47 protein-coding genes (2 of these 47 cut by a window edge) are annotated in these 57,671 nt (G+C 61.8%); 30 read left to right on the forward strand and 17 right to left on the reverse strand.

Annotated features, from left to right (window positions below; genetic code table 11):
• The 5 genes from ACMGG9_RS22410 to ACMGG9_RS22430 form a co-directional block, all read left to right on the forward strand.
• A protein-coding gene (locus tag ACMGG9_RS22410) for a molecular chaperone (RefSeq protein ID WP_342175351.1) crosses the window boundary here: on the forward strand, positions 1–549 show its 3' portion. It extends 198 nt beyond the left edge of the window; the window shows 549 of its 747 coding nt (coding positions 199–747); its start codon lies off the left edge, out of view; its stop codon occupies positions 547–549.
• Positions 550–560: 11 nt separating this feature from the next.
• A complete protein-coding gene (locus tag ACMGG9_RS22415) occupies positions 561–1,172 on the forward strand; it encodes a fimbrial protein (protein WP_033645333.1) in 612 nt (203 codons plus the stop codon).
• A 14-nt stretch (positions 1,173–1,186) separates the two neighbouring features.
• Positions 1,187–2,191, forward strand: a complete 1,005-nt coding sequence (locus ACMGG9_RS22420; RefSeq protein WP_117187552.1) for a fimbrial protein — start codon at positions 1,187–1,189, stop codon at positions 2,189–2,191.
• A gap of 18 nt (positions 2,192–2,209) precedes the next feature.
• On the forward strand, positions 2,210–2,749 hold the full coding sequence (locus ACMGG9_RS22425; RefSeq protein ID WP_046687944.1) for a fimbrial protein: 540 nt from the start codon (positions 2,210–2,212) through the stop codon (positions 2,747–2,749).
• Positions 2,750–2,858: 109 nt separating this feature from the next.
• Complete coding sequence (locus tag ACMGG9_RS22430) at positions 2,859–3,482, forward strand: LuxR C-terminal-related transcriptional regulator (protein WP_033645336.1); 624 nt, start codon at positions 2,859–2,861, stop codon at positions 3,480–3,482.
• A 13-nt stretch (positions 3,483–3,495) separates the two neighbouring features.
• Here the strand turns inward: ACMGG9_RS22430 and ACMGG9_RS22435 are convergent, their stop codons facing one another.
• From ACMGG9_RS22435 to ACMGG9_RS22455, 5 genes are all read right to left on the reverse strand, one after another.
• Positions 3,496–4,581 (reverse strand): fimbrial protein, encoded by a 1,086-nt coding sequence (locus ACMGG9_RS22435; protein WP_050440144.1) that lies wholly within the window; start codon positions 4,579–4,581, stop codon positions 3,496–3,498.
• A 74-nt stretch (positions 4,582–4,655) separates the two neighbouring features.
• Positions 4,656–7,232, reverse strand: a complete 2,577-nt coding sequence (locus ACMGG9_RS22440; RefSeq protein WP_414161731.1) for a fimbria/pilus outer membrane usher protein — start codon at positions 7,230–7,232, stop codon at positions 4,656–4,658.
• 61 nt (positions 7,233–7,293) lie between these two features.
• Entirely contained in the window at positions 7,294–7,998 is a 705-nt protein-coding gene (locus ACMGG9_RS22445; protein WP_213588123.1) for a fimbria/pilus periplasmic chaperone, read from the reverse strand.
• Between the two features lie 60 nt (positions 7,999–8,058).
• Positions 8,059–8,592 carry a fimbrial protein gene (locus ACMGG9_RS22450; protein WP_033651775.1) on the reverse strand — a complete coding sequence of 178 codons (534 nt, stop codon included), beginning with the start codon at positions 8,590–8,592 and terminating at the stop codon, positions 8,059–8,061.
• Positions 8,593–8,703: 111 nt separating this feature from the next.
• On the reverse strand, positions 8,704–9,090 hold the full coding sequence (locus tag ACMGG9_RS22455; RefSeq protein WP_050440145.1) for a winged helix-turn-helix domain-containing protein: 387 nt from the start codon (positions 9,088–9,090) through the stop codon (positions 8,704–8,706).
• A gap of 1,074 nt (positions 9,091–10,164) precedes the next feature.
• Here ACMGG9_RS22455 and ACMGG9_RS22460 point away from each other — a divergent pair.
• Positions 10,165–11,658: a PLP-dependent aminotransferase family protein gene (locus ACMGG9_RS22460; RefSeq protein WP_414161732.1), complete on the forward strand. Its 1,494-nt coding sequence runs from the start codon at positions 10,165–10,167 to the stop codon at positions 11,656–11,658.
• Here the strand turns inward: ACMGG9_RS22460 and ACMGG9_RS22465 are convergent.
• A complete protein-coding gene (locus ACMGG9_RS22465; RefSeq protein WP_414162282.1) occupies positions 11,655–12,569 on the reverse strand; it encodes a DMT family transporter in 915 nt (304 codons plus the stop codon). The genes ACMGG9_RS22460 and ACMGG9_RS22465 overlap by 4 nt on opposite strands.
• Positions 12,570–12,867: 298 nt before the next feature.
• Between ACMGG9_RS22465 and ACMGG9_RS22470 the strand changes: the two genes are divergently transcribed.
• The 3 genes from ACMGG9_RS22470 to ACMGG9_RS22480 are packed head-to-tail and all read left to right on the forward strand — an operon-like array spanning position 12,868 to position 19,240.
• On the forward strand, positions 12,868–14,106 hold the full coding sequence (locus ACMGG9_RS22470) for an SrfA family protein (RefSeq protein WP_414161733.1): 1,239 nt from the start codon (positions 12,868–12,870) through the stop codon (positions 14,104–14,106).
• Positions 14,106–17,051, forward strand: a complete 2,946-nt coding sequence (locus ACMGG9_RS22475; RefSeq protein WP_187174040.1) for a virulence factor SrfB — start codon at positions 14,106–14,108, stop codon at positions 17,049–17,051. Before ACMGG9_RS22470 ends, ACMGG9_RS22475 begins: the two co-directional genes overlap by 1 nt.
• Positions 17,048–19,240: a virulence factor SrfC family protein gene (locus ACMGG9_RS22480; RefSeq protein ID WP_414161734.1), complete on the forward strand. Its 2,193-nt coding sequence runs from the start codon at positions 17,048–17,050 to the stop codon at positions 19,238–19,240. Before ACMGG9_RS22475 ends, ACMGG9_RS22480 begins: the two co-directional genes overlap by 4 nt.
• Before the next feature lie 33 nt (positions 19,241–19,273).
• Here ACMGG9_RS22480 and ACMGG9_RS22485 read toward each other — a convergent pair whose 3' ends face one another.
• Entirely contained in the window at positions 19,274–20,173 is a 900-nt protein-coding gene (locus tag ACMGG9_RS22485; RefSeq protein WP_033645340.1) for a LysR substrate-binding domain-containing protein, read from the reverse strand.
• 141 nt (positions 20,174–20,314) lie between these two features.
• Between ACMGG9_RS22485 and ACMGG9_RS22490 the strand changes: the two genes are divergently transcribed.
• From ACMGG9_RS22490 to ACMGG9_RS22505, 4 genes are all read left to right on the forward strand, one after another.
• Entirely contained in the window at positions 20,315–21,325 is a 1,011-nt protein-coding gene (locus ACMGG9_RS22490; protein WP_033651778.1) for an aldo/keto reductase, read from the forward strand.
• 53 nt (positions 21,326–21,378) lie between these two features.
• Positions 21,379–22,176 (forward strand): SDR family NAD(P)-dependent oxidoreductase, encoded by a 798-nt coding sequence (locus ACMGG9_RS22495; protein ID WP_414162283.1) that lies wholly within the window; start codon positions 21,379–21,381, stop codon positions 22,174–22,176.
• 36 nt (positions 22,177–22,212) lie between these two features.
• Entirely contained in the window at positions 22,213–22,629 is a 417-nt protein-coding gene (locus ACMGG9_RS22500; protein WP_047026516.1) for an SRPBCC family protein, read from the forward strand.
• Between the two features lie 143 nt (positions 22,630–22,772).
• On the forward strand, positions 22,773–23,192 hold the full coding sequence (locus tag ACMGG9_RS22505; RefSeq protein ID WP_033651779.1) for a VOC family protein: 420 nt from the start codon (positions 22,773–22,775) through the stop codon (positions 23,190–23,192).
• Here ACMGG9_RS22505 and ACMGG9_RS22510 read toward each other — a convergent pair.
• The gene (locus ACMGG9_RS22510; RefSeq protein WP_232091488.1) at positions 23,189–23,818 is read right to left on the reverse strand and encodes a Crp/Fnr family transcriptional regulator; all 630 of its coding nucleotides are present in this window, start codon (positions 23,816–23,818) and stop codon (positions 23,189–23,191) included. The two genes, ACMGG9_RS22505 and ACMGG9_RS22510, sit on opposite strands and share 4 nt — an antisense overlap.
• A gap of 212 nt (positions 23,819–24,030) precedes the next feature.
• On the opposite strand from ACMGG9_RS22510, the gene ACMGG9_RS22515 reads away from it, so the two are divergent.
• Positions 24,031–24,972: a nucleoside hydrolase gene (locus ACMGG9_RS22515; protein ID WP_033645346.1), complete on the forward strand. Its 942-nt coding sequence runs from the start codon at positions 24,031–24,033 to the stop codon at positions 24,970–24,972.
• 9 nt (positions 24,973–24,981) lie between these two features.
• Positions 24,982–25,974 carry an adenosine deaminase gene (add, locus tag ACMGG9_RS22520; protein WP_069100681.1) on the forward strand — a complete coding sequence of 331 codons (993 nt, stop codon included), beginning with the start codon at positions 24,982–24,984 and terminating at the stop codon, positions 25,972–25,974.
• Positions 25,975–26,003: 29 nt separating this feature from the next.
• On the opposite strand, the gene ACMGG9_RS22525 is transcribed toward add, so the two are convergent.
• The gene (locus ACMGG9_RS22525; RefSeq protein WP_033645347.1) at positions 26,004–27,203 is read right to left on the reverse strand and encodes an NAD(P)/FAD-dependent oxidoreductase; all 1,200 of its coding nucleotides are present in this window, start codon (positions 27,201–27,203) and stop codon (positions 26,004–26,006) included.
• Positions 27,204–27,503: 300 nt separating this feature from the next.
• Here ACMGG9_RS22525 and pitA point away from each other — a divergent pair, with 300 nt between their 5' ends.
• Complete coding sequence (pitA, locus tag ACMGG9_RS22530) at positions 27,504–29,006, forward strand: inorganic phosphate transporter PitA (protein ID WP_033645348.1); 1,503 nt, start codon at positions 27,504–27,506, stop codon at positions 29,004–29,006.
• Positions 29,007–29,782: 776 nt separating this feature from the next.
• On the opposite strand, the gene uspB is transcribed toward pitA, so the two are convergent.
• Positions 29,783–30,118 carry a universal stress protein UspB gene (gene uspB, locus ACMGG9_RS22535; protein WP_004930978.1) on the reverse strand — a complete coding sequence of 112 codons (336 nt, stop codon included), beginning with the start codon at positions 30,116–30,118 and terminating at the stop codon, positions 29,783–29,785.
• A gap of 433 nt (positions 30,119–30,551) precedes the next feature.
• Here uspB and ACMGG9_RS22540 point away from each other — a divergent pair, with 433 nt between their 5' ends.
• From ACMGG9_RS22540 to ACMGG9_RS22585, 10 genes are all read left to right on the forward strand, one after another.
• Complete coding sequence (locus ACMGG9_RS22540) at positions 30,552–31,325, forward strand: SDR family oxidoreductase (protein WP_033645349.1); 774 nt, start codon at positions 30,552–30,554, stop codon at positions 31,323–31,325.
• Between the two features lie 104 nt (positions 31,326–31,429).
• A complete protein-coding gene (locus ACMGG9_RS22545) occupies positions 31,430–32,338 on the forward strand; it encodes a LysR family transcriptional regulator (protein WP_414161735.1) in 909 nt (302 codons plus the stop codon).
• Between the two features lie 267 nt (positions 32,339–32,605).
• Entirely contained in the window at positions 32,606–33,043 is a 438-nt protein-coding gene (gene uspA, locus ACMGG9_RS22550; protein ID WP_004930988.1) for a universal stress protein UspA, read from the forward strand.
• A gap of 200 nt (positions 33,044–33,243) precedes the next feature.
• Positions 33,244–34,587 (forward strand): NADP-specific glutamate dehydrogenase, encoded by a 1,344-nt coding sequence (gene gdhA, locus ACMGG9_RS22555; protein ID WP_414161736.1) that lies wholly within the window; start codon positions 33,244–33,246, stop codon positions 34,585–34,587.
• 329 nt (positions 34,588–34,916) lie between these two features.
• Positions 34,917–35,903 (forward strand): autoinducer 2 ABC transporter substrate-binding protein, encoded by a 987-nt coding sequence (locus ACMGG9_RS22560; RefSeq protein WP_033636379.1) that lies wholly within the window; start codon positions 34,917–34,919, stop codon positions 35,901–35,903.
• 105 nt (positions 35,904–36,008) lie between these two features.
• Entirely contained in the window at positions 36,009–37,508 is a 1,500-nt protein-coding gene (locus tag ACMGG9_RS22565; RefSeq protein ID WP_028128101.1) for a sugar ABC transporter ATP-binding protein, read from the forward strand.
• A complete protein-coding gene (locus ACMGG9_RS22570; protein WP_015379367.1) occupies positions 37,501–38,490 on the forward strand; it encodes an ABC transporter permease in 990 nt (329 codons plus the stop codon). Before ACMGG9_RS22565 ends, ACMGG9_RS22570 begins: the two co-directional genes overlap by 8 nt.
• 1 nt (position 38,491) lies before the next feature.
• On the forward strand, positions 38,492–39,445 hold the full coding sequence (locus ACMGG9_RS22575; protein WP_016930441.1) for an ABC transporter permease: 954 nt from the start codon (positions 38,492–38,494) through the stop codon (positions 39,443–39,445).
• 10 nt (positions 39,446–39,455) lie between these two features.
• Positions 39,456–41,093, forward strand: a complete 1,638-nt coding sequence (locus ACMGG9_RS22580) for an FGGY-family carbohydrate kinase (protein ID WP_004931001.1) — start codon at positions 39,456–39,458, stop codon at positions 41,091–41,093.
• A complete protein-coding gene (locus ACMGG9_RS22585; protein WP_042785538.1) occupies positions 41,093–41,692 on the forward strand; it encodes a KpsF/GutQ family sugar-phosphate isomerase in 600 nt (199 codons plus the stop codon). The genes ACMGG9_RS22580 and ACMGG9_RS22585 overlap by 1 nt, the downstream gene beginning before the upstream one ends.
• A gap of 28 nt (positions 41,693–41,720) precedes the next feature.
• On the opposite strand, the gene rsmJ is transcribed toward ACMGG9_RS22585, so the two are convergent.
• The 4 genes from rsmJ to ACMGG9_RS22605 all read right to left on the reverse strand — a co-directional run bounded on the left by rsmJ (position 41,721) and on the right by ACMGG9_RS22605 (position 45,519).
• Positions 41,721–42,467 carry a 16S rRNA (guanine(1516)-N(2))-methyltransferase RsmJ gene (rsmJ, locus tag ACMGG9_RS22590; RefSeq protein WP_033645355.1) on the reverse strand — a complete coding sequence of 249 codons (747 nt, stop codon included), beginning with the start codon at positions 42,465–42,467 and terminating at the stop codon, positions 41,721–41,723.
• 8 nt (positions 42,468–42,475) lie between these two features.
• Positions 42,476–44,518 carry an oligopeptidase A gene (gene prlC / locus ACMGG9_RS22595; protein WP_262825527.1) on the reverse strand — a complete coding sequence of 681 codons (2,043 nt, stop codon included), beginning with the start codon at positions 44,516–44,518 and terminating at the stop codon, positions 42,476–42,478.
• A gap of 118 nt (positions 44,519–44,636) precedes the next feature.
• The gene (locus tag ACMGG9_RS22600) at positions 44,637–45,098 is read right to left on the reverse strand and encodes an HIT family protein (protein ID WP_033651785.1); all 462 of its coding nucleotides are present in this window, start codon (positions 45,096–45,098) and stop codon (positions 44,637–44,639) included.
• Positions 45,099–45,114: 16 nt separating this feature from the next.
• Positions 45,115–45,519 carry an ASCH domain-containing protein gene (locus ACMGG9_RS22605; protein WP_025304616.1) on the reverse strand — a complete coding sequence of 135 codons (405 nt, stop codon included), beginning with the start codon at positions 45,517–45,519 and terminating at the stop codon, positions 45,115–45,117.
• Between the two features lie 135 nt (positions 45,520–45,654).
• Between ACMGG9_RS22605 and ACMGG9_RS22610 the strand changes: the two genes are divergently transcribed.
• The 4 genes from ACMGG9_RS22610 (at position 45,655) to ACMGG9_RS22625 (ending at position 50,416) form a co-directional block, all read left to right on the forward strand.
• Entirely contained in the window at positions 45,655–46,497 is an 843-nt protein-coding gene (locus tag ACMGG9_RS22610; protein WP_089192424.1) for a 23S rRNA (adenine(2030)-N(6))-methyltransferase RlmJ, read from the forward strand.
• 130 nt (positions 46,498–46,627) lie between these two features.
• Positions 46,628–47,980 (forward strand): glutathione-disulfide reductase, encoded by a 1,353-nt coding sequence (gene gorA, locus ACMGG9_RS22615; protein ID WP_033645358.1) that lies wholly within the window; start codon positions 46,628–46,630, stop codon positions 47,978–47,980.
• 160 nt (positions 47,981–48,140) lie between these two features.
• Positions 48,141–48,635: a molybdopterin-dependent oxidoreductase gene (locus ACMGG9_RS22620; RefSeq protein ID WP_033645359.1), complete on the forward strand. Its 495-nt coding sequence runs from the start codon at positions 48,141–48,143 to the stop codon at positions 48,633–48,635.
• Positions 48,632–50,416: a hybrid sensor histidine kinase/response regulator gene (locus ACMGG9_RS22625; RefSeq protein ID WP_033651793.1), complete on the forward strand. Its 1,785-nt coding sequence runs from the start codon at positions 48,632–48,634 to the stop codon at positions 50,414–50,416. The genes ACMGG9_RS22620 and ACMGG9_RS22625 overlap by 4 nt, the downstream gene beginning before the upstream one ends.
• Here the strand turns inward: ACMGG9_RS22625 and ACMGG9_RS22630 are convergent.
• The 3 genes from ACMGG9_RS22630 to ACMGG9_RS22640 all read right to left on the reverse strand — a co-directional run.
• A complete protein-coding gene (locus ACMGG9_RS22630) occupies positions 50,406–51,257 on the reverse strand; it encodes a helix-turn-helix domain-containing protein (RefSeq protein ID WP_033645361.1) in 852 nt (283 codons plus the stop codon). The two genes, ACMGG9_RS22625 and ACMGG9_RS22630, sit on opposite strands and share 11 nt — an antisense overlap.
• Before the next feature lie 456 nt (positions 51,258–51,713).
• Positions 51,714–54,818, reverse strand: a complete 3,105-nt coding sequence (locus ACMGG9_RS22635) for an autotransporter outer membrane beta-barrel domain-containing protein (RefSeq protein ID WP_414161737.1) — start codon at positions 54,816–54,818, stop codon at positions 51,714–51,716.
• 118 nt (positions 54,819–54,936) lie between these two features.
• Positions 54,937–57,671 carry the 3' portion of an autotransporter outer membrane beta-barrel domain-containing protein gene (locus ACMGG9_RS22640; protein ID WP_414161738.1) on the reverse strand. The gene runs 289 nt beyond the window's last position, so 2,735 of the gene's 3,024 nt are visible here — the last part of the coding sequence; its start codon lies off the right edge, out of view; the stop codon is at positions 54,937–54,939.

Consider the following 57,671-nt stretch of genomic DNA (forward strand, 5'->3'; position numbering starts at 1 on the left):
CACCAGAAAATCACCTCGCCGCTGGTGGTGCTGCCGCCGCTGCAGCGCGTGGAACCAAGCGAGCGCAGCGTGGTGCGCATCACCAAGACGCCGGAGGCGGATCGCCTGCCACAGGATCGCGAGTCGGTGTTCTACTTCAACCTGCGCGAAATTCCGCCGAAAAGCACCAAAACCAACGTGATGCAGCTGGCGCTGCAAACGCAGATCAAACTGTTCTATCGGCCGAAAGCCATCGTCGCGCCCAAGGGCCAGGTGTGGCAGGAAAAGCTGGTGTTCCGTAAAAGCGGCGGCGCCATCACCGTCGACAACCCGACGCCGTTTTACATCACCCTGACCGGCATGACGCGGCAGACGCAAAAACAGGGCGGTGGCGCGATCGGCGGTTTTCAGCCGCTGATGCTGAAGCCGAAATCCAGCGAAAGCCTCAAGCTGCAAGAGACCGGCATGAACAGCTTCGTCATCACCTACATCAACGACTACGGCGGCCATCCGGAGCTGCGCTTCGTCTGCAATGGCGGCGTTTGCACCGCCGTGCCCGACAAAAAATAAGGAGGTCCAGCATGGCTGAATTCACCGATCGACTGCGCCCACTGCTGCTCGGCGCACTGCTGTGCGGCGGCGGCGCGATGGCGGCAACGCCGCTGGGCGTGATCGAAGGCACCACCGGCACCGTCAGCTTTCACGGCGGCCTGCTCAGCTCTCCCTGCAGCCTGACGCCGGACAGCCGGGATCAGTCCGTCGATCTGGGCGACGTCAGCGCACGCGACTTCCGCAACGCCGGCGATCGCAGCGCGCCGGTGCGTTTTCGCCTCTCGTTCCGCAACTGCCTGCTGGGCGCGCGCGCGCTGGCGGATAACCCGGCCGGCCCGCGCAACGGCGACGCCGGCCGCCTCTACCTGCAGGGAGAGCAGGCCGCCACGCTGGTGTTTCTCGGCGAAAGCGACGTCGATAACCCATCGCTGCTGAAGCTGAACGGCGGCGTGCAGGGCATCGGTCTGCGGCTGCAAGACCAACAAGGCCAGGCGCTGGAGCTGAATCAACGCAGCCGCCCTTACATTCTGCAGCCCGGCAGCAACACCCTGTGGTTCAGCGCCAGCGTGGAATCCACCCAGCGGGCGGTGATGGCGGCCGGGTTTGCCGCCGTGGCGCACATTCAGGTGATTTACCTGTGAGGTTCGAGAACGCGATGAAAACTCAACTGACCAAATTCTGCCTGCCGCTGGCGATCGCGCTGGCGGCCCCCGCCGCCTGGGCCAACGGCTACGTCACGCCGGACGGCGGCCCCAAACAGTTCTATATCGATCTGAATCAAAGCAACATCACCAACCAGGTGGGGTTCACCAAACAGTTTCCCTATTCATTAGGCGGTACCTATACCGGCAAGGCCTACTGCGATACGCCGATCCCCCGAAGCCCGCACTTTTACAAGTCGGATTCGGCGCTGCCCCCCTCTGACTACGGCAACGGCTTCTTGCAGTTGAACGACTTCCTGGATTTAAAAGCCGAAGTGTGGATTGCAGGTAATAAGAAGGCCTATGTCACGGTGCCTTTTTACAACGAATCCAACGAGTATCCCAATCACAGTTGCTCACCGCCCTATGTGCAGGTCAACAACTATGAAAGCGGTTCAAAAGGCCGCATCACCTTCCGGGTGCGCAAAAAGATCATCAACGGCGTCGAGATTAACGATCGGCAGATCATCGAGATGTTCGGCCGCCTCGGCTCAACCGACGGCGGTTTCGGCCCCAATCCGATGGCGCAGGTGTTTATCCAGTCCGCGATCCTTTACGTGCCGGATAAATGCGTGGTGAACGAAGGCCAGCTGATCAACGTGGAGTTCGGCGAAATCGGCGGCAGCGATCTCAACGGTTCGAACTACCCGCAAAGCATTCCGGTGCGTTTCCAGTGCGAGGGCGGCAGCTTCGAGGACGGCACGCTGAACATCAAGCTGGCGGTCTCGGGCACGGCCGCTTCCTTCAGCAACGAGGTGTTCAAAACCGACAAGAACGATCTCGGCATCCGGCTAACGCACAACGGCCAGCTGGTCATTCCGAACGAGTTTTACCCGGTGCCGAACATCGGCAACGGCGGCTCCTGGAACCTGGTGGCGGCGCCGTTCGCCAACGGCGGCGCGGAGATCGGCGAAGGGGAATTCAACGCGTCGGCCACCATCGTGGCGGCATTCCAGTAACCGAGGGAGGAACGGAAAATGCGTCTACGCGCTTTAGCGCTGCTCAGCTGCGCGTCCTGGTGGTTTGCCGCCATGCCGGCGGCGGCGAACACCGAGCTTATCGGCGCGCCGGTGCAGTTCCACGGTACCGTGGTGAGCCGGCCGTGCAATATCGAACCGCAGTCCGCCGATCAGCTGGTGGAGATGGGCACGGTGATCGTCAAAACCCTGTATCGCTACGGCCACACCACACCGGTACCGTTCAGCATCAAGCTGACCGACTGCAAGACCACGGTATTCAAATCCGTCAGCGTAACCTTCAGCGGCACCGAAGACGGTGAGCTGCCGGGCAAGCTGGCGATCAACAACGGCGCGAACGGCGCCGCCATCGCCCTGTTCGATCATCAGGGCGCAGACATCGATTTGAATAAGGCCACCAGCGCCGTCGCGCTGCAAAACGGCCCCAACAGCCTGAACTTCACCGCCTACGTGCAAGGGCGGCCCAGCGCAATTCAAAACCAAAGCATTACCGAAGGCGAATTCACGTCCATCGCCAATTTTGTGCTGGCGTACCAATAAGCCCCGCACCGTCCCAGGGAAATCAGGAAAACGACCGGCGCGCGAACGCCGGCGATGGGCCGTCACCGTTTGCTCCGGCGCGGCGCCACGGCTTTTTAAGGAGTCACCCATGCCAGATATTCGCTTCACGCTGTTCGACAGCGATAACTTCTACCAGCAGGGGCTGCGTCTGCTGCTGCAGGACTATCTGCACTCCCTGAACGAATGCCACCGCCGGTACCCGCAGTTCTCGCCGCTGGCGCTGCAGGCGTTGGATAACATCGAAATCGTGTTCCGCACGCCGGAAGAGCGCTGGGGCTGCGCCTGTTGTTATCAAAGCCCTCACGGCGTTCCGCGCCAGCGGCAGCTGACCCTGCTGATCCTCGACGACGCGACCCAGCAACAGGTGAAAAACCTGCCGCCGCTGTTCAGCATCCATCGGCGCGATTCGGCCTACGCCATTCGCCTCAAGCTGCAGATGGCGTTGGAAAAGTTCATCCTGCATCCGTGGGTGGCGCTGCACGCCGCCGGCCAGTGGAAATGCCAGGCTTGCCGCATCGCCGCGCTCAGCCACTGCGAGAAAAAGGTGCTGGGTTTGATGAGCAGCGGCATGTCCGCCTGCAGCATCGCCGGCCTGCTGCAGCGCAGCCAGAAAACCATCAGCGCCCATAAGCGTTCGGCGATGCGCAAGCTCAACGTGCGTAAAAACAGCGAGCTGAATAAGGTGCTGCTGAATCAGCGCGGGCTGAGTTGACCAGCCCGCCCACTCAATAATAATTGATGTTAAAGGTCACGGTCGCGTCGGCGGCGCCCGGCGTGACGGTAGGCTCGGTTTGAATATAACGCGCCTGCAACGGGATGGTGAAAGACGTGGGCGTGGCGGGGGAAAGCGGCACCTTAATTTCCCGCGAGAACTGCACCGGCCGCGGCGATGACGCGCCATAGGCCAACTGGATGCCGACGCCGCTTGCGCTGCCGCTGCCGTCTTTAAGCCCCATAATGCCGTTATCGCCATCGACCACCGCCGTATTGGGCGCTAACGACACCCCTAAACTGTTGGCGGTTGCGCTGACGATGCCGCTGTTGCCGCTATCGGAATAATGGGCTTCGGCCGTACCGTAAAATTTTGGGCAATCCATCAGGCGGATCGAGGCGTCTTTCCATTCGGTTACGCTGCCTTTTCCGGTGAAATCTCGTCCCATATCGTATTTCCCCATGGCGACGAAAACATCGGGCGTGGTGCAACTCTGCGCGACGATATTGATCGAGCCGGTAAAACACAGCCGCATAGCGGTAAACGGCGAGCTTGCCGGCCCAACCTGGGTCACCAAACAGGGCAAATCGGCGCCGGTGATGGTGCCGGGTTGAATATCGCCGGTCTTTATCAGCCGAATGCGGTATTTGAAAAGATTCGACGACCACCCGTACAGGGTATGACTCTCCGTGCTCCGCGACGTGTACGGCAGGGTGAAAGACAAAGCGTGGTTATCGATAAACACGCCAACGCCCGGCACGCCCGTCTGATAAACCTTGCCAAAACCGCCGCTCCACTCCGACAGAGGATGCGGCGGCGGCTCATAACCCATGTCTATCGCGATGAACGGTTGCGCCGTCGAACATTCGACGTACACATTCCTGAAAGTGGGGTTAAAATTTTGCGTATACAGCGTAGCGCCCCGGGCCACTTCTGCCCCCACGGTGATATTGCTGGATACAATGGGCGCAGTGATATTCAGATCGTTTTTAACGTCCGACTTATCGCTGTAATAACAGTCGGCCCACACCGATTGGGCCAGCAACAGCGCCAACAAGGCAATGCCGCGCCAAATACCCTGGCGGTTTTTCTGTGTCATCTCATTCTCTCCCGTGCGCTGAAACGCCGTCGCTGCAGCCGTGCCCGACGGCGTTCCCGAGCAAAAAATAGGTCTCATCGTTCTGCGCCAACGCCGCTGCGACACGGCGCGCTAAAGCGCTGCAATACCGGCCGGCCGCCTTTCTGCTGCGGCATCAGCACGTAATTCAGGGCGCACTGCGCAGCGCGATCCGCCCCCCAGCGAACGCGCAACGCGCCCCTGTCCTGAGCGACGCGCGCATAAACCAGCCCGCCCTGCCCCACGGCGCCAACCACGGCGCCGCCTTCGTCGAGCACTTCGGCGCCGAACGGCGCCGGCGCGCCGGCGGCAGCGGTATCGATCAGAATCGGGGAGCCCTGGCGGGCGTTGTATTTCACTTTCACCACCGCACCGGAATAAGGCGCGACCTTCTGCGTGGTCTCATCCATTTCAAGATCAGGGGCGCTGCCCTTGGGATCCAGACTGATTTCATTCAGCTGATACGGCGTCAAATACGGCACCAGCGCATAGCCTTGCGCATCCACATACACCCCTGGATATGCGGAGACGCTGGCGCCTTCGGCCCCTTTCGCCTCCACCAACGCGAACGTTTCCGAGCCGTAAGAGCTGAACGAGACGCCGCCGGCATGCCCCACGACGGTGCCGCTTAACCCGGCGGAGGCGCTGCGGTAGCCTTTACCGGAACTGTAAGCGCCGCTGAGCAGCGCCGCCTGACTGCGATACTGACCGTTTACCGAGCCGCTGCCGCCATTGCGATTGGCGTTCATTGCGCTCATGCCGTAACTGAACCGACTGTCGGCCCCCAGGTTGCCGGAGAGGGTGGCCTGCTGGCTCGACAACCCGTCGCTGTCATGCGCCAGTCCGAGCCGCAGCTGCGGCGTGCCGGCCTTGTCACGGCGCCCTAACGGCAGACTGAAATTCAGCAGATAGCTGTTTTGCGCCCGGCCATTGCTCGCCTGGCTGCGCGTCATGCTCAACCCGTAGGTGACGGCTTTATAGCTGTTGCTGTACCCCAACTGATACTGCTTGTCGCTGCCCTGCCCGTTCCAGTAATCCTGCACAGAGCCACTGACATACAGCTGTCCCCATCCAGACGCCAACCCCTGCGAAATGGAAAACGTCACCCGATTGCGAGCGCGCGCGATATCGCCCTCTCCGCCGCCTTGCCTCAGCCGGTCGCGCGTTTGCATGGCGGTCATGAAATCCATATAGCCAGAGGTAGAGAATCGGTAAGCGGCCAGCGACAGGCTGCTGCCGATGTCATTCACGGTCTTGCTGTAGCTGAGGCGGTAGCTCTGCCCGCTCTGACGCCATTCGCGGCCCAAACGACTGTCGCTTTGCGTCACATCGAAGCCAAGTGCGCCCAGCGAGGAACCGACGGCCCCGCCCAACTGCACCGCCTGATAATCTCGGGCGGCCTGCAGGCCGCCGTAGGCGGTGAGCGCATTGGATAAACCACGCTGGTAGGTGGCCTGATACAGCCAGGGCTTTTCCCGCAGGCTGTCATTGTCGGCCTTGCCAACGACGACTTCGTACCGATCGGCGCCAGGTCGCAGCAGTTGGGTGACCGCCGCATAAGCCACGGTAAAGACGCTTTGCGCGCCGTCAGCTTCACGCACCGTCACTTCCAGATCGCCGCCGTAACCGGTGGGATACAGATCGTCGATCAGAAATGCCCCCGGCGTTACCGTGGTCTGATAGATGACCTGCCCCCCTTGCCGCACGGTCACCTGCGCGTTGCTTCTGGCGATGCCACGGATTTCCGGCGCATAGCCGCGCTGCGATTCCGGCAACATGCGCTCATCGCTGGCCAGCTGCACGCCGTTAAACGCCAGCGTATCGAACAGTTGGCCGGTGGTGTTCGCCTGGCCGATCACGCCTCTGCCCTTCAGCGGCGGAATATCGCGCTGCAGGAAGGTGTTAATGCTGTCGTATTGCGAAATGCCGTTTTGCGTCCAGCTATAGGCACCGTTATGGCGCAAATACCAGGCGCCGAAGTTGGCCCCGCCGGACAAACCGGCGTAGACGGAGTTATAGTCCGCTCCGCGTGACGTGCTGGAATACCCGTTCAGGTTGTAATTAAGAAACAACGTCGAGACGCCGCTGTCCCACTGCGCGGCGTCAACGCTGCCGCGCGCGGTCTTGCGCATATAAATCTGCGGCACCACGATATCCAGCCGCTGCTCGCCGCTGTCGAAGTTGACCTGCGCATCCGGAATCTGCCGCGGCAGATTAAAACAGGGTTCGCCCTGCGCCAATGGCGCCAGCGCCCCTGCCGGCAGCGCGGCGTCGTTAAAAGCGATGCTATTGACGATAGCCGGCGTCAGGCAGGGATACAGACTCTCATCGGCGCGGCTGCGAAATTCGATCTCTTTATTGCCAAAGGCCTCGTCATTGATAAACAACGCCACCCGATGCGTGCCGGCCAGCCCGGCCGCCCCGCGCGCAAAGCGCGCCAGATCGACGCCGGCGCGATCGCTCAGGTTAAGAAACGACGGGTCGAATTCGACCTTTCCGGCGATGGCCCGCGGCACACGGTCGTCGGCCCACGCCTGAGCGCCACTTAATGCGCCGAGCACGCACAGCGCCGCCGGCGTTAAGCGCGCAGAGGCCGTGCGAAGGCCATGCGCAACGCTAACATATTCGGTCATGAACTTTTTTCCGCAAGGTTCGGCTGCTGCCGATGAGGCATTAAATGGCGATGTGCTTCGCTTACTTCACCAGCGCATCGAATTTATTGACGGCGCCGTAGTCATTGACGAATTCAATGGCGATCTGGGTTCCTGCGGCGGCGCGAATGCCGTTAAACATCAGCGAGGAATACGGCGCGATCATTTGCCCTTCACGTTCCTTACCATTGACGGCCAGGCTCACCAACGAGACGAAATACGGCGTCGGGTTGAACGCCTTCACGCCGCCCGGCGCGGCGGACCACGTCACTTTCTGCGCCGCGTCATTGGCGTCGCCGTTCAAGCCCGCCGGACGGAAAAACAGCTTGATGCGCGAACGGAAAGCCATTTGCAGCAGGCTGGCATCATCTTTGAGCTGTTTTTTGGCCGGGATTTCCAGCACGTTCAACCAGAAAACGCTTTCTTTATCCATCGGCAGCGCCGCCCCGGTATAGCTCAGGCGCAAGGTTTGCCCTTTGCCCGGATCGACGCGATTAATCGGCGGCGTCAAAATAAAAGGCACGCGGATATTTTCCGGCTTCACCGTCATATCACCGTCATCGATCCAGCTTTGAATCAATACCGGCGCTTTACCGACATTGTTCAATTTAACGGTGACATCCTTCGCCTCCGAGGAATAAATAACGCGCGTACCGCTAATCACCACGCTGGCAAATGTCATCGCCGAAAAAAGAGAAGTAACTGCAAGCAAGAAAGCCTGCGATAAAATACGAGCCTGTCTGCTCATAATAATCGCCCCAATAAATAGCTGAGAAACAGGGGGGAAACGCCCCCCTTGAAATACGGGTTATTTGTATTGCAGTGAATATACGACGTTGCTTACCACCGAGCCGGCGGTCGCGGCGCCCATGGCGTAATATTCAACCGTATACGGCAAGGTCGCCATGCCATTGGTGATGGTGTAATAGGTAGCGTTCGCTATCTGGTTTTGACTGCCTGCAACGATCGGATTGAACGCCCCGGAGCCTTCACGCAGCTGCAGCACGACGTTTTTCGCCGTGCCCGTGAGGTTGCGCAGGCGCCCGCTCGAATCCACGCCGGGGCCGGCTTCAAAGAACGCCGTCGTGGTTTTCAAGGCGCCCTGGCAATTATTCAACTTCAGCTCAAACGCCGTACGACCTGCAGTCCAGCTCATCACGCTCAGCTGACTCTCGCTTACAACCGGCAAAGCAACATTACCATCGGCTTCCTGCCCATTGACCCGTACATCACAGGTCATCGCAGATACAGTACCGCTAAAATTGATCGTCCCGGTGCTGGCGGCTTGCACCTGACCAACGCAGCCCAGCAAGGCCAATCCTATTACGGAGGTCTTTTTCATATATACTCCTGATGATTTTAATTATAACGCGTTCTATTTCCGTAGGTGATAGCCAGCGGGAACGAGCTCCTTAAGCAATACGTTATTTCTTGCAACGCACGTTCAATAAGCTCACTCGTAGAACAAAGGCGTAACGATAGGATTATTCAGGGTATAACCCGACCCCCTCACATTCACTATGAAGTCGTGCGGCAAACCGATGGCATCGAGCCTTATCCTCAGCTCTTTCATGGTTTGCCAGAGTTTTTGACTGGACGAAGAATAATGATTTTCATCCCAGACTTTTTTCAGTATTTCATTCTTCGAAAGCTGCCGGCCTTTACCATATTGGATCAGCAAAAAAACCAGCAGCCGCACCATGGCATCATTGAGCGTCACGGCACTAAACAACACCAGTTTTTCCGGCGATAAAGAATTAATGCGCACCAGCCGCTTATTAGCGATATCGAGTTGTATATCGTTATCGATGATAAAACCAAAAAGATTGCGTTCCATCATGTCAATTCCCTGGATAAAATAAAAAACAAATAACTCAGAATCATAATATCGCTATGACATTATAATTTCAGAACACTCTGAGACAATCCCTGCTAACTCATCAGCCATAATGACCATAAACGTCTTAAAACAGATTTAATATCCATTAAAAGCCGGCCTCGCCTTATTTTTGACCAAGGCAAGAAAGTTATCAGAAAAAAATATCAACTCCGTCATTCCTTTTGCGGTGAGTCTTTCACTCTGCATTTTCGGATAAACTAGCTGAAAACTTCAAAAACACAAAAAAGCGTTACTTTTTTTAGACTCAACCTCTCATCAGCATTCCGCATTACAACGCTGAGAACCTGTCCTCTGCGCACCAACAGCGCCTCTCGCCTCGTTTGAATGACCTGGAGCAATGATACAGAAAAAAACATTCTTGCAGATGTATATGTTGCTTTTTTAATATTATTTAAAATAAAATAACATCAAATGACCAAAAATAGATTTTAATAAACAAAAAATAGATTTAATTAATAGTTTGCAGCATATCTGACTTATAATGTCGATAAATTTTAATATTTTAAATAGCATTAAATTTCATCCAAAACGCCAATTAACAAACATAAACACCAAAAAATTAACATTTACACCATTAATGAACCGCATTTAGGCTCTTACAGTGCAAAGGCCCCCCCTATGTTCACCAATCACCGTCACGCGCTCTATCCGGGGACAATCTCGCAAACTTATTCATTTGCCGCGCCCCTCCTCACATCGTTTATTATCGTGCGCTTTATTCAGCGCCGCTCCTGTTCACTCAGGTAAACCATATTCAACGCCGCTCGCAATATAAATGCTCTACGTCCGCGATGAAAACAGTCGCCACGCTGACAGGCACAAGCAATCAACAACATGCCCCCTCTATATTGATCGTCAGACGTCACTAATTATGGCGAGGCAGACACAACCTCCATACCGCGACACCGCGACACCGCGACACCGCGACACCGCGAATTCGGCAACGCATGCATGGCGAGATAAAGTGGTTTACTCTGCCTAAGCAATTTCTTTTTTTAATATGGACCGGAATGCATGCCCAGAACAGCCCAAGTCGTTGACGTCCCCGCCCTCGGCGAGATTGACCGCCAGGCGGGGCAGCTAAGCCACCAACTGGCGCAGGCACTGCGCCGGGCCATCCACAAAGGCGATCTGAAAGCGGGCGATCTGCTGCCTTCGACGCGCCGGCTGTCGGCGGCGCTGAATCTGGCGCGCGGCACGGTATTGGAGGCGTTTGCTCAACTGACGGCGGAAGGCTTTCTTGAACCGCAGCCCGGCTCCGGCACCCGGGTCGCCCACTATCAGGCGCCGCGCCGCACGCCACACGCCACGGTGCAAACCACTCCGGCCACAGCCGTGCCGCTTTCTTCACAGGCGCAGCATCTGGCGCGCTTTGCCGCCCAGGCGCGGGCGCTGCCGTCGGTGCCGTTCACCGTGTCGGTCCCGATCGGCGATACCGCGCCCGACGATATCTGGCGGCGGCTCGGCAACCGCATCCGGGCGCGCGGCCCCGGCGCCCCGTCCGGTTATGGCGATCCGATGGGCGCCCTGCCGCTGCGCGAAGCCATCTGCGATTATGTGCGCCGTTCCCGCTCGGTAAACTGCACGCCGCAGCAAATCCTCATCACCGCCGGCACCCAGCAGGGACTGTATCTGGCCGCGCAGATCCTGTTGGACGCCGGCGACAGCGCCTGGGTCGAGGACCCCGCCTACGCCGGCATCACCGCCCTTTTTAACAGCCTGTTTCGCGATCGGCACATGATCAGGGTGCCCGTCGCCGACGACGGCATCGACGTCGCCGCCGGCGTGCGCCTGGCCGCCGACGCCCGAGCCGCTTTTGTCACGCCGTCGCATCAATATCCGCTGGGCATGCCGATGAGCATGGCGAAAAGAAGCGCCCTGCTGGCCTGGGCCAGAGAACGGCAGGCCTGGATCGTGGAAGACGATTACGACAGCGAGATGCGCTACGCCGGCCACCCGTTCCCTTCGCTGCAAGGGTTGGCGCCCGAGCGGACGCTCTATCTCGGCACCTTCAGCAAGGTGCTGTTCCCTTCGCTGCGGTTGGGTTACGCCATCGTGCCGCCGCCGCTGGTCGACGCCTTTTGCGGCGCCCGGATCCTGATGGATCGTCATCCGCCCAGCTCGGATCAACACGTACTGGCCGCCTTTATCGCCGAAGGGTATCTCGACCGGCATATCCGCAAAATGCGCGGCGTCTACGCCGAGAAACGCCGGGTGCTGATCGAGGCGATCAATGCGCGCATCCCGGCCGAATTGGGGAGGGTGCAGCCCTGCGATCAGGGCATGCACATGGTGCTGTGGCTGAGGAAAGATCTCGACGACGTGCAGGTCGCCCAGCAGGCCAACGAAGCCGGATTGGCGCTGCGGGCGGTATCGCCGATGTATGCGCCCGGCCACGGTGAGCCGGGTCTGGTGCTGGGGTTGGGCGGTTACGATGACCGCCAGGTGCAGCAGGCGGTGGAACGGCTCGGCGAGGTGATCCGCGCCTGCGCCCGCAACGGGGCCTAGCGAGAAAAGCGCTTGGCGCCGAACACGCAAGCCACCACGCCGGCCATCACGGCGATCATCATCGGCTGGACGGTTTCCTGCAGCAGCCAGCCCGCCAGCGCCAGGCCGAAGAACGGCTGCAGCAGCTGCAATTGTCCGACGGCGGCGATGCCGCCCTGCGCCAGGCCGCGATACCAGAAGATAAAGCCGATCCACATGCTGAACACCGAGACGTAAGCCAGCGACAGCCAGGCGGCGCCGCTGACGACGGGCCAAGCGGCCGGCGCCGCCCACCATGCGGCCGCCAGCGTCAACGGCAACGCCGCCACCAGCGCCCAGGAGATCACCTGCCAGCCGCCGATCCGGCGCGACAGCACCGCGCCTTCGGCATAACCCAAACCGCACAGCAGCACCGCGCCGACCATCAGCGCATCTCCCTGCCAGGCGCCGCCGCTCCCCTGGCTCAGCGCGAACGCCCCCACCAGTGCGGCACCGATGCCCGAAAAAGCCCAAAAAGCGGGCTTGGGGCGCTCACCGCCGCGCAAGACGCCAAAACCGGCGGTCGCCAGCGGCAGCAGGCCGATATACACCAGCGAATGCGCCGAGGTGGTGTGCTGCAGCGCCAGCGCCGTCAGCAGCGGAAAACCGATGACCACGCCGAGCGCTACAAACAGCAACGGCGGCAAATCGGCCCGCGTCGGCCGCGCCTGGCGAGTGATCCGCAGCGCGCACAGGGCCAGCAAAGCGGCGATCGCCGCCCTGATCGCCGTCAGAAACAGCGGATCGAGCTCCAGCACCGCCACCCGGGTGGCGGGCAACGAGCCGCTGAAGATAATCATGCCGAGGAAACCGTTCATCCAGCCCTGAGCCGAATGCCCGACGGCGGAATGAGCAGGGGTAACAACAAGCGTTTTTTCAGACTGACTGTCCATCATGCGAATGCTCCGCACGCCTGAGGCATACCGAAATCGGCAACCCGCGAGGCGAGGTCATAGTGAAAGAGAACATCGTTCCCCCGGCGTCGCTTGCCGGGGCTGCGTTCTATTTTTCAGATAAAGCGGTTCACAGACAGGTCCAGATAGCGAGATTTTCACTGTGCCGGTTGCCAAAGTGCGCCGCTAACGCCAAAGAAGGGCGTTTTTCGGGCTGTCCTTGGCCGTTTGGCGGCATCGCCGGCGGGGTACCATGGACTTTTATGCGTTTTTGCAGAACAGGACAAGGTGCGGCGCCGTGGTGAAACCCTTCTTACGCAGTGGCAGTTTGGATGATGTGCTGGCTTTAGGCGAAAACGGACAACCGATCTACGCCTGCGCGCAGCAGCTGCGGGAAACCCTGCGTCTTCGCCGACAGCAGCAGGCCGCCGACTGTCTGGCGATCCCCCAGCCGAACGAAAGCGGCACGCGCATCGACTGGTATGCGCCCTTTCCGGGCAAGGTGACCTCCTGGCTGGCGGCAAGCGATGCCCAGCGCGCGCAGGCGGTGCGCCACCTGGAACACTGTCTGGCGACCTTTCGCAGCCTGACCGAACAGACCCGGGCGACCGATCACCCCAGCCACCGCCTGTTCGGCGCGCTGCTGGCCAAAGCGATGCACATTCCCGATCCCAACCACGTCTACCTGGTGGACGATCGGCCGGTGCTGACCTTTTGGGGCTTTATCAAACCGCAGGCGCAGAGCCCGGACGATCCGTTAGCCTGCCTGCGCCCGCTCGAATCGGAAGTGGAAAAACCGGCGCCGATCGCCGCCGCGCCGCGCAAACCGGCCGTTGTCGAACCGGTAAAACCGGCCCCGGCCGCCGAGCCTGAACCGGTGCCCGCCCCGACGGCGCCCGCCGAATCCCGCGCCGTTGTTCGCCCGCGCCGACGTCACGCGCTGTGGCTGTTGCCGGTACTGCTGCTAGGCAGCGCGGCGCTGGCCGCCTGGCTGCACCGCTCACCGCCGCCGCAACCGGCGATGCCGGCTGAGGTGCGCCATCCGGCACCGGCGGAAAAAACCGCCGCGCCGTTGCCTGAGCTGCGCTTGCCGCTGGCGCACGCCACGCTGATGCCGCCGCTCCCGGCGCCGGTCATCCCGCAGCCGGCGGACAAAAATGCGCTGGTGCTGCCGCCCGAGGCGGTGAAGGCCGGCTCCACCCGGTTCCTTAACGGCAAATGGCGCGCCACGGTGGCGCTGAAAGATCCGATCACCGGCAAGCGCCCCAGCCTGCAATACCGCCTAAACGCGGGCAAAGGCAGCGCCGTCATCGCCTACGGCGACGGCGTCACCTGCCGGGTGGCGGTCGAGGCCGGGCTGATGCAGTCCGGCAATCTGGTGATCAACAGCCGCACCAAAGCGCGCTGCAGCGACGGCAGCCGCTACCAGATCCCGGAAATCGTCTGCCGCCAGGGCGAGACCGGGGCCGCGGAATGCACCGGCCGCTACGATGCGGACACCACCTATCCCATGACGTTCAAGCGCGAGAGTAAATGATGCTGGCACCCCTTACGGACCACAAACACGGCATTACGCTGATTCAGGACAGCGGCATTCAGTTTATGGACTTTGCCCTGACCCCGCGGCTGGACGCCGAGTTTCCCGGCAAATTCGTGCGCAAGACCGCCAGCGGCCCGCTGCTGCGCCTGCAATGGGAGGCCGAGAGCGGCAAATATCAGCTGCCGGCCGAGGGCGGGCAAGCCGCCGAAGTGGTGCGGCCGGAGTTCAGCTACCCGCTGCAGCAGTCGCTGCGCCTGCTGGATAAGCTCTGGCTGCCGTTGCCGTTCTTGCGCTATACCGCCTCGGGGATATTTTTGTCAGGCCCGGATAACTGGGCTCGCCTGCAGGTGGTGCAACTGGATGAACCGGATCAGGACGGCAACCTGCTGCGGGTGGTGCTGGCCTTCGATACCCGCGCCGCCGTGCCCGGCCAGGAAGCGCTGGCGCCGGGCGAGAGCGATCTCGGCGCCGATCTGAGCTTCGCGCTGGCGCACCGCAACCACGAGCTGGGCGAGTTCCTCGATCTGACCTGGGTGGACGGCTGGCTGCGCGAGGCGTTCAGCCAGCGCGCCGCCGAGCGGGAACAGCGCGCCGAGGCGGAGATCAACGCCGGGCTGAAAACCTTCGAGTATCAGGCGCACTACCTCAACCTGTTGCACATGCTCGGCCATCAGCTGACGGTGCCGCAGATAAAAATGGCGGCGGCGACGCTGCAACAGCCGGCGATCGACGTCGATCTGGTGCTGGACGTCGGCAATTCTCACACCTGCGGCGTGCTGGTCGAAGACCATCCGGAAGAGAGCAACGGCCTGAAGCAAACCTATGAGCTGCAGCTGCGTTCGCTGTCCGAACCGCACTGCGTCTACAACGAACTGTTCGAGAGCCGGGTGGAGTTTTCTCGGGCCGCGTTCGGCAAGCCGCATCTGTCCTTCCAGAGCGGACGCGACGACGCCTTCCAATGGCCGTCCATCACCCGCGTCGGCCGTGAAGCCGCGCAATTGGCGCAGCGACGCGAAGGGCATGAAGGCACCACCGGCATCTCCAGCCCGCGCCGCTATCTGTGGGACGAAGAGCGCTATGCGCCCGGCTGGCGCTTCAACGAGCGGCACGAGCCGATGGCCGCCGCCGCGCCGTTGACCACCTTGATCAACGACGAGGGCGTGCCGCTGTCCGCCTTGCCGACGGCCGAACGGCTGCCGGTGTTCGCCGCCCATTACAGCCGCAGCGCGGTGATGAGCCTGATGCTGAGCGAGCTGTTGGCGCAGGCGCTGATGCAGATCAACAGCATCGCCCAGCGCAGCCGCATGCCGAACGCCGCCGCCCCGCGCCGTTTACGCGCCATCATCCTGACGCTGCCGTCGGCGATGCCGAAGCCGGAGCGGGAGATCTTCCGCCGCCGCATGCAGGAAGCGATCGGGCTGGTGTGGAAAGCCCTCGGCTGGCACCCGCAGGATGCGCCGTTCGACGGCGCGCACACTCGCTTCCCAGCGCCGCAGGTGCAGATCGAGTGGGACGAAGCCACCTGTGGCCAGATGGTCTATCTGTACAACGAAACCCAGGTGAACTTCGCCGGCCGCACCGACGCCTTCTTCGCCGCCATGGCTCGGCCCGATCGGCCGCTGGCGCCGGGTGAACAGCCCGGCAAGACGCTGCGCATCGCCTCCATCGACATCGGCGGCGGCACCACCGATCTGGCGATCACGCACTACTCGCTCGATGACGGCGTAGGCAACAACATCAAAATCAACCCGCGCCTGCTGTTCCGCGAGGGCTTTAAGGTCGCCGGCGACGATATCTTGCTGGACATCATCCAGCAGTTTGTCTTGCCCGCCGTGCAACAGGCGTTCGAGGCCGCCGGCGTGAGCGCCGCTGCGGCGCTGATGGACAAACTGTTCGGCAACGAAGGGCGCATGGACGGGCTTTCCACCCTGCGTCAACAGGCCGCGCTGCAGATCTTCATGCCCGCCGGACGCGCGCTGCTCGCCGCCTATGAGCAGTACGATCCGCTGGACAGCCGCGCGGAAATCGCCGCCGGCCTCGGCGATCTGCTGCCGCAGCGGCCGACGCCGCAGGTGCTGGCGTTTATCAACGGCGAAGTGCAGCGCGAAGCCGACAGCGACGCCTTCGATATCCTGCACACCCCGCTGGTGATCCGTCTGGCCGACCTGCACGCCGCTTTCTTGTCCGATCGCATCGGCATCGGCCGCTGTCTGCGCCTGCTGGCCGAAGTGGTGGCGCTGTACACCTGCGACGTGTTGCTGCTGACCGGCCGCCCGGCGCGCTTCCCCGGCGTGCAGGCGCTGCTGCGCCACCTGCAGCCGCTGCCCGCCAGCCGCATTCTGCCGCTCGAGGGCTACCACACCCGCAGCTGGTACCCGTTCAACAAACGCGGCCGCATCGACAACCCGAAATCCACCGCCGCCGTGGGCGCCATGCTGTGCCTGCTGGCGATCGATCTGCGGCTGGAGAGCTTTTACTTCAACGTCGGCGATTTCCAGCCCTACTCCACCATTCGCTATCTGGGCATGCTGGACGGCAACAACATGCTGGCGGACGATAACGTCTATTACCGCGACATCGATCTGGATCGCGCCGATTTCGCGCTCGATCCCGCCGGCAGCTTCCAGCTGCGCGGCCCGCTGCGTCTGGGCTTCCGCCAGCTGGACAACGAACGCTGGCCGGCCTCGCCGCTCTATACGCTGACCATCAATGACGCCCAGTTGGCGCGCAAGCTGGCCGGCGACGCGGTGATCGGCCTGCGGCTGGCCATCACCGCCAGCGCCGAGCAGGGCGCCGAGAGCGTCAAGATCGCCCAGGCGCTGCTGGCCGACGGCAGCCCCGTCCCGGCGCACCACCTGCAACTGAAACTCAATACCCTGGCTGCCAGCGCCTCCGGTGCGACCCACTACTGGATAGACAGCGGGAGCATTTACCCACGATGAACACGCAAACCCTCGCCCCAGCGGCTCCGAATAACGCGCTCAGCGCCGGCATTTTGCAGGCGATCGACTGGGTGAACGCCGCACGCCGTCACTCCGCCCGCCTGGAGCGGGAAGCCGATCGGCTGATACAGCGTTTGCGGCGTTGCCATAACCGCGCCGCACTGTTGGAAAACACACGGCCTGCGCAGGTCGCCATCGGTTTATATGGCCACAACGCCGCCGCCAAAGCCCATCTGTTGGCGGCGCTGGCGCCCGGCGCGAAACGCTTCGACGCGGACCTTTCGCTCGCGGTGCGCTACTGCACGGCGGCCGAGGCGGGGCCCGCCGATTATCCGATCGCCCTCGCCTTGCTCGATGAAGCGCAGTGGTTGGCCATGACGATTGACGCCGCCGCGATGAGCGGCTTCCGCACGGACTGGGACGCCCGCGCCATCGCCGACCACCTGCAAGCGCTGACGCGCCACCGACAGGCGATCGCCATCGATGGCCTCGACGGCAATGCCGTACTGGCGCTGTGGGACAGCCTGCGCCGCCACGGCGACAAAGAGCAATCCACGCTCGACAGGCACTTCTGGCCGCAGGCGGTGACGCTGGCGCCGCAGTTGAGCATCGATGACCGCGCGCGCCTGTTTGCGCCGCTGTGGGGAGAGGAAGCGACGCTGACGGCGCGTTACCGCCAGCTGGCGCACGCGTTGCAGGCGCTCGACGGCAGCAGACGGGTTCATGCCCCGCGCCGTGCGTTGGCGCTGCTGACCGCAAGCGCCGCACCGGAAAACGCCACGATCGCCGTCATGACCAAAAACGGCGATCAACGGGAGATCGCACTGAGCGATCTGGCCTGGCTGACCGCAGAAGTGACCACCCTGCTGCCGCAGACGGCGCAGACAGGCTTGCCCGCCGACGTGGCGCTGATCGACCTGCCCGGCAGCCGCATCTGTCCGCAGGCGGAGCCGGCGCAGCGTCTGCAGCAGGCGAAGCGCGCCCATTTACTGGCCCGTTGCGCCGACGGCCTGCACGCCAGCCTGCTGCTGGTGACCGATGCCGCCGCCACGCCGCAGGACACCGCGCGCGTCGGCCAGGCGCTCGCCGATTGGGTCAACCACACCCAGGGGGAAACCCCGGCGCTGCGCCAGCGCCGCAAGCCCGGTTTAATCTGGGCGATCACGCCGTTCGACCTGCGTCAGGAAGGCAAAGCGCGGCCCGACGATGCCGTCCAGCGTCAGGTCGGCGAGCCCGGCGACAGCTGGGCCACGCTGCTGGCGCTGGATGAACAGGACTGCCGCCGGATGGTGAACTACCTGGCTGCACAGGCGCGCCCGGCCCACAAACAAGCGCGCTTGCTCGAACAGCGTGAAGAGTTGCAGCGCGAACTGACGGAAAGCCTGCTCGGCAACTGGCTCTCCGTCGCCGATCCGCACGCGGCGCAGCAACGCGCCCAGCAGCTGTTGCGCGCGTTGCAGGCGCAGGCCGGCCGCCACGGCGAACTGCTGGAACGGTTGCTGCCCCAGCGCGATACGCTGCGCCAGCTTTATCAGCAACAGCAGCATACGACGCCGTCCCAGACGACGCCGCCTTCGCCGTTTGGGCTGGATATCGATCTGTTCGGTGCGCAAGACCCTGCGGCGCCCGGCGAGCAGCCCGCATCGCCTTTCGCCGCGCGGATCTTCGCCGACTGGGTCAACCATCTGCGCGCGCTGCCTGACAGCCGCCGATTGCTGGATCTGCTCGGCGTCGACAGGCCGCACCTCGAACTGCTGGTCGATGCGCTGATCGGCGCCGCCTGCCGCCTGCGGCTCGACGACGAACTGGAGCGCGCGCTGTGCGCCGGGAGCTTGCCGGAACAGGGTGAAGATCGGCAGATCAGCCAGGCGCTGGCGCTACTGGGCGACTTCGTCGCCTGGCTCGGCTTCCAGCGGCGCGACGCGGCCACGCGCCCCGAGAGCCGCGTCAATCCCGGCCAGCCGATCTTTACCCCGCCGCCGCAGCCGGCGGTGGACTGGAGTGGCCAGCAGCGGCTAACCCGGCTGGCGCCGACGCCGACCAAAAATACCGCGTTTTATATCTATGACTGGCTGATCGGCCTGCAAACCCTGCTGGCGGAGAATGCCGCGCAGGCGCAGCCCGCGCTGGCAGACGAGCAGCGCGCCGACCTGGCGGCGATCGTCGCGGCCCTGCGCGCTGCGCCGTAGCGGGCGCCATCCGGGCCGGACGCCGCCGCGCGATCAGTGGCAGGCCGGCCCGGCCGACATCACTTCGCGAAAGTGGGTGACCAGCGGGCGCAGGTTGGCCTTGTGCCACACTGCCCACAGCTGCGTGGTGTATTGCATCCAGGGCAGCTCGCGCAGCACCACACCCTGCGGCGCGTTATGCCGCAGGCTGTGCTGGATCAGCGTCATCCCCAACCCGGCGGCGACCAGCCCCAGCGCCGTCAGCGGCTCGCCCGCTTCCAGCCGAATATCCGGATCGAACCCGGCCTTCACGCAGGCCGCCACGAAATCGTCGCGCGAATGGGCATCCTCTTTGTGGATCACCGAGATCCAGGCCTGATCGGTGAGATCCGCCGGCTGCAGCGTTTCCCTGTCAGCCAGCGGATGCGTCTGCGGCAGGGCCAGCAACATGCGATCGTCCAACACCTGCGTATAGTCCAAATCCTGATCGTCGCGATCCGGCGCCGTATTGACCAGCGCCACGTCCAGGCTACGCTGCCGCAGCCCTTCCAGCTGCATAGAAGAAGGCTGGCTGTAAAGCACGATGTGCACATCCGGCCGGGACACCCGCAGCGACCGCAAGGCGTTCGACAAGACGCCGGAGTGCATCGCATTTTCGATATAGCCGATGCACAGCCCGCCGTCTTCACCCCGCCCCAGGCGGCGTCCGAGCGATTCGAGCCGGTTGGCGTGCGTCAACAGCGCGCGGGTTTCGGCCAGAAACGTCTGGCCGTCGGCGGTCAGGCGAATGCGCTGCTGATTGCGCTCAAACAGCATCAATCCGAGACGTTCCTCAAGCTGGGAAATCTGCCGGCTCAGCGGCGACTGGGAAATGTGCAGCCGTTCGGCAGCGCGGCCGACGTGCTCCTCTTCCGCCACCGCGACGAAGTATTTCAACTGACGTAAATCGATCATGTGAGACCTCAAAGGACTTAACTTAGACAAATTATGTCCTATCAAGTCACAACTTGCCACGCTATCTTTAGCCTCGTGACGGGGCAGACGCACTGTGCGCCCCCCAATTTCCCTGAAAAGATAACGTATTGAGGACCTGACATGAGCATCAGAAATATTTTACCCGGCAAGATCGGTTTGGGCGGCGCACCGCTCGGCAATATGTTCCGCAACATCCCGCAAGACGACGTGCAAGCCACCGTCAGCGGCGCCTGGGATCTGGGCATCCGCTACTTCGACACCGCGCCGCTCTACGGTTCCGGCCTGTCGGAAATCCGCATGGGTGAAGTGCTGTCGCACTACCCACGCGACGAGTATGTGCTGAGCACCAAAGTGGGCCGCATCATGCTGGACGAAGAAGAAGACACTTCCGCCCGCGATCTGGGCGAGAAAGGCGGTTTGTTCGAACACGGCTTGAAGAACAAAATAGTCAACGACTACTCCGCCGACGCCACGCTGCGTTCCATCGAAGACAGCCTGAAGCGCCTGAAAACCGACCGCCTGGATATCGTCTGGATCCACGATCCGGCCCAGGATTTCTACGGCGACAACTGGATTGAACAGTTCAACATCGCCCGCACCGGCGCTTTCCGCGCGCTGACCCGTCTGCGTGAAGAAGGGGTGATCAAGGCCTGGGGCCTCGGCGTCAACCGCGTCGAGCCTTGCGAACTGGCGCTGGGCCTGAGCGAAACGCAGCCGGACGCCTTCCTGCTGGCCGGCCGTTACAGCCTGCTGGATCATGAACGCGCGCTGCAACGTTTGATGCCGGAAGCCCTGGCGAACAACGTCGACATCGTCGTCGGCGGCCCTTACAACTCCGGCGTGCTGGCCGGTGGCGAGCACTACGAATACCAGAAAGCATCCCCGGCGGTGCTGGCGAAAGTGGCGCAAATCAAAGCGATCGCCGCTCGCTTCCAGGTCGACGTCAAAGCCGCCGCGCTGCAGTTCTCGCTGGCTAACCCGGCGGTCGCCGCCGTGATCCCCGGTTCGAGCCGCCCTGGCCGCATGGCCGAAGATCTGGCTGCGCTGGACGCCGTTATCCCGGCTGAATTCTGGGCCGAAATGCGCCGTCAGAAACTGGTGGCCGACAACGCGCCGCTGCCGATTCGTTAAGTTTTATGGGGCCGCATGGCCCCATTACCCCCATTAACTCGATGAGATACATGATGAAACTGGATCTTTCAGGCAAAGTCGCCGTCGTCAGCGGCTCCACCTCCGGCATCGGCCTCGGCATCGCGCGCGGGCTCGCCAAAACGGGCGCCACCGTGGTGATCGTCGGCCGTCAGAAAGCCGGGGTTGATAACGCCATCGCCGACATCAGCGCCAACGTGCCCGGCGCGCAGGTGCGCGGCGTGGTCGCCGATCTCGGGACGGAACACGGGGCTGCAACCCTGTTCGCCGCGGAACCGAGAGCCGACGTGCTGATCAACAACCTGGGCATTTTCAACGATAACGACTTCTTTACCGTGCCGGACAGCGAGTGGATGCACTTCTATAACGTCAACGTCCTCTCGGGCGTGCGGCTGGCGCGCCACTATGCGCAGAGCATGACCGAGCAGGGTTGGGGACGCATTATTTTCGTGTCGTCCGAATCCGGCGTCGCCATCCCGGCGGACATGATCAACTACGGCGTCACCAAAAGCGCCAACCTGGCGGTGTCTCACGGCCTGGCGAAACGCCTCGCCGGCACCGGCGTAACGGTCAACGCCATCCTGCCGGGGCCAACCTTTACCGAAGGCCTGCAAGACATGCTGGCGGATGCGGCGGCCAAATCCGGGCGCAGCGCACGCGATCAGGCCGACGAGTTCGTTAAAACCGAACGCCCAAGCTCCATCATTCAGCGCGCGGCGGACGTTGATGAAGTGGCCAACCTGGCCGTTTACTTCGCGTCTCCGCTGTCTTCGGCCACCACCGGCGCGGCGCTGCGCGTCGACGGCGGCGTCGTAGATACGCTGGCAATGTAACCCTGTACCCGAAACCGATATTAAGAGAGAAAGAAAATGGCTACTACATCCGTCTCAATGGACATCCCGGCATCCGCCGACACCGTATGGCAACTGATCGGCGGCTTCGACGCCCTGCCTGACTGGCTGCCGTTCATTCCGAAAAGCGTCATTTCGCAAGGCGGCCGCGTGCGCACTTTGACCACCGCCGACGGCGGCACCGTCATCGAGCGGCTGGAAGCGTTCGATAACCGTCAACGCAGCTACAGCTACTCCATCATGCAGGCGCCGTTCCCGGTGGTGAATTACCTGTCCACCCTGTCAGTGCACGCCACCGACGACGCCAACGTGGCGCGCGTGGAATGGTCGGGCAGCTTCACGCCGGTCAACATCAGCGACGACGAGGCCATCGCCCTGTTCAGCGGCATCTACCAGGGCGGCCTGGATGCGCTGAGCGGTAACTTCCCTCGTTAACGCTTGAACACTCAAGCCCCACGGCCGATGGCTTCACCCATCGGCCGTTTTTTTTGGTTTGGCCGCGCGAAGCGACAACGCCGCGAAACAGGATAAATCCGCCATCGCCGCTTATGCTGTAAAGGAGATGTTCATTTGAGGAGATGACCGTGCGCCCTTTCAACCTGCAACAGTTGGATCATGTGGTTCTGCGCGTGCGAGATATGCAGAACAGCCTGCGTTTTTATACCCAGGTCATCGGTTGTGATATCGCCAAACAGCGGCCGGATTTGGGGCTGGTGCACCTGCGCGCCGGCGCTTCCATGATCGATCTGGTGGACGTCAACGGCATGCTCGGAAGAAAAGGCGGCATGCCGCCCGATGCCAGACAGCAGAACGTCGATCACTTTTGCCTGCGCATCGATCCGTTCAACGAAGACGCGTTGTTGACCTACCTGCGATCGCAGGGGATCGACGCGGATCCCGCCGAATCGCGCTACGGCGCGGAAGGCGACGGGCCGTCCATCTATTTCAGCGATCCGGACGGCAATCGCGTGGAATTGAAAGGGCCGGCGCTCGATTAACCGCTTTGGTTACCTTCGATAGCAGACAGCCGTTGGCGATCCGTCACCCGCAGTGATTTGTTTTTAAACTGAATGATGCCTTCCGCCGCGAGCTGCGCCAACGCGCGGCTCAGCTGTCTGACGGAGATGCCCAATCTCGCCGCCAACGCCTCCCGGTTTTCCAGCTCAATCAATTCCCCTTCGCTCTTTATCTTGAACAATAAAAATTTTCGCAGTTTATATTCCGCCGTCAAAACGCCGTTCGCATGCAGCAAGGAGGAATTCAGCAGCTTATTGCTCAATTGCCGGCAGATAAAGGTGAGAAACGCCGGGTCGCTCAGGGCGTGATTGTTGATGACCTCTATCGGTGCCGCGAGGAGCAGCGCGTCGGTCACCGCCTGCACGGTGCTGAACAGCGTGCGCTGCGCCTGGGAGAACAGCTCCAGATCGCCAATTACCGAGAAATCCGTTTCGAAGGAAAAGACAATGTGCGCGCCATTCACATCAAAATTCTCAACCTGCAATTTTCCCTGCACGAGAAAAAACAGGTGGGTCAAACGATCGCTTTGCGTCACCAGGTATTCGCCGGCTTCGACGCTCACCAGGCGCAGTGCGGCGAGCAGCGTGGGCGAAAGCGCCGTTTGCATATCGTGAACCTCAATGAACGCTTCTTTTAGCTTGCTGTCACCGACCGTTTTCAAGGCGATTCACTCCCAAGGCTCATCCTTAAACGTCTTGCCTCCTCGCTTTCGACTGCGTTCAGCATAGCCGACGCGCTTCAGAACGAAAAAGGACATCTGACCTTTTTTGCCTTGGGCCGCCTGGGTATTTTCTCCGTACCCCCTACGAGGAGATTGCCATGCGACACATTCTGATAGACACCGATACCGCTTCCGACGATGCCGTTGCGCTGCTGATGGCGTTGCGCGAACCTGGCGTGAAAGTGGAAGCGATCACCGCGGTCGCCGGAAACTGCCCGCTAGAACACTGCGTCAAAAATGCGCTCATTTGCGTGGAAAAAGCGGGAACCTATGCTCCTCCGGTTTACGCCGGCATGGCGAAACCACTGTTTCGCACGCGCTATCACTCGCACCATATTCACGGTGAAGACGGCATGGGCGACATGGCCTTGCCGACCCCACGCTTGGCCGTAGAACCCGTTCATGCCGTGGACGCCATCATCGACTGCGCCGCACGGCTCAAGGGCGAGCTGGAAATCGTCACCCTGGGGCCGCTGACCAATCTCGCGATGGCGGTGCTGAAAGCGCCCGCGCTGGCCGAAAAGGTGAAGCGCGTGTATGTCATGGGCGGTTCCGGACTGACGCCCGGCAATATCACCCCGCTGGCCGAATTTAATTTTTACGCCGACGCCGAGGCTGCGCATCTGGTGCTCACTGCCGGGCTGCCGCTCACTCTCGTCGGCTGGGAGATCGGCATGGGGGAAGCCTTTATCGACGAACGCGATATAGAACGATTGAATAACCTCGGCGAACTGGGACGCTTTGCCGTGCGCTGCAATCGCGCGCTGATGGCGTTCAACGCACGGCGCACCGAACGCAAAGGGTTTGATTTGCCCGATCCGACCACCATGGCGGTGGCGCTCTATCCGGATATCGTCGAGACCAGTCTGGAAGCGTATTCATGGGTAGAATATAAAAGTGAGAGGTCTTACGGCCATTACGTCATCGATTCCACTCAGCTTACCGGCGAACCGGCCAATGCGCGCGTGATTACCCGCATTAAGCCCGGCCTGTTTAAAGAAAAACTGTTCTCGTTGTTATCTCAGCCGTTAATGAAATAAGTGACCCGCATGAAATTCGATCCAAGAAAATTGAAGAAAGTGGAATTACACGTCCATTTGGATACCTGTTTAAGCTACCACTATTTAAAAAAGGTCGACCCGCAAATAACCAGAACGGCATTTAATCGGCAATTTGTCGCGCCGAAACGATGCGCCGATCTGGGGGACTTTCTAAGCAAGATAGCGCCGCAAATAGATCTATTGCAGACAAGCCAGGCGATAACGCTGGCCGTCGAGGACTTATTCGCGCAGTTGGCGGCGGATAATGTCATCTATGCCGAGCTGCGCTTCGCGCCGCTGCTGCATACCCGGCTGGGGTTAAGCGGTGAAGCGGTGGTCGAGACGGTGCTGGCGGCCATGCATAACGCCTCGCGGGCTTACGGCATCGCCGCCGGGCTGATCCTATGCACGCTGCGGCATTTCGACGCGGCCGCCAGCCTGCAAACGGCGAAGCTGGTTATCGATTATCAGGGAAGCGGCGTGGTGGCGCTGGATTTGGCCGCCGATGAAGCGCGTTACCCGCTGACCCACCATGTGGCGGCCTTTCGCGCCGTGCGTGCCGCTGGCGGCAACGTCATCGCCCACGCCGGCGAGGCGAAGGGCCCCGACAGCGTGCGGGAGACGCTAGATAGGCTGCAGGTGTCACGCATCGGCCACGGCGTCAGAAGCATCGAGGACCCTGCGCTCGTCGAGCGCCTGGTAGCCACCGGCGTCCTGCTCGAGATATGCCCCAGCTGCAATCTCACCTGCAATTTGTTCGACAGCATCGACGATCATCCGATAGATCGGCTGAAAAAGTGGGGGGTGCGGCTAAACGTGAATACCGATGCGCGCACCGTCGTCGATACCACGCTGAACAAGGAGTACCAGCTGTTGCATGACGCCTTCGGCTGGCAGGATGACGATTTTAACCGCAGCAACCGACAGGCGCTGGAGGCGAGTTTTCTCGACGGCGATACTAAAATTAAATTAATGAGTCAGCTCAATGCCGGGTCGATGTGACCCGGCGCGTTTCAAGGCCAAGCGGCGTTTTACCGCCCCTGCGCCGCCAGCGCCTGGGCGCAGGCCCAGGCCGAACTCCAGGCCCACTGGAAGTTGTAACCGCCCAGCCACCCGGTCACGTCCACCACTTCGCCGATAAAATAGAGCCCCGGCGCCTTGTGGGCTTCCATCGTCTTGGAAGAAAGTTCGTTGGTGTCGACGCCGCCGAGCGTCACCTCCGCCGTGCGATAACCCTCGGTGCCGTTCGGCTGCACGCGCCAGTTCTGCAACAGATCCACCAGCGCCGCCTGCTGCGGCGCATTCAGCTGCTTCAGCGTCGCCTCCGGCAGTTGTCCCAGGGTCTGCAAGCATTCCACCAGCCGCTTCGGCAAGTGCAGCGCCAGGGTATTTTTCAGGCTTTGGTTCGGGTGCTGCAGGCGCTGTTCATCAAGGAAGCCCGCTAGATCAAGCTCAGGAAGTAAGTTAATGCTCACATACTCACCCGGTTGCCAGTAGCTGGACAGCTGCAATACCGCCGGGCCGGACAGGCCGCGATGGGTGAACAGGATGCTTTCACGGAAGCTGACGCCGTTCTCGGCGGTGATCACCGCCGGCACCGACACGCCGGACAGCGTTTGCACATGCTCCAGCAGCGGCTTATGCAGGGTAAACGGCACCAGCCCGGCGCGCGTCGGCAGCACCCTGAGGCCGAACTGCTCCGCCAGCTTGTAACCGAACGGCGAGGCGCCCAGCCCCGGCATGGATAATCCGCCGCTGGCCACCACAAGTGAGCGAGCACTTACTTTTTCGCCATTCAGCGCCAGCGCGTAGCCGTTCTCGGTTTTCTCCACGCCCAGCACTTCGCTGCGCAGGCGCATCGTCACCTGGCCCAGCTCGCACTCTTTGACCAGCAGATCCACCACCTGCTGCGCCGAATCGTCGCAGAACAGCTGCCCCAGCGTTTTTTCATGGTAGGCGATGCCGTAACGGTTGATCAGATCGATGAAGTCCCACTGGGTGTAGCGCGCCAGCGCCGACTTGCAAAAATGCGGGTTGTTCGACAGATAGGCCGCCGGTTCGGCGTACATGTTGGTGAAGTTGCAGCGCCCGCCGCCGGACATCAGGATCTTGCGGCCCGGTTTTTTGCCGTTGTCGAGCAGCAACACGCGGCAACCGAGTTGCCCCGCCTGCGCGGCGCAAAACATGCCGGCGGCGCCCGCCCCAATCACTACGACATCAAACTGTTCCACCTGAGCCTCACTTATCAAAACCACAATCGCGACAAAAGAGCGCCATATTACGCCGTTTCGCCGCCGGTCACCGCCAAATTCACGGCGGCAGATTGTAAAGCCCCCGCGCCGCCAACGCCATAGTAAGAAAATATTACAGAGGTCAGAGCAGATTAACGCGTTGATATTCCATATTTTTGTTATAGACACGCCACCATTTCGTCATGTCCAAATCAAAAAAACGTCATATTTTCCTTTTCCCCGGCACCGGTTGTCACTGATAATGCGCGGCGTTCATGTCCACAAACTGGCGTAACGCTTATGCTGCATTTGTTCGCTGGCCTGGATTTCCATACCGGCCTGATGTTAATTCTCGCATTGTTGTTCGTGTTGTTTTATGAAGCCATCAACGGTTTTCATGATACGGCCAATGCGGTCGCTACAGTTATTTATACCCGCGCCATGCGCTCGCAACTTGCGGTCGTGATGGCAGGTTTGTTCAACTTTCTTGGCGTAATGCTCGGCGGTTTGAGTGTTGCTTACGCCATCGTCCACTTGTTGCCTACCGATCTGTTGTTGAACGTCAGTTCAGCACACGGATTAGCCATGGTCTTCTCCATGCTGTTGGCGGCAATCATCTGGAACCTCGGCACCTGGTATTTCGGTCTGCCGGCGTCCAGTTCCCATACGCTGATAGGCGCAATCATCGGTGTCGGTTTAACCAACGCCCTGATGACCCACACTTCGGTCGTGGATGCGCTTAACGTCCCGAAAATGATTGGCATTTTCCTTTCTCTGCTGTTCTCGCCGCTGGTCGGCATGATGGTGGCGGGAGTGATGGTGTTCGCCTTGCGCCGCTATTGGAGTGGCACCAAGAAACGCCAGCGTATCCACATGACCCCAGCGGAACGTGAAAAGGTCGACGGCAAACGCAAGCCGCCGTTCTGGACCCGTATCGCGCTGATCCTGTCGGCGATTGGCGTCAGCTTCTCGCACGGCGCCAACGACGGTCAGAAAGGCATCGGCCTTATCATGCTAGTGCTGATCGGCGTTGCCCCGGCCGGCTTCGTGGTCAATATGAATGCAACCGGTTATGACATCACCCGTACGCGTGACGCCGTGACCCACCTGCAGCAATATTACCAGCAGCACGGCGACGCGCTGTCGCATGCGGTGTCGTTGACGCCGCTGGTGCCAAGCCCGGATGACGAAGCCACGCCTGGCAAACCGGCCGAGTTCCACTGCGACAGTTCGCGCGCCATGCCGGCGATCGAGCTGGCTCAGGGCATGCTGACCAACCTGCAAAGCTACGATCAGTTGACGGTTGAGCAGCGCAGCCATTTGCGCCGCCTGCTGATGTGCGTGACCGACACGGCGGATAAAGTCGCCAAGCTGCCGGAAACCTCATCCGCCGACCAGCGCTTCCTGAAGAACCTGCGTCAGGATCTGCTGCAGACCGTCGAGTACGCGCCGATGTGGATCATCGTCGCCGTCGCGCTGGCGCTGTCGCTCGGCACCATGGTGGGCTGGAAACGCGTAGCCACCACCATCGGCGAGAAGATCGGCAAGAAAGGCATGACCTACGCCCAGGGCGTATCGGCCCAGATGACCGCGGCGCTGTCGATCGGCGTGGCGAGTTATACCGGCATGCCGGTCTCCACCACCCACGTTCTCTCTTCGGCGGTTGCCGGGACGATGATCGTGGACGGCGGCGGCGTGCAGAGCAAAACCGTGAAGAACATCCTGTTGGCCTGGGTGCTCACCCTGCCAATCTCGATTCTGCTTTCCGGTGCGCTGTATTGGGTCGCGTTGAAGCTGATCTAAGCGACAAGCATCATGAGGAAGGCGGCCGCATGGCCTAATGCCAGTCAGTTAAGCCTGACTGGCATTTTTTTATCCATCCTCTGGGCGTTTTGTGCAGGAGAATTGCCGTAAATACCCCGAATTTCTCTGTTACCACAATGAACGGCAATTGGAGGGGCCGAAGGCGCGGCCCCTCCACCCGCGCCTTCGCTTAACACCGTCTGTCCGCTATGCGGATACCCTCGCCGCGTCTGCATTGTCGGGCGGGTCGGCTGCGACAAACGTCCCTGTTAGTCTCGCCTCAACCGGCCTTCCCTGGCCGGTTGCCCCTGACAACGCCGTCTTGCTCGGCAGCCGGTGATGCGCGCCCAAGGTCAACACCTGAGCTGGCTGCTATCGGGAAATCTGTCGCTTATGAGGTTGTGGTAGAGAAGTTGGAGATGAGCGCGGTGTTGGGCGCCCTTGAAGACGCCGAACGCAGGCATAGCGCATTAGGCGAAACCGCCATGGACGGCGGTTTCAGGTGAGACAGGCAGGGACGCCTGTCGCAACCGGCCTCAATGCGGTATGGCGGAGCGAGGGGAGTTGGCAAAGCCAACCGTCTGATAGGGCAAAGGCGCGGGTTGCCAGGGGCCGCGCCTTTCGGCCCCTGGCTCGGTCGAGGAGCAGGAGCCTCATGATGCACCTCTCATTTATCGACCGAAAACGTCACGAGTACTTCAAAAAAACGCTAACTGGTAAGCATTAGGCCGCACGGCCGCCTTTTTTTTGCCTGCATCAAGGGAAACAGAAAGGCATTAATACCAAATCATCATCGCTATCAGGCAGATGACCACCAGGCCGCACAGGGCCGAAGTCAGCATAAACTGCCCGCGCACCCGCTCGCAGCGGCGAATAAACTCCGGATCGTGGTGCTCGACATAGCGCTGCGCGAAGATATAACGCACCAGCCTCAGCTGCTTGCTGGGTTGGCCGTGGGCGGTAAAGAAACCGCCGCCGTCGACATATTGGTACAGCAGCGGGTCACAGCCGCGCAATACCACCAGCAGCGCGCGCAGAGAAGAGTAATACCGCACCATGTTAACCACACACACCACACACAAGGCCCAAAACAGCGCGACGGTACTGATCATGATTGCCCCCTCAAGGCGTTGTTATCCGCGGCCATCCGCCGGGTCCAACCGCCCTACCTCATTACCCGATACTCTGCTGGAGCTTACCGCTCTCATCCCCTTTTTTTGCCTGCACGGGCCACGCCCATAACCCACCGCCTCCGAAGACGTTGCCGCACCGCACGATGAGATTTGCACGGCATGGTTCTACTCAGAGGAGAAATGATGAGGCCCATATCCATCATTGTAGGTTAATGAAACGCAAACTGGCCTGAGCAGTGGATAAAATTTACCGCCCTGTGCCGAAAAGTCACCTGCCGGGGCGTTATAAACGATAACCGCCCGTTTTCGATTAGGCTGTTTTTATGGATAGTCTATCCCGCGCCACGCCGCTGATCTTTCCCCCACGCTGGCTAGACTCAGGTTTCCGTTACGCTTATCCAAGGAAACTGTTATGGCAAACCATTCAATCAAGGGAAAAACCGTCCTGATCGCCGGCGGCGCCAAGAACCTCGGCGGGCTGATCGCGCGCGATTTGGCTGAGCAAGGCGCCAAAGCGGTGGTGATCCACTACAACAGCGCCGCCTCCAAAACCGAGGCGGAGAAAACCGTCGCCGCCATTCAGGCCGCCGGGGCGCAAGGCGTCGCGCTGCAGGCCGATCTGACCACGGCGGGCGCGGTCGAGAAGCTGTTCGCCGATGCTGTCGCCGCCGTCGGCAAGCCGGATATCGCCATCAATACCGTCGGCAAGGTGCTGAAAAAGCCGCTGATCGACATCAGCGAAGCCGAGTACGACGAGATGACCGCGGTCAACGCCAAAACCGCGTTCTTCTTCCTGAAAGAAGCGGGTAAGCACCTTAACGACAACGGCAAAATCTGCACGCTGGTCACCTCGCTACTCGGCGCCTTCACGCCGTTCTACGCCGCTTACGCCGGCACCAAAGCGCCGGTGGAGCACTTCACCCGCGCCGCCGCCAAGGAGTTCGGCGAGCGCGGCATCTCCGTGACGGCGGTCGGCCCCGGCCCGATGGATACCCCGTTCTTCTACCCGGCGGAAGGCGCGGACGCCGTGGCCTACCACAAGACGGCGGCGGCGCTGTCGCCATTCAGCCAAACCGGCCTGACCGATATCGAAGACGTGGTGCCGTTCATCCGTCATCTGGTCAGCGACGGCTGGTGGATAACCGGCCAAACCATCCTGATCAACGGCGGCTACACCACCAAATAAACCCGGCGGGGGCACCTATCGCCCCCGCACCTGCTCGCGCGCAACCGCGCCATGCGGCTACACTCTCTTTCAGAAACGGCGCCAAGGAACAGCAGGTCAACGAGATGGACAAATTCAATCAATACCGCGTATTCGTGCAGGTGGCGGAGATGGGCAGCTTTATCCGGGCGGCCCATGCGCTGGAGGTGCCGCGCACCTCGGTGTCCGCCGCCGTTCAGCAACTGGAAACGCAGTTGGGCGTGCGCCTGCTGCACCGCACCACACGGCAAGTGCGGCTGACCACCGACGGCGAACAGCTGCTCGAACGGCTGCGCCCGCTGCTGGCCGAGGTGGAAGATATCGATCAGTCGTTTCAGGCCAGCCAACGGCAGGCCTCCGGGCGGCTCAGCGTCGATGTGCCGAGCCGCATCGCCCGTCGGCTGATCGCGCCGGCGCTGCCCAGCCTGCTGCGGCGCCACCCTCATCTGCAGCTGGTGCTCGGCTCCGCCGATCGCGCCATCGATCTGGTGCAGGAAGGGGTCGACTGCGCGGTGCGCGTCGGCGATCTGCACGACAGCAGCCTGGTGATGCGCCCGCTCGGCCATATCGCGCTGATCAACTGCGCCAGCCCCGCCTACCTGAGCGAATTCGGCCATCCTCTTCATCCCGCCGATCTCGCCGAGGGGCACTGGAGCATCGGCTACGCCTCGCCCAAAACCGGCCGCGAATCCCCCTGGGAATACCTGACCGGCGACGGCCACACCCAGCGGCTCGACTTGCCCAGCCGGGTGGTGGTCAACAACGCCGAAAGCTATATCGCCTGCTGCCGCGCCGGGCTGGGATTGATGCAAATCCCGCGCTACGACGTGCAACACCTGCTCGACGCCGGTGAACTGGTGGAAGTCCTGCCCGGTTACCGCGCCGCCTCCATGCCGATCGCCCTGATCTACCCCCATCGCCGCCAGCGTTCCCGCCGTTTGGCGGTGTTTCACGAGTGGTTTGAAAGCCTGCTGCAACCGCATCTGGAGCGCTGATTGCACATTTAGCGCTATACTTTGTTTAATAACGCTTATAATTCAAGCGGTCAGACCGTTAAAACCCGCATAACCCTTAGGCTTTTACGCCGCGCGGGTGTACAACGAAAGGTATCGTGCGCAGAGATTTTCGATGCGGCGCAGTGTGATCGCCCCAACATATCATTGCGTTATCCGAATGATACTATGGAACCAAAAGCGCCAGGCGGGTACACGGAACGCCTGCTAACCCTTTTTAATCGGCATGTTTATGGAAGGAGTATTCTTATGGCTTACAAACACATATTGATCGCGGTAGACCTATCCCCGGAAAGCAAGATCCTGGTAGAAAAAGCCGTCTCTATGGCGCGGCCGTATAACGCCAAAGTTTCTCTGATCCACGTCGATGTCAACTATTCCGATCTCTATACTGGCCTTATCGACGTCAATCTCGGCGACATGCAAAAGCGCATCTCTGAAGAAACCCACCAGGCGCTGACCGAGCTGTCGCAAAACGCCGGCTACCCGATCACCGAGACCCTGAGCGGCAGCGGCGATCTGGCGCAGGTGCTGGTGGACGCCATCAAGAAATACGACATGGACCTGGTGCTGTGCGGCCACCACCAGGACTTCTGGAGCAAACTGATGTCTTCCGCTCGCCAGCTGATCAATACCGTGCACATCGATATGCTGATCGTGCCGCTGCGCGACGAAGAAGACGAATAAAGTAAGCGCTTGCTAACTTAACTGCCCAACGCCCGCGCCCTGCGGGCGTTTTTCATGCCGCTACGCCGATTAATCGCTTGATAATCAACCGCCCTCCGATGATATAGTCGCTAAAGACACAACATCCTCCCCCGAGCATCATCTATACCCAAATCTATAAGAAATAGCGGGGGAAAATTTAATGCTAAAAGGAGTTATCCATGGAATATGCCGTATCGGTAGAGTTTTTCCTGTCCTCGTTACAACGCCATAACCCCCACCAGCCGGAATATCTGCAGGCCGTGCGCGAAGTGTTCACCTCGCTGTGGCCATTTATCGAGCGCAACCCGCGCTATCGCGAACAGGCGCTGCTGGAGCGCCTGGTGGAGCCCGAGCGCATCATTCAGTTCCGCGTCAGCTGGGTGGACGATCGCGGCCAGGTGCAGGTCAATCGCGCCTTTCGCGTCCAGTTCAACTCGGCCATCGGCCCCTACAAGGGCGGCATGCGCTTCCACCCGTCGGTAAACCTGTCGATCCTGAAGTTCCTCGGCTTTGAGCAGACCTTCAAGAATGCGCTGACCACCCTGCCGATGGGCGGCGGCAAAGGCGGCTCCGATTTCGATCCGAAGGGCAAAAGCCAGGGCGAGATCATGCGTTTCTGCCAGGCGCTGATGACCGAGCTGTATCGCCACTTGGGCCCGGACACCGACGTGCCGGCCGGCGACATCGGCGTCGGCGGCCGTGAAGTCGGCTTTATGGCCGGCATGATGAAGAAACTGTCCAACAACACCGCCTGCGTGTTTACCGGCAAAGGGCTCTCCTTCGGCGGCAGCCTGATCCGCCCCGAGGCGACCGGCTACGGCCTGGTGTACTTTACCGACGCCATGCTGCAGCGCCACGGCCTGGGCTTTGAGGGCATGCGGGTGGCGGTGTCCGGCTCCGGCAACGTGGCGCAGTACACCATCGAGAAAGCGTTGGAGCTGGACGCGCGCGTGATCACCGTGTCGGATTCCGGCGGCACTCTGGTGGACGAAGACGGCTTCACCACCGAGAAGCTGGCGCACCTGGCGGAGATCAAAAACCAGCGCTACGGCCGGGTGGCGGACTACGCCCGCGAACGCGGCCTGACCTACCTGGCGGGCCAGCAGCCGTGGAACGTGCCGGTGGATATCGCCCTGCCGTGCGCCACCCAGAACGAACTGGATCTCGAGGCGGCGCAGACGCTGATCCGCAACGGGGTGAAAGCGGTGGCGGAAGGCGCCAACATGCCGACCACCATCCAGGCCACCGACGCCTTCCTCGACGCCGGGGTGCTGTTCGCGCCCGGCAAGGCGGCCAACGCCGGCGGCGTGGCCACCTCGGGGCTGGAGATGGCGCAAAACGCCGCGCGCATCGGCTGGCGGGCGGAAAAAGTGGATGTACGTTTACAACATATCATGGCGGATATTCACCATGCCTGCGTGGAATACGGCGGCGAGGGCAAGCAAACCCACTATGTACACGGCGCGAATATCGCCGGTTTCGTTAAGGTTGCGGAGGCGATGCTGGCCCAGGGCGTGCTGTAATCGGGCGCAAAGGTGATCTTGTTCACACATCGATTAAATGCTTCAATGCCGGCTCCTTCGCCGGCATTTTTTTCCGCGTCCAAGCCATCAAAATGATGCGCAAACGTTAATTAAAAGTTAATAAAATGTTATTTCTAACCGTTTAATTGGTAGTAAGTTTACCACCACCAAATAATTAAACATTTATTTAACACTAAATACGCTAGTATTTTACTTAAATGTGCGCAGATCACATTTCATTAACTTCGGCTACGCTCCCTCTTCCATTCCTTTGTAATCTGCAGCGGTGGAAAAACCGCCACCCCTACAGATAAAAAAAGGTACAGCTAATGAAATTTAACCTCGCATTATTAAATGCATGTGTGGTTTCTGCGTGCATGTTATCGACAACACCTGTGTTCGCCGCTGATAAATATGAGATTGCCGTGGTCGCCAAAGTGACCGGCATTCCGTGGTTCAACCGCATGGAAGTGGGCGTCAACGAAGCGGCGAAAAAACTCGACGTCAACGCTTACCAGACCGGCCCGTCTACGCCGGATCCGGCCGCGCAGGTCAAGGTGATTGAGGATCTGATCGCCAAGAACGTCAACGCCATCATCGTGGTGCCGAACGACGCCAAGGTGCTGGAGCCGGTGCTGAAAAAAGCGCGCGACAAAGGCATCGTGGTGCTGACCCATGAATCCCCGGACCAGCAGATCGGCCAGTGGGACATCGAGACCATCGACAGCGAGAAATACGCGCAGGCCAACGTCGATGAGCTGGCGAAAGACATGGGCGGCAAAGGCGGCTACGCGATCTACGTCGGCTCGCTGACTGTGCCGTTGCACAACGCCTGGGCCGATTCCGCCATCAAATACCAGAAAGAAAAATACCCGGACATGTTTGAAGTCACCTCGCGCTTGCCGGTGGCGGAAAGCATCGACAAATCCTACGCCACCACGCTGGATCTGATGAAAACCTATCCGCAGATGAAGGGCATCATCGGCTTCGGTTCGCTCGGCCCAATCGGCGCCGGCCAGGCGGTGGCCAAGAAACGCGCCAAGGACAAAATCGCGGTGGTGGGCATCGCCATGCCGGCGCAGGCCGCTCCTTACCTGATGCGCGGCGACATCAAGAAAGCGCTGCTGTGGGATCCGAAAGACGCCGGTTATGCGCTGGTGACGGTGGCCGACCAGCTGCTGCAGGGCAAAGAAGTGAATAAGGACCTGTCGATCGAGGGCCTCGGCAAAGCCGACGTCGATATGGAACACAAAGTGATTCGGTTTAATAAGATTTTGGAAGTGACCAAAGACAACGCCCAATCGCTCGGATTCTGATTTTTCGCGTAATTTCGCCACACCGGGAAAGTAGTTAAACCCTCGTAGGGGCGCAGCGTTGCTGCGCCCAGGGCTTCGGCCGCTACGCAAGCACAGGTTAACGTTATGACAGCCTCCCCCGCATTTATCACCCTGGAGAATATCAGCAAGCGATTCCCAGGCGTGCTGGCATTAGACCAGATCAACCTGACGCTGAATAAAGGCGAAGTGCACTGCCTGGCCGGACAAAACGGCTGCGGCAAAAGCACCATCATTAAAATCATCTCCGGCGTCTATCAGCCGGAAAAAGGCGCCAATATTTCGCTGGAAGGCAAACTCTTCCACGCCCTGACGCCGCAGCTGTCCGGTTATTACGGCATACAGGTGATCTACCAGGACCTGTCGCTGTTCCCTAACCTGACGGTAGCGGAAAACATCGCCATCCACCGTTACCTGCCCGGCGGCCACTTCTGGGTGCGCAAGCGGGTGATGCGCCAGACGGCGCTGGACGCCATGGCGCGGGTCGGCGTACACATCGATCCCGATAAAAAAGTGGAAAAACTGTCGATCGCCGATCGGCAGCTGGTGGCGATTTGCCGCGCCATCGCCGCCGAAGCGCGCTTGGTTATCATGGACGAACCGACCGCCTCGCTGACCCGCCAGGAAGTCGACGGCCTGCTGCGGGTGGTCAACGAGCTGAAAGCAGCCGGCATCTGCGTGGTGTTCGTCAGCCACAGATTGGATGAAGTGATGGAAGTCGCCGATCGCATCAGCGTGATGCGCGACGGCAAGCTGGTGGGCACCTGGCCGGCCAGCGAACTGGACAGCCATGAACTGGCGTTCCTGATGACCGGCCAACGCTTCCATTACAGCCCGCTGCCCCCGCTGCCGCCGGCCGAACAGGCGCCGCTGCTCGAGGTGCGCAACCTCAGCCGCGGCGAAAAATACCGCAACGTCAATCTGGCGCTGCGCGGCGGCGAGATCGTCTCTATCGTCGGCCTGCTCGGTGCCGGCCGCACCGAACTGTGCCTCAGCCTGTTCGGCATGACGCGGCCGGACAGCGGCGAGATCCGCATCGAGGGCCGGGCGGTGCAGCTGCACAACAACCGCGAAGCGGTGCGCCACGGCATCGGCTATGTGTCGGAGGATCGTCTGACGCAGGGATTGATCATGGAGCAATCGATCTACGACAACACCATCGTCACCGTCTTCGATCGGCTGCATACCTCGCTCGGGCTGCTGGATCACGCCAAGGCGACCGAGCTGGTTAACCGGCTGATCCGCGATTTGAACATCAAGGTGTCCGACAGCGCATTGCCGGTGAAAACCCTGTCCGGCGGCAACGCCCAGCGCATCGCCATCGCCAAATGGGTCGCGACCCAGCCGAAGATCCTGATCCTCGACTCGCCCACCGTCGGCGTCGACATCGCCAACAAAGAGGGGATCTATCAGATCGCCCGCGATCTGGCGCAGCTGGGCATGGCGGTGCTGATGATCTGCGACGAGATCCCGGAAGCCTATTACAACAGCCATCGGGTGATGGTGATGCGCAAAGGCGAGCTGATCGCCGAGTTCGCGCCGCACCAGAGTACCGAACAACAGATCGCCGAGGTGGTGAATGGATAAGTCATTATTGGCCCGCCTGGCCGGGCGGCACGAGTTTTATCTCGGCCTGCTGGTGCTGCTGCTGGCGATCGGCCTGAGCGCCGGCACCGATGAGTTTCTGACGCTCGGCAACCTGACCGACGTCGCCACCAGCTACGCCATTCTCGGCATCCTGGCCTGCGGGCTGTTCGTGGTGCTGATCGCCGGCGGCATCGACATTTCGTTCCCGGCAGTCACCGCCATCGCGCAGTATGTGATGGCCAGCTGGGTGATCCAGCACGGCGGCAGCTTCCCGCTGGCGTTCGCCCTAGCGATTGGCGTCGGCCTGCTGCTCGGGCTGGTGAACGGTTTCCTGGTGTACTGGCTGAAAGTGCCGGCGATCATCATCACCATCGCTACCCTTAACCTGTTCTACGGCCTGCTGGTGTACGCCACCAACGGCACCTGGCTGTACGGCTTCCCGGACTGGTTCATGAACGGCATCAACTGGTTCTCGTTCCAGGGCGCCGACGGTTACGACTACGGCCTGACGCTGCCGCTGCTGTGCCTGCTGGCGACCATCGTCGTCACCGGCGTGCTGATGAACCGCACCCGGCTGGGGCGCCAGATCTACGCCATGGGCGGCAACCGCGACGCGGCGTCGCGCCTGGGGTTGAACCTGCTGCGGCTGCACTTCTGCGTCTACGGCTATATGGGCATTCTGGCCGGCGTCGCGGCGGTGGTGCAGGCGCAGATCACCCAGTCGGTGGCGCCCAACTCGCTGCTCGGCTTCGAGCTGACGGTATTGGCGGCGGTGGTGCTGGGCGGCACCAGCATGAGCGGCGGCCGCGGATCGTTGACCGGCACCCTGCTCGGCGTGGTGCTGCTGGCCTTCCTGCAAAACGGGCTGACGCTGCTCAGCGTCTCGGCCTATTGGCACCAGGTATTCAGCGGCGCGATCATTTTGATCAGCATCAGCACCACCGCCTGGAACGAAAAACGCAAGCTGCTCAAGGAGATCTGACATGACGCAGTTAACTCGGTTGATCCCAAACGATCGGATCATTCGCCTGCAGGGCGCGATCATCATCGCGGTGGCGCTGCTGTTCGCCGGGCTGCTCGGATCGCGCTTCTTCAGCCTCGGCAACTTCCAGTCGATCGCCTCGCAGCTGCCGATCCTCGGCCTGCTGGCGCTCGGCATGGGCATCACCATGCTGACCGGCGGCATCAACCTGTCGATCATCGCCGGCGCCAACGCCTGTTCGCTGGTGATGGCGGCGATCATCGTCAGCCATCCCGACCAGCCGCTGTTCCTGGCGCTGGCGCTGTTGGCCGGCCTGCTGGTGGCGGTGGCGATCGGCGCGCTCAACGGCGCGCTGGTAGCCTGGATAGGCGTCTCGCCCATCCTCGCCTCGCTCGGCACCATGACCCTGATCACCGGCCTGAATATTCTGCTGTCCAACGGCGCGGTGATCTCCGGCTTCCCGGCGGCGATTCAATTTCTCGGCAACGGCGCCGTGCTCGGCGTGCCGGTGGCGCTGATCCTGTTCCTGCTGGTGGCGGTGGGTCTGTGGCTGCTGCTGGAGCACACCACGCTGGGGCGCAGCCTGTACCTGATCGGCTCCAACGAGCAGGCCACCCGCTTCAGCGGCGTGAACACCGCGCGGGTGCAGATCGCGGTGTATATCCTGTCGGCGCTGCTCGGCTGGGGCGCCGCCCTGCTGATGATGGCCAAGTTCAACTCGGCCAAGGCCGGCTACGGCGAATCTTATCTGCTGGTGACCATTCTGGCCTCGGTGCTGGGCGGCATTAACCCGGACGGCGGTTTCGGCCGTATTCTGGGGCTGGTGCTGGCGCTGATCGTGCTGCAAATGTTGGAAAGCGGCCTCAATTTGCTGGGGGTCAGCAGCTACCTGACCATGGCCCTGTGGGGCGGCGTGCTGATCCTGTTTATCGCGTTACAGAATCGAAAAGCCTGAGGAGAAAATAATGGCGAGCTATTTTATTGGCGTAGATGTGGGCACCGGAAGCGCGCGCGCGGGCGTATTCGATCTCAATGGCCGCATGGTCGGCCAGGCCAGCCGGGCCATCGATCTGTACCGGCCGAAGGCGGATTTCGTCGAGCAGTCGTCGGATAACATCTGGCAGGCGGTGTGCAATGCGGTGCGCGATGCGGTCAACCAGGCCGACATCAACCCGATCCAGGTCAAAGGGCTGGGCTTCGACGCCACCTGTTCGCTGGTGGTGCTGGATAAAGAAGGCAAACCACTGACCGTCAGCCCCTCCGGCCGCACCGAGCAGAACATCATCGTGTGGATGGATCACCGGGCGATCGCCCAGGCCGAGCGCATCAACGCCACCAAACACCGGGTGCTGGACTTCGTCGGCGGCATCATTTCGCCGGAGATGCAGACGCCGAAACTGCTGTGGCTGAAGCAACACATGCCCACCACCTGGGCCAACGCCGGTTACCTGTTCGATCTGCCGGACTTCCTCACCTGGCGCGCCACCCAGGACGCCACCCGCTCGCTGTGCTCGACAGTGTGCAAGTGGACCTATCTCGGCCACGAGCAGCGTTGGGACAAGAGCTACTTCCAGCAGATCGGGCTGGAAGACGTGCTGGAACACGACGCCGCCAAGATCGGCAGCGACGTTAAAATGATGGGCGAGCCGCTGGGCCACGGCCTGACTCAGCGCGCCGCCAGCGAGATGGGGCTGATCGCCGGCACGGCGGTGAGCGTGTCAATCATCGACGCCCACGCCGGCACCCTCGGCACGCTGGGCGCCACCGGCGTCTCCGGCGAGGTGGCCGACTTCAACCGCCGCGTCGCGCTGATCGGCGGCACCTCCACCGGCCATATGGCGATGTCGCGCACCGCGCGCTTTATCGGCGGCGTCTGGGGGCCGTATTACTCGGCGATCCTGCCGGAATACTGGTTGAACGAAGGCGGCCAGTCCGCCACCGGCGCGCTGATCGACCACGTCATCCAGTCGCACCCGTGCTATCAGGAGCTGCTGGCGCAGGCGAAAACTCAGGGCCAGACCATCTATGAGGTGCTGAACGCCATTCTGCGCCGCATGGCCGGCGAGCCGGAGAACATCGCCTTCCTGACGCAGGACATTCACATGCTGCCGTACTTCCACGGCAACCGCTCGCCGCGCGCCAACCCGACGCTGACCGGCATCCTGACCGGGCTGAAGCTGTCGCGCACGCCGGAGGACATGGCGCTGCACTACCTGGCCACCATTCAGGCCATCGCGCTCGGCACCCGCCACATCATCGAAACCATGAACCACAGCGGCTACAGCATCGACACCATCATGGCCAGCGGCGGCGGCACCAAGAACCCGATCTTCGTGCAGGAGCACGCCAACGCCACCGGTTGCGCCATGCTGCTGCCGGAGGAGAGCGAAGCGATGCTGCTGGGCGGCGCGATGATGGGCACCGTGGCGGCCGGCGTGTTCGACACCTTGCCGGAGGCGATGAGCGCCATGAGCCGCATCGGCAAGACGGTGACGCCGCAGACCAACCAGATAAAAAGCTACTACGATCGCAAATACCGGGTGTTCCACGAGCTGTACAACGACCACATGAAATACCGCCGGTTGATGCAGGAGGAGGCGTGATGCAGCAAGAGTGGCGGCAGGCCGTGCAGGGCTGGCAAACCTACAGCCAGGAGCTGGCGCAGCTGGGCGAACGCCTCGATGCGCGCACCTGGCAACGGCTGCTGGCGCTGCTGGCCGACTGCCGCGGTAAAATCGCCGTCACCGGCGTCGGCACCTCGGGGATTGCGGCGCGCAAGATAGCCCATATGCTGGCCTGCGTGGAGCGGCCGGCGGTCTACCTCGACGCCACCGGCGCTGCGCACGGCGATCTGGGCTTCCTGCGCGCCGACGATCTGCTGATCCTGATCTCGCGCGGCGGCAATTCCGACGAGCTGACCCGCCTGCTGCCGACGCTGCAGGCCAAAGGGGTGACGCTGATCGCGGTGACGGAAAACCCGCATTCCGCCATCGCGCAGGCGGCGCAGCTGACGATCGCCACCGGGGTGCAAAAGGAGATAGATCCGCTGAACATGCTGGCCACCACCTCGATTGTGCTGGTGTTGGCGATCTTCGACGCCGCCTGCGCCTGCCTGATGACGCGCAGCGGTTACGATAAGGACACCTTGCTGGCGGTGCATCCGGGCGGCGGCGTGGGGAAAAGTTTGCGGGAGGAAAACTGAGGGCCCGACACCGCGGGCCCGGCAGACATTACAGCGGCATGTAGATGTCGAAACGGTGGCTTTTGGTCAGCGTGGCGGCGTGCGCCGGCACATCGGCCAGCGGCGGCGCGTAGTCCGGGCGTTTCACCACCACGCGCTTGGTCGCCAAACGGCGCGCCGGTTCCAGCAGGCCGTCGGCGTCATCGTCGCTGCCCACCAGCGATTGGAACACCCGCATCTCTTTCTTCACCAGCGCGCTTTTCTGCTTGTGCGGGAACATCGGATCGAGATACACCACCTCCGGGCGCGGGCTGAGATCCGCCAGCGCCGTCAGGCTGGAGGCGTGCAGCAGCGTCAGACGATCGCGCAGCCACGGGCCGATTTCCGCATCCTGATAGCCGCGCTGCAGGCCGTCGTCCAGCAACGCCGCCACCACCGGATTGCGCTCCAGCATCCGCACCCGGCAGCCCAGCGCCGCCAGCACGAAGGCGTCGCGCCCCAGCCCGGCGGTGGCGTCCACCACGTCCGGCAGGTAGCTGCCCTTGATGCCGACCGCCTTGGCCACCGCCTCGCCGCGGCCGCCGCCGAAACGGCGCCGGTGCGCCATGGCGCCGGAGACGAAATCGACGTAGATCCCGCCGAGCTTCGGCTCGTCGCGCTTGCGCAGCTCCAGCCGCTGCGGGGTCAGTACCAGCGCCATCGGCGCGTCGTCGTCGGACGTCAGCCGCCAGCGCTGCGCCAAAACAGACAAGGCGCCGGGATCGGCGCCTGCTTCACACAATAAACACACGCTCACGTGTCGGGTTATCCTTTAATGCCGTAATGGCGCAGCATAGCATCCAGCTGCGGCTCGCGGCCACGGAAGCGTTTGAACAGCGCCATCGGCTCTTCCGAACCGCCGCGCGACAGGATGTTGTCGAGGAAGGATTTGCCGGTCTCGGCGTTGAAAATCCCCTCTTCTTCGAAGCGCGAGTAGGCGTCGGCCGACAGCACTTCCGCCCACAGGTAGCTGTAGTAACCCGCCGCGTAGCCGCCGGCGAAGATGTGGCTGAAGGCGTGCGGGAAGCGGCCCCAGCTCGGCGAAGGCACCACCGCCACCATTTTCTTCACTTCCACCAGCGTCGGCAGGATCTGCGCCCCTTTCTCCGGGCTGTATTCGAAGTGCATGCGGAAATCGAACAGACCGAACTCCAGCTGGCGCAGAATGAACAGCGCCGCCTGGTAATTCTTGGCCGCCAGCAGCTTGTCGAGCATGGCCTTCGGCAGCGGCTCGCCGCTCTGGTAGTGGCCGGAGATAAACGCCAGCGCTTCCGGCTCCCAGCACCAGTTTTCCATAAACTGGCTCGGCAGCTCGACCGCATCCCACGGCACCCCGTTGATGCCGGAGACGCCGGCGGTATCGATCTGCGTCAGCATGTGGTGCAGACCGTGGCCGAACTCGTGGAACAACGTCGTCACTTCGTTATGGGTGAACAGCGCCGGCTGGTCGCCCAGCGGGCGGTTGAAGTTGCAGGTCAGGTAAGCGACCGGTTTTTGCAGCGTGCCGTCGGCCTTGCGCAGGCTGCCGACGCAGTCGTCCATCCAGGCGCCACCGCGTTTGTTTTCGCGGGCGTACAGATCGAGGTAGAAGCTGCCGCGCAGCTCGCCGTCGGCGTCGAACAGATCGAAGAAGCGCACGTCCGGATGCCAGGTATCCACGTCTTTACGCTCTTTGGCGGTGATGCCGTAAATGCGTTTCACCACCTCGAACAGCCCTTCCACCACCCGCTGTTCCGGGAAGTACGGGCGCAGCTGCTCGTCGCTGATGGAGAACAGATGCTGCTTTTGTTTTTCGCCGTAATAGGTGATGTCCCAGGCGTCGAGCTCGTCCACGCCATAGTGCTGTTTGGCGAAGGCGCGCAGCTGCGCCAGCTCCTGCTCGGCCTGCGGGCGGGCGCGCTTGGCCAGATCGCTCAGGAAGCCAATCACCTGCTCCGGGCTTTCCGCCATCTTGGTCGCCAGCGACTTGTCGGCGTAGGTGTCAAAGCCCAGCAGCTGAGCCAGCTCATGGCGCAGCGCCAGCGTTTCCGCCATCACTTCGCTGTTATCCCATTTGCCGGCGTTCGGCCCCTGGTCAGAGGCGCGGGTGGCGAAGGCGCGGTACATCTCTTCACGCAACGCGCGGTTGTCGGCGTAGGTCAGCACCGGCAGGTAGCTCGGCATGTCCAGCGTCAGCAGCCAGCCGTCCTGCTCTTTGGCCTGCGCCATCGCCTGGGCCTGCGCCAGGGCGCTTTCCGGCAGGCCGCTCAGCTCGGCTTCGTCGGTAATCAGTTTGCTCCAGCCCATGGTGGCGTCGAGCACGTTGTTGCTGTAGGTAGAGCCCAGTTCGGACAGGCGCGCGACGATCTCGCCGTAGCGCTGCTGTTTGTCCGCCGACAGGCCGATGCCCGACAGCTCGAAGTCGCGCAGCGCGTTATCCACCGCCTTGCGCTGCGGTACGCTCAGCGTCTCGAACGCCGCGCCCTCTTTCAGGCTGCGGTAGGCCTGGTACAGCCCTTCGTGCTGGCCGACCCAGGTGCCGTACTCGGACAGCAGCGGCAGCGCCTGCTCATAGGCGGCGCGCAGCTCCGGGCTGTTTTTCACCGAGTTCAGGTGCCCGATCGGCGACCAGATGCGAGACAGGCGATCGTCCGACTCCGCCAACGGCTGACACAGATTGTCCCAGGTGAACGGCCCCGGCTGCGCGACCACGCGCTCTACCGCGGCGCGGCAGTCCGCCAGCGCGGATTGCACCGCAGGCACGATATCTTCAGGGCGGATCGCCGAAAACGGCGGCAGGGAAAACGGAGTCAGCAACGGATTTGTCATAGGGCAGTCCTGATTAGCGTTGGGGCCCGCCGCGAGGACGAGCCTTAAAATGCGTATGAATCTCTAACATGGAGCCGGGCAACAGGAAAATCAATGCCCGGCGTTGATCGTTCGTGCCTTAAACGGCGCATTGGCGAATGCGGGCGGCCAGCGCCGCCAGCTGTTCGTCGTCGGCGCGCGCGGCGTCGTGGGAGGAGATGTAGCCTTCGTAACGCGTGAAAAACTTCGGCGAGGTCGATTCGATCGGCCGCCACTGCTCCAGCGACGCAGTGCCGTGCAGCGGGATCAGTTTGGCGTGCACATGGTCGACGCCGTAGCCCTCGAACACCATGCCGCAGCGGCCGACGTCGTCGAACGCGCGATCCAGCTGCTTTGCTACCCGCTTGGTCGCCAGCATCAGCGCGCTCAGCACCTCGTCCGGCAGATCAAACGCGTAGCTCGGGTGGTGCGCCTTGGGGATCACCACGCTGAAGCCGTCGGTGTTGGGAAAGATGGACAGGAACGCCAGATGGTCGTCGTCTTCCCAGATTTTATGGCACGGCGCCTTGCCCGCCACGATGTCGCAAAAAATGCAGCTCATCCTTTCTCCTTGTGATTCACAGCGTTTCAACCCGTTCGAATTCTTCGAACACCAGCCACATGTCCGGCGCAAAGCTCCCCTCGCGGGTAAAGAATGCCTGATGCCCCTCGCGCCAAAATGCCAGGCTTTTGTCGCCTTCGCCCTCTTTGGCCGCCATCTCGGCGGTCACCTGGTCGTAGCGCACCAGGCGCAGCGCCAGGGTCCTGATCACGCAGGCCGGTTCGCCGCGGCCATCGAGAACGATGCTGTAATCGCCGATCCTCGGGGTTTGTTCCCGACGATAGCTCGCATAGGAACTGCAGGTGGCGGTTTTATCCCCGCTCAGCACCAACCCCAGCAGTTCGTCGGCTAACGCGGGGCCGTCGCCGAACGCCCAGCGCGCCGCGTCGGGGTAATTCGCCAAAATCGCCTGTTTGCTCATCGTCCTGTCCCTTTCTGTTAACGTCTGCGGCAACGGAGTCCGGTTTTTCCCGGCCAGACAGTTTATACTGTGCAGATTATAAGCCTTATTGCATTGAATGCTCCGTCTGCGGAGCACAAGGAACCGCCACCCGTCATGTTAAGTTATCGCCACAGTTTCCACGCCGGCAACCACGCCGACGTGCTCAAACACACCGTTCAGAGCCTGATCATCGAGTCGCTGAAGGAAAAAGAGAAGCCGTTCCTGTATCTGGATACCCACTCGGGCGCGGGCCGTTATCAGCTCAGCGGCGAACACGCCGAGCGCACCGGCGAATACCTGGAAGGCATCGGCTTGCTGTGGCAACGCGACGATCTGCCCGAGGAGCTGGCGGCCTACATGAGCGTGGTGCACAACTTCAACCGTTCCGGCACGCTGCGCTACTATCCCGGCTCGCCGCTGATCGCCCGCCAGCTGCTGCGCCCGCAGGATAAAATTCACCTGACCGAGCTGCACCCGAGCGATTACCCGCTGCTGCGCAGCGAGTTCCAGAAAGACGAGCGCGCCAAAGTGCAGCGCGCCGACGGCTATCAGCAGCTGAAATCCCAGCTGCCACCACCGTCACGCCGCGGCCTGATCCTGATGGACCCGCCGTATGAAATGAAGACCGATTACCAGGACGTGGTCAAAGGCATTCAGGAAGGCTACAAGCGTTTCGCCACCGGCACCTACGCGCTGTGGTACCCGGTGGTGATGCGCCAGCAGATCAAACGCATGCTGCGCGATCTGGAAGCCACCGGCATTCGCCGCATCCTGCAGATCGAGCTGGCGGTGAAACCCGACAGCGATCAGCGCGGCATGACCGCTTCCGGCATGATCGTCATCAACCCGCCGTGGAAGCTGGAACAGCAGATGCAAAACGTGCTGCCGTGGCTGCACAAGGTGCTGGTGCCGTCGGGCATCGGCCACCATCTGGTCAACTGGGTGGTACCGGAATAATCCCCGGCAGGGCGCGCTTTGCCGCGCCCTGCGTCCGCCTATCGCAGCCATCGACGCAATCTTTGCGACAAACCCCGGTCAGGCGTTAAACTCTTACCCTCTTCAAATTCACAACTCATGGAAATCCCAGATGACGAAACATTACGATTATCTAGCAATTGGCGGCGGCAGCGGCGGTATCGCATCGATCAACCGGGCAGCCATGTACGGCCAAAAGTGTGCGCTGATTGAAGCCAAAGAGCTGGGCGGCACCTGTGTAAACGTGGGTTGTGTACCGAAAAAAGTCATGTGGCACGCGGCGCAGATCGCCGAGGCCATCCATCAGTACGGCCCGGACTACGGCTTCGACACCACCGTCAACGCCTTCGACTGGAAAAAGCTGGTCGCCAACCGCACCGCCTATATCGACCGCATCCACAACTCCTACGATAACGTGCTGGGCAAGAACAAGGTTGACGTGATCAAAGGGTTCGCGCGCTTCGTGGATGCGCACACCGTGGAAGTGAACGGCGAAACCATCACCGCCGATCACATCCTGATCGCCACCGGCGGCCGCCCAAGCCATCCGGCTATTCCGGGCGCGGAATACGGTATCGACTCCGACGGCTTCTTTGAGCTGGACGCCATGCCGAAACGCGTCGCCGTGGTGGGCGCCGGCTATATCGCCGTGGAGATCGCCGGCGTGCTGAACGCGCTGGGCGCGGAAACGCACCTGTTCGTGCGCAAGCACGCGCCGCTGCGCACCTTCGATCCGATGATCGTCGACACCCTGGTGGAAGTGATGAACACCGAGGGGCCAAGCCTGCACACCGAATCGGTGCCGAAAGCGATCGTCAAGAACGCCGACGGCAGCCTGACGCTGCAGCTGGAAAACGGCAAGGCATTCACCGTCGACTGCCTGATTTGGGCCATCGGCCGCGAACCGGCGACCGACAACCTGAACCTCGGCGTGACCGGGGTGAAAACCAATGAGAAAGGCTACATCGACGTCGATAAGTTCCAGAACACCAACGTCAAAGGCATCTACGCGGTGGGCGACAACACCGGCGCGGTAGAGCTGACCCCGGTCGCCGTGGCCGCCGGCCGCCGCCTGTCCGAGCGCCTGTTCAACAACAAGCCGGACGAGCACCTGGACTACAGCAACATCGCCACCGTGGTGTTCAGCCACCCGCCGATCGGCACCGTCGGCCTGACCGAGCCGGAAGCCATCGAGAAATTCGGCGCGGACAACGTGAAGGTGTACAAGTCCTCCTTCACCGCCATGTACAGCGCCGTGACGCAGCACCGCCAGCCGTGCCGCATGAAGCTGGTGTGCGCGGGTAAAGAAGAGAAAATCGTCGGCCTGCACGGCATCGGCTTCGGCATGGACGAGATCCTGCAGGGCTTCGCGGTGGCGGTGAAGATGGGCGCCACCAAGAAGGACTTCGACAACACCGTGGCTATCCACCCGACTGCGGCGGAAGAGTTCGTCACCATGCGCTGAGGCGCTACGTTTATCCCTCTCTCAGGCCGGGGTAAATACCGGCCTGTTCTTTTTGTGCGGTTTACTATTCCCTTCGCACCCGCCTGCTTTTTCTGCCATTATTCTGCCTGATAAATTAGCGGGACTGATACAAACCTCCCCGCGCCTCTGGAGAACGCCGATGCTGTTCAAACTATGCAAAACCCTTGCGATGGCCTGCGTGGCCCTGATTATCGCCCAGAGCAGCGCGCTCAGCTTTACCCTGGAAGTGGCGGGCAAGATCGACAACGTGACCGATCCGGTCAAAAAAAGCTATCTGTTCACCGATAAACAGCTGTTGGCGATGCCGGTGCACAGCATCACGACCTCCACCTCCTGGACGCCGCAGAGGAAGTTTGAAGGGATTTCGGTGGCCGACATCCTGGAGCGCGTCGGCGCCAAGGGCGAGACGCTGACCTTCTACGCGCTGAACGATTATTACATCGACGTGCCGTTGTCCGACGTCAAGAAGTACAACATGATCCTGGCCTACAAGATGGACGGGGAGATGCTGAAGCTCAGAAACTTCGGCCCGCTGTTCCTGGTTTATCCGCGTGACGCCGCCGGGCCTGAGCTGAACTCGCCGTTGTACAACTCGCGCTTTATCTGGCAAGTCGACAGGATCGTGATCAAATGAAGCTGACGACCTTTAAGAACGGCAGCAGGCTGGCGATACCGGCCATCTTCGCCGCGCTGTTTCTGGTGGCTTCGACCGTCACGCTCTATTACTACAGCGCCACCCTGTCGAAGAAAGGGCTGTATGCCATCGCCGGCACGCAGGAGAACTACTCCTGGTCGATCGCCAAGTTCTCCATCAAGCTGGCGGAATTCGACACGTTCGTCGAGCAGCAGAGCCACGCGCCGCAGGTGGACAACGACAACCTGCGGCTGCGATTCGAAATCCTCTATTCGCGCTTTTACGTGCTGGAAACCGTCTCCGAATCCACGCAACCGCTGTACGCCGAGCCGGGCTACCCGGAAGTGGTCAAGCAGATGCGCCTGCAGATGGATCGCATCGATAAGCTGCTGGATAACCCGAAAATCGACTTCAATCAGGTTTTCGCGGCCATGAAGGCCATTAAGCCTTACGCCATCGAAATGGCCAACCTGACCGACCACGCCGAGGTGAAGCAGCGCACCGCCGCCTATGAGGACTACATCGAGAAACGGCACATCATTTTCTATGGGCTGGTGATTGTCATGTTCTCGGTGATCGCGCTGATCGCCATCACCCTGATCGTGTTCCGTCAGCAGCGGCTGACCATTCGCCAGCAGGCCAAGGCGATCGAGGCGGAGAAAGCGACCCGCACCAAAAACGCCTTCCTCGGCGCCATCGGCCACGAACTGCGCACCTCATTGCAGAGCGTGATGTCGGCCATCGACGTGCTGGTGAATACCCGGGTATCGGCGGAGCATGCGGACACCTTCCAGCGGCTGGAGACCGCCGCGCAGCAGATCGAAAGCCAAATGAAAGATCTGACCGACTACGCGCACCTCGACAGCGGCATGATGGAGCTGCGCATCGTGCCGTTCGACGCGCAGAAGCTGATCGCGGAGACCGCCAACGAAATCGCTACTTTGACCCGCAAAGAGCAGGTCAAGCTAAGCTGCGAGGTGGAGTGCAGCCACCTGTTGGTGCATTCCGACCCGCTGCGCATCCGGCAGATTATCGTCAACCTGCTGACCAACGCCTACAAATACACCGAAAGCGGCAGCATTACGCTGCACAGCTGTCTGCGCCGTCAACCCGGCGGCAGTTCGCTGATTATCGAAGTGACCGACACCGGCATCGGTATCGAAAAAGACCAGCTCGATCAGATCTTCAAACCCTTTACCCAGTTGGATCAGTCGCATACCAAGCAATATGCCGGCGTGGGGATGGGGTTGGCGATCGTGCACGGCCTGGTGACGCTGCTCGACGGCACCATCACGGTGTACAGCGAAATCAAGAAGGGCAGCACCTTTATCGTCAGTATTCCGGTGCAGATCAGTGAAGAAGAACGCGCCGACGAGCCCGCCGCCGCCAATGCCTCTCTGCAGCAGAAACCGCAGCAGGTGCTGGTGGTGGATGACAACAAGTCGGTGGGTGACGCCTTTGCGGCGTTGCTGGATAAGCTGGGTTACCAGCACGAACTGTGCGACTCGCCGGAACGCGCGTTGCAGAAACTGCTCAGACGCCCTTACGACGCGCTGTTGCTGGATCTGCAGATGCCGGGCATCGACGGCGCCGCCCTGGCCAGGCAGCTGCGCAATCGTCGCGGCCCCAACCGCCATGTGCCGATCATCGGCATCAGCGCCTACACGCCGGAGCAACTCACGGCGGATCAGCGCGCGCTGTTCGACAACTACCTGATGAAGCCGGTTCGGCTGGATGCGCTGTCGAACGCGCTGGCCGAGGTGTTCCCCGCTAAAGATTAAAACAGCGTTGCAGTGCGGCTTCGATCACATGGAGCCGCACCGGTTTTTCATAAGGGCCGAGTACATCGTACTCGCGCATCGCCTGAGCGATTTCCGATTCGCGTCGATCGGTGCCCAGCTCACCGGTCAGCACCAGTACCGGCGCGTCCGGGTTGTCGGAGGCGCGGATGGTGGCGATACAGCGATCCGCCGTTTCTTCACCGATCAGCCAGTCCACCACGTAACCGTCGAACAGGCTTTGCTGCAACGCCTGACAGAAGCTGTCGACGTCGTAAAACGCCACCGCGTTGAAACCGCAGCCGCCAAGATACTTGGCCAACTCATCGGCCGCCTGATGCGAATCGTCCAATACCGCAATGCTCAGACGCTCGTCGTCGCCATAGCCGGGCCGGATTTCGATCAGTTCGACGCCATAACGCGGCCCTGCCGGCGCCTCATCGGCGCGATAGATATGCCATTGCCCCTCGATGCGCAGCGCCACAAATTCCGCCGGCCGCCCGGCGGGAAGCTCGTCGCCGATGTGCCCGACGCAAGGCATCGCGACCCCTGCCACAAAAAAGATGGCATCGCGCGCCATGTTCGGTTCGGCCGCCTCGTGTTCGGCGCTCAAATCGGCGATCGCCGCCGGCGTTTCTCCGAGCGCGGCCGCGACGCTGTTGATCTGTTCCAGCGTCCAGGGGCTTTGCCCTTTCAATTTGCGGTGCGCATGTGAAAAACTCAGATCCAAGATGCGGCTGAGCTCTCGGGCATGCTGACGTTTTCCAATCCCGTAATGTAAAAACAGCTCTCTGACCCGATTGGCAATCGACTGTGAATCGAATTTTTGGTGATTGTTATCCATTTGTTCCTTCGATTTTTTTTACTGATTTATCAGTCGTTTTGATTATTTCTGCTGAAAAAGCCACATCTAAAACTAGCATCCCATGCAATTATGCGTTAAAAACGTTGCTTGACATACCATGTTGCATCGTCAAACATGGTATCAAAAGAGACATACAGCAATACACTATAAAAAAACAACACCAGCACGTTTTTTAATAATAACCATAGTAACACCAGGGAAAATTTGTTCCGTTGCCGCTACTGAGACGATGTCCACATCGCTCGGACTGCATAAGCAAAACGGGGCTTGAGCCTTTAGCGCTAATCTGTTTTACCCACTTTTGAGCCGGGATCCGTCAGGGTCCCGGTTTTTTATTGTCCTGACGCCGCGCCATCATACGTTCTCCCCCCACCGCCGCAAATAAAAACGGAGCCGGCATGCCGGCTCCGTTGTCGTTGTAATGACCGCTGAACGTCAGAAGCGCCAGGTGAAGCCGGCGTTGACGCTGTTATCCTGATGGTGCTGCGACAGCAGCCCGCCGTAGCCCAGCGACAGCGAAGCGTTTTCGTTCACCGCCACTTCCGCGCCCGCCTTCAGCACCATGCCGTCGCGCGACACCGGCACGCTGTCCACCACGAACGGCGCGTTGCCGCCGTTGAACCGCAGCCCGGTGCCGCGCTCCAGCCCGCCGTACTGGTGTTGCCACCCCAGCTCGCTGCGCAGCGCCACCGTCGTGCCAGGGGTCACCTGCCACGCGGTGTCCGCGCGCAGCCCCAGCGTCGACACCGTCGCATCCGTGTGCTGCTTGTCGCCGCGCAGCGCCGCCGCGCCGCCGCTTTCCGCGATGCCGTTGTTTTCGAAGTTCACGTACGCCAGGTTGACGAACGGCTCCAGGTTCAGCCACTCGCCCTGCACGCTGTAGCCCGCTTCCGCGAACAGCTGTTCGGTGCGCGCGCTGTACTTCGCCGTGTCACGGTCCGACTGCATCCCGTAGTTCACCGACCGTTTGGTGTCGATGCGGTGCCAGGTGTAGCCCGCCCCGCCACGCAGCGCCAGCGCCCCGAACTGCTTGTCGCCGTACGCCGCCAGGTGGTAGTTGTCGCTGTCCGCCTTCGACCCGTAGCCGCCGTGCAGCGAGGTGCGGGTGTAGCCGGTCGCTACCCCCAGCCGCCAATCGGCCGCCGCCGCCGAGTCCAGCCCCACCAGTACCCCGTAGGTCGAGGCCTGATAACCCGTGGCGTTGGCGTCGCCCGACGCGTGGTCCCACGCCCCCAGCAGCTGCGCCCAGGCGCCGTCCTCATCCGCCTTGATGGCCGACGAGCTCGCCAGCCCTTCCGCCTGACGCAGACGCCCGTTCAGCGCCTCACGCAGGTAGCGGCTGTCGTTCACCAGCGCCGACGCGATATCCGCATGGATTTGCCCCGAAAGCTGACGGAACGCCTGCCGCGCCTCGCCCGCCGTGCCGCTGTTGAGAACGCTTTCGTACACCGGGTTGCCCGCCGCCAGCGCATCCGCCGCCGCCGCCACCGCCCGCTCGTTCGGCGTCTGCGCCACGCTGGCGAAGCTCGTGCCGTTGCGCCCGACGCTCAGCGTCACCCCGGCCGGCTGGTAGCTCAGCCCGGTGCCGAGGAACAGGTAGTTCGGCGCCACCGCGTCAAACTGCCCGCTCACCCCCTGCTGCGCGCTCAGGATGGTGTACTGCTGGCCCAGCAGGCTGCGCACCTCGCTTTGCGTCAGCAGGTTGGCGCTGTTCTCCAGCGTCACCGCCACCTCGCCGCCGCCAATCGTCGCCGATCCGCTGCTCTGGATCCGATCGCTCTGGCCGTTCGGCCCCACTTCCACCGCGTAGCGCGAACCCGGCTCGAAGCTGACGTTGCCCGCCACGTTCAAGGTGCCGATCGAGTTGCCCGGCGCCACGGTGCCGCCGCGGCGGGCGGTCAGCGAACCGACCGTGCCGCTGCCGCCGACGATGCCGCCGCTCTGCACGCTGACGTCCGAGGTGACCGAGCCGTTGATCGCCAGCCGCCCCTGATTGACCAGCGTCGGGCCGGAATAGGTGTTGGCGCCGGTCATGACCAGCGTGCCCATCCCTTCCTTGGTCAGGCCGCCGTGGCCGGAGATGTTATTGGAGTAAACGTCCAACTCACAGCTGATATCGTCACACTTCCTGGCATGCAACGTACCGGCATCCACCTCGGCGCCCAGTCCCGGAATATTGACGACAAACTGGGTCGGGCCGTAGGCCGCGCCCGTCGGATCCGGGATGCGGAACTCTGCGGGAATATCCTCGACGCTATAGAACATGCCCGGGCCGTTGATGGCCTTGCCCAGGTTGATCATCCCCCAGCCGTAGAGCGCGTCGATGCCCGGCGCGCCCATGTCGGTGGCGGTGGTTTTCAGCACGTCGGCAATCTGCGCCGAGTTCATGTACGGGAAACGCTGCAGCAACACCGCCACTGCGCCGGTGACGTGCGGGGTCGCCATCGAGGTGCCGTTTTTATTGCCGTAGTCCGACACCAGATTGGCCGGATCGGAACCGTTGGCCACGGTGCTGTAGATTTTGCTGCCCGGCGACGAGACGCAGAAGCTGGCGGTATAGCCGCAGCGGGACGAGAAGCTGCTGATGGTGTAAGGCACGCTGTTGGCCGATGCCGCATCCTGCGCCACGCTGGCGACCGACAGCCAGTTCGGCGCGATGTCCGGCACGAAGTAGGCCAGCCCGCTGATCACATCCGGTTGGTTGTAATTGCCGTCGTTACCGGCGGCGAACAGCACCAGAATATTTTTGCGCGCCGCGTCGATGGCGCCCTGATAGCCTGCGCCGGCCAGGCTACCGAGCAGCGGCTTGACCTGATCGAATTGCTCCTGCGCATCCTTCAGTTCAAAGTGCAGCGCGTTAGGATCGCGGCCGCCGTCGGACAGGAAATCAGGAATGCTGACGCCCCAGCTGTTGTTGATCACCCGCACGCCGCTCTTGATCATCGCCTGCCAGCCGGCATTGGTGACGGCGCCGTCCAGGCCGAGGAATTCGCCGTACGCCGGGCCATCGTTGTCGTTATCGACGCTGATCACCTGCGAATCGAAGGCCACGCCGTGCATGCCGATGCCGTCGCGATTCGCCGCGCTGATCCCCGCGACGTGCACCCCGTGATTGCTCAGCATGCCCTGCGAACCGCTGTAGAAGTGGAAGGTGCCGTCGAAGTAAAAGCGATCGCCGGCGTTAATTCCCGGCCGGTGTGGATCGGTATAGGCGCGGTAGCCTTCGGTGACGACGTTGATCAGTTTGCCGTCGCCGGCGAATTCGGGATGGCGGTTAACCGGAGTGTCGAAAATGCCCACCTTTTGCCCTTTGCCGGTGTAGCCGGCGGCGTAGGCCTCATCGGCGTGGATCGCCCCCAACCCCCAGTTGGCGTTGAATTCGGCGCTGCGCCAGCTGGCCGGATCGCCGGGTTGGCCATTCACCTCGTGCGGCGCCGCCTGCGCATACCCTGCCAGCGCCATGCAGCAGACCAGCGCGTTCAGCCGCCACGGCGAGCGACGAACGTTTCCTTTGCTATCAAAACCCATTGTTGTTGTCATTTCCTTACCTTTTGCTTGTTATTGGCCGACGCCCCAGGTGCGCCGGGTTCTCATTAGCAGGATGTGAAAAAGGAACCACCCGCAGGCGGTTCCCGTACAAGGATTGAGTCGATGTTGCTTAGAAACGCCAGGTGAAGCCGGCGTTGACGCTGTTGTCCTGGTGGTGCTGCGACAGCAGCCCGCCGTAGCCCAGCGACAGCGAGGCGTTTTCGTTCACCGCCACTTCCGCCCCCGCCTTCAGCACCATGCCATCACGCGATACCGGCACGCTGTCCACCACGAACGGCGCGTTGCCGCCGTTGAACCGCAGCCCGGTGCCACGCGCCAGCCCACCGTACTGGTGTTGCCACCCCAGCTCGCTGCGCAGCGCCACCGTCGTGCCCGGGGTCACCTGCCACGCGGTGTCCGCACGCAGCCCCAGCGTCGACACCGTCGCATCCGTGTGCTGCTTGTCGCCGCGCAGCGCCGCCGCGCCGCCGCTTTCCGCGATGCCGTTGTTTTCGAAGTTCACGTACGCCAGGTTGACGAACGGCTCCAGGTTCAGCCACTCGCCCTGCACGCTGTAGCCCGCTTCCGCGAACAGCTGTTCGGTGCGCGCGCTGTACTTCGCCGTGTCACGGTCCGACTGCATCCCGTAGTTCACCGACCGTTTGGTGTCGATGCGGTGCCAGGTGTAGCCCGCCCCGCCACGCAGCGCCAGCGCCCCGAACTGCTTGTCGCCGTACGCCGCCAGGTGGTAGTTGTCGCTGTCCGCCTTCGACCCGTAGCCGCCGTGCAGCGAGGTGCGGGTGTAGCCGGTCGCTACCCCCAGCCGCCAGTCGGCCGCCGCCGCCGAGTCCAGCCCCACCAGTACCCCGTAGGTCGAGGCCTGATAACCCGTGGCGTTGGCGTCGCCCGACGCGTGGTCCCACGCCCCCAGCAGCTGCGCCCAGGCGCCGTCCTCGTCCGCCTTGATGGCCGACGAGCTCGCCAGCCCTTCCGCCTGACGCAGCCGCCCGTTCAGCGCCTCACGCAGGTAGCGGCTGTCGTTCACCAGCGCCGACGCGATATCCGCATGGATTTGCCCCGAAAGCTGACGGAACGCCTGCCGCGCCTCGCCCGCCGTGCCGCTGTTAAGAACGCTTTCGTACACCGGGTTGCCCGTCGCCAGCGCATCCGCCGCCGCCGCCACCGCCCGCTCGTTCGGCGTCTGCGCCACGCTGGCGAAGCTCGTGCCGTTGCGCCCGACGCTCAGCGTCACCCCGGCCGGCTGGTAGCTCAGCCCGGTGCCGAGGAACAGGTAGTTCGGCGCCACCGCGTCAAACTGCCCGCTCACCCCCTGCTGCGCGCTCAGGATGGTGTACTGCTGGCCCAGCAGGCTGCGCACCTCGCTTTGCGTCAGCAGGTTGGCGCTGTTCTCCAGCGTCACCGCCACCTCGCCGCCGCCGATCGTCGCCGATCCGCTGCTCTGGATCCGATCGCTCTGGCCGTTCGGCCCCACTTCCACCGCGTAGCGCGAACCCGGCTCGAAGCTGACGTTGCCCGCCACGTTCAGGGTGCCGATCGAGTTGCCCGGCGCCACGGTGCCGCCGCGGCGGGCGGTCAGCGAACCGACCGTGCCGCTGCCGCCGACGATGCCGCCACTCTGCACGCTGACGTCCGAGGTGACCGAGCCGTTGATCGCCAGCCGCCCCTGATTGACCAGCGTCGGGCCGGAATAGGTATTGTTACCGGTCAGCACCAGGGTGCCGATACCCTGCTTGGTCAGGCCGCCGTGGCCGGAGATATCGTTGCTCCAGACGTCCAGCCCGCACAGCACATCGCTGCAGACGCGCTCGGTCGGTTTGCCCTTGTCCAGCACCGCGCCGACGCCCGGCAGATCCACCACGAATTGGGTCGGGCCGTAAGCCACGCCCGTCGGATCCGGAATACGGAACTCCGCCGGAATATCCTCGGCGGTCACCAACATGCCTGGCCCGTTGATAGCTTTGCCCAGGTTGATCATCCCCCAGCCGTAGAGCGCGTCGATGCCCGGCGCGCCCATGTCGGTGGCGGTGGTTTTCAGCACTTCCGCCACCTGTGCGCCGCTCAGATACGGGAAACGCTCCATCAGCACCGCAACGCTGCCGGCCACGTGCGGCGCCGCCATCGAGGTGCCGCTGTATTTGGCGTAGCCGGTCGTCAGATTCTCCACGCTGGTGCCTTCAATCACCGAGCTGTATACCCGGGTGCCCGGCGCCGAAACGCAGAAGCTGGCGGTGTAGCCGCAGCGGGAAGAGAAGGTGCTGATGCTGTAGTCGCCGCTATTAGAGGGGTCCTGCAAGCTGGCGACCGACAGCCAGTTCGGTGCAATCTCCGGCACGAAATAGGCCAGGCCGGCCATGGCGTCCGGGTTGTTGAGGTTGTAATCGTTACCGGCAGCGAAGATGGTGACCACGCCGCTGCGCGCCGCGTCGATCGCGCCCTGATAGGCGCCGCCGGGCTTGGTGCCGAGGATCTGTTTGATCTGATCGAACTGCTTTTGCGCATCGTCGACGGTGAAATGAGGGTAAGCGGGATTCTTGCCCCCCTTGGCGAATTTATCGGTAATGCCGATACCCCAGCTGTTGTTGATGATGCGCGCGCCGCTGGCCACCAGCGCATCCCAACCGGCCTGGTACACTGCGCCGTCGTTGCCGAGGATGATGCCGTCCTCCGGGCCGGGATCGCCGTTTTCGGCGCTGATGATCTGCGCATTGAACGCCACGCCGTGCATGGCGCCGCCGTCGCGGCTGCCGGCGGCGATGCCGCCCACGTGGGTACCGTGCGAACCGAGCGTGCCATCGGAGTCCACGCTCGGCGTACCGTCATAGCGGAAAGTGTCGCCTTTTTTCA

Origin of the sequence: Serratia sp. BNK-10 (genome assembly GCF_047456065.1) — a bacterium.
Taxonomy (GTDB): Bacteria; Pseudomonadota; Gammaproteobacteria; order Enterobacterales; family Enterobacteriaceae; genus Serratia; species Serratia ureilytica.

Coding starts and splice junctions, on each gene's coding strand:
- ACMGG9_RS22605 (WP_025304616.1), bottom strand. CDS start 45,519: ATGAGCAAACAGGCGATTTTGGCGAATTACCCCGACGCGGCGCGCTGG.
- ACMGG9_RS22515 (WP_033645346.1), top strand. CDS start 24,031: ATGCGACACATTCTGATAGACACCGATACCGCTTCCGACGATGCCGTT.
- ACMGG9_RS22600 (WP_033651785.1), bottom strand. CDS start 45,098: ATGAGCTGCATTTTTTGCGACATCGTGGCGGGCAAGGCGCCGTGCCAT.
- ACMGG9_RS22565 (WP_028128101.1), top strand. CDS start 36,009: ATGACAGCCTCCCCCGCATTTATCACCCTGGAGAATATCAGCAAGCGA.
- ACMGG9_RS22575 (WP_016930441.1), top strand. CDS start 38,492: ATGACGCAGTTAACTCGGTTGATCCCAAACGATCGGATCATTCGCCTG.
- ACMGG9_RS22570 (WP_015379367.1), top strand. CDS start 37,501: ATGGATAAGTCATTATTGGCCCGCCTGGCCGGGCGGCACGAGTTTTAT.
- ACMGG9_RS22625 (WP_033651793.1), top strand. CDS start 48,632: ATGAAGCTGACGACCTTTAAGAACGGCAGCAGGCTGGCGATACCGGCC.
- ACMGG9_RS22630 (WP_033645361.1), bottom strand. CDS start 51,257: ATGGATAACAATCACCAAAAATTCGATTCACAGTCGATTGCCAATCGG.
- ACMGG9_RS22420 (WP_117187552.1), top strand. CDS start 1,187: ATGAAAACTCAACTGACCAAATTCTGCCTGCCGCTGGCGATCGCGCTG.
- ACMGG9_RS22440 (WP_414161731.1), bottom strand. CDS start 7,232: ATGACCGAATATGTTAGCGTTGCGCATGGCCTTCGCACGGCCTCTGCG.
- ACMGG9_RS22435 (WP_050440144.1), bottom strand. CDS start 4,581: ATGACACAGAAAAACCGCCAGGGTATTTGGCGCGGCATTGCCTTGTTG.
- ACMGG9_RS22415 (WP_033645333.1), top strand. CDS start 561: ATGGCTGAATTCACCGATCGACTGCGCCCACTGCTGCTCGGCGCACTG.
- ACMGG9_RS22480 (WP_414161734.1), top strand. CDS start 17,048: ATGAACACGCAAACCCTCGCCCCAGCGGCTCCGAATAACGCGCTCAGC.
- ACMGG9_RS22560 (WP_033636379.1), top strand. CDS start 34,917: ATGAAATTTAACCTCGCATTATTAAATGCATGTGTGGTTTCTGCGTGC.
- ACMGG9_RS22485 (WP_033645340.1), bottom strand. CDS start 20,173: ATGATCGATTTACGTCAGTTGAAATACTTCGTCGCGGTGGCGGAAGAG.
- ACMGG9_RS22430 (WP_033645336.1), top strand. CDS start 2,859: ATGCCAGATATTCGCTTCACGCTGTTCGACAGCGATAACTTCTACCAG.
- ACMGG9_RS22495 (WP_414162283.1), top strand. CDS start 21,379: ATGAAACTGGATCTTTCAGGCAAAGTCGCCGTCGTCAGCGGCTCCACC.
- prlC (WP_262825527.1), bottom strand. CDS start 44,518: ATGACAAATCCGTTGCTGACTCCGTTTTCCCTGCCGCCGTTTTCGGCG.
- ACMGG9_RS22465 (WP_414162282.1), bottom strand. CDS start 12,569: ATGGACAGTCAGTCTGAAAAAACGCTTGTTGTTACCCCTGCTCATTCC.
- ACMGG9_RS22635 (WP_414161737.1), bottom strand. CDS start 54,818: ATGACAACAACAATGGGTTTTGATAGCAAAGGAAACGTTCGTCGCTCG.
- uspA (WP_004930988.1), top strand. CDS start 32,606: ATGGCTTACAAACACATATTGATCGCGGTAGACCTATCCCCGGAAAGC.
- gdhA (WP_414161736.1), top strand. CDS start 33,244: ATGGAATATGCCGTATCGGTAGAGTTTTTCCTGTCCTCGTTACAACGC.
- ACMGG9_RS22540 (WP_033645349.1), top strand. CDS start 30,552: ATGGCAAACCATTCAATCAAGGGAAAAACCGTCCTGATCGCCGGCGGC.
- ACMGG9_RS22510 (WP_232091488.1), bottom strand. CDS start 23,818: ATGCAAACGGCGCTTTCGCCCACGCTGCTCGCCGCACTGCGCCTGGTG.
- ACMGG9_RS22475 (WP_187174040.1), top strand. CDS start 14,106: ATGCTGGCACCCCTTACGGACCACAAACACGGCATTACGCTGATTCAG.
- ACMGG9_RS22460 (WP_414161732.1), top strand. CDS start 10,165: ATGCCCAGAACAGCCCAAGTCGTTGACGTCCCCGCCCTCGGCGAGATT.
- add (WP_069100681.1), top strand. CDS start 24,982: ATGAAATTCGATCCAAGAAAATTGAAGAAAGTGGAATTACACGTCCAT.
- gorA (WP_033645358.1), top strand. CDS start 46,628: ATGACGAAACATTACGATTATCTAGCAATTGGCGGCGGCAGCGGCGGT.
- ACMGG9_RS22425 (WP_046687944.1), top strand. CDS start 2,210: ATGCGTCTACGCGCTTTAGCGCTGCTCAGCTGCGCGTCCTGGTGGTTT.
- ACMGG9_RS22500 (WP_047026516.1), top strand. CDS start 22,213: ATGGCTACTACATCCGTCTCAATGGACATCCCGGCATCCGCCGACACC.
- ACMGG9_RS22450 (WP_033651775.1), bottom strand. CDS start 8,592: ATGAAAAAGACCTCCGTAATAGGATTGGCCTTGCTGGGCTGCGTTGGT.
- ACMGG9_RS22505 (WP_033651779.1), top strand. CDS start 22,773: ATGACCGTGCGCCCTTTCAACCTGCAACAGTTGGATCATGTGGTTCTG.
- ACMGG9_RS22585 (WP_042785538.1), top strand. CDS start 41,093: ATGCAGCAAGAGTGGCGGCAGGCCGTGCAGGGCTGGCAAACCTACAGC.
- ACMGG9_RS22620 (WP_033645359.1), top strand. CDS start 48,141: ATGCTGTTCAAACTATGCAAAACCCTTGCGATGGCCTGCGTGGCCCTG.
- ACMGG9_RS22455 (WP_050440145.1), bottom strand. CDS start 9,090: ATGATGGAACGCAATCTTTTTGGTTTTATCATCGATAACGATATACAA.
- ACMGG9_RS22580 (WP_004931001.1), top strand. CDS start 39,456: ATGGCGAGCTATTTTATTGGCGTAGATGTGGGCACCGGAAGCGCGCGC.
- ACMGG9_RS22545 (WP_414161735.1), top strand. CDS start 31,430: ATGGACAAATTCAATCAATACCGCGTATTCGTGCAGGTGGCGGAGATG.
- pitA (WP_033645348.1), top strand. CDS start 27,504: ATGCTGCATTTGTTCGCTGGCCTGGATTTCCATACCGGCCTGATGTTA.
- ACMGG9_RS22445 (WP_213588123.1), bottom strand. CDS start 7,998: ATGAGCAGACAGGCTCGTATTTTATCGCAGGCTTTCTTGCTTGCAGTT.
- ACMGG9_RS22610 (WP_089192424.1), top strand. CDS start 45,655: ATGTTAAGTTATCGCCACAGTTTCCACGCCGGCAACCACGCCGACGTG.
- uspB (WP_004930978.1), bottom strand. CDS start 30,118: ATGATCAGTACCGTCGCGCTGTTTTGGGCCTTGTGTGTGGTGTGTGTG.
- ACMGG9_RS22490 (WP_033651778.1), top strand. CDS start 20,315: ATGAGCATCAGAAATATTTTACCCGGCAAGATCGGTTTGGGCGGCGCA.